42 protein-coding genes (1 of these 42 only partly in view) are annotated in these 41,656 nt (G+C 66.8%); 24 read left to right on the top strand and 18 right to left on the bottom strand.

What is annotated here, in order from left to right; genetic code table 11:
- Positions 1 to 718 precede the first annotated feature (718 nt).
- From rpsN to rpmB, 3 genes are read right to left on the bottom strand one after another with little or no spacing between them, the layout of a single operon-like run.
- The gene (gene rpsN / locus AB0280_RS12530; protein ID WP_015938870.1) at positions 719 to 1,024 is read right to left on the bottom strand and encodes a 30S ribosomal protein S14; all 306 of its coding nucleotides are present in this window, start codon (positions 1,022 to 1,024) and stop codon (positions 719 to 721) included.
- 2 nt (positions 1,025 to 1,026) lie between these two features.
- Complete coding sequence (gene rpmG / locus AB0280_RS12525; RefSeq protein ID WP_013602737.1) at positions 1,027 to 1,194, bottom strand: 50S ribosomal protein L33; 168 nt, start codon at positions 1,192 to 1,194, stop codon at positions 1,027 to 1,029.
- Positions 1,194 to 1,430, bottom strand: coding sequence for a 50S ribosomal protein L28 (gene rpmB / locus AB0280_RS12520; RefSeq protein ID WP_018763944.1), 237 nt, complete (start codon positions 1,428 to 1,430; stop codon positions 1,194 to 1,196). Before rpmB ends, rpmG begins: the two co-directional genes overlap by 1 nt.
- Before the next feature lie 314 nt (positions 1,431 to 1,744).
- On the opposite strand from rpmB, the gene AB0280_RS12515 reads away from it, so the two are divergent.
- The 3 genes from AB0280_RS12515 to AB0280_RS12505 are packed head-to-tail and all read left to right on the top strand — an operon-like array spanning position 1,745 to position 4,576.
- Positions 1,745 to 3,211 (top strand): ferredoxin reductase family protein, encoded by a 1,467-nt coding sequence (locus tag AB0280_RS12515; protein WP_366367395.1) that lies wholly within the window; start codon positions 1,745 to 1,747, stop codon positions 3,209 to 3,211.
- Positions 3,208 to 3,765: an FMN-binding protein gene (locus tag AB0280_RS12510; protein ID WP_307491041.1), complete on the top strand. Its 558-nt coding sequence runs from the start codon at positions 3,208 to 3,210 to the stop codon at positions 3,763 to 3,765. The genes AB0280_RS12515 and AB0280_RS12510 overlap by 4 nt, the downstream gene beginning before the upstream one ends.
- Positions 3,749 to 4,576 (top strand): FAD:protein FMN transferase, encoded by an 828-nt coding sequence (locus tag AB0280_RS12505; protein ID WP_307491039.1) that lies wholly within the window; start codon positions 3,749 to 3,751, stop codon positions 4,574 to 4,576. Before AB0280_RS12510 ends, AB0280_RS12505 begins: the two co-directional genes overlap by 17 nt.
- Before the next feature lie 23 nt (positions 4,577 to 4,599).
- Here the strand turns inward: AB0280_RS12505 and AB0280_RS12500 are convergent, their stop codons facing one another.
- Both AB0280_RS12500 and AB0280_RS12495 read right to left on the bottom strand, forming a co-directional pair.
- Positions 4,600 to 5,361: an SGNH/GDSL hydrolase family protein gene (locus AB0280_RS12500; RefSeq protein ID WP_307491037.1), complete on the bottom strand. Its 762-nt coding sequence runs from the start codon at positions 5,359 to 5,361 to the stop codon at positions 4,600 to 4,602.
- A 56-nt stretch (positions 5,362 to 5,417) separates the two neighbouring features.
- A complete protein-coding gene (locus AB0280_RS12495; protein ID WP_159629765.1) occupies positions 5,418 to 5,903 on the bottom strand; it encodes a MarR family winged helix-turn-helix transcriptional regulator in 486 nt (161 codons plus the stop codon).
- 59 nt (positions 5,904 to 5,962) lie between these two features.
- On the opposite strand from AB0280_RS12495, the gene AB0280_RS12490 reads away from it, so the two are divergent.
- Complete coding sequence (locus AB0280_RS12490) at positions 5,963 to 6,268, top strand: YciI family protein (protein ID WP_307491034.1); 306 nt, start codon at positions 5,963 to 5,965, stop codon at positions 6,266 to 6,268.
- Here AB0280_RS12490 and AB0280_RS12485 read toward each other — a convergent pair.
- From AB0280_RS12485 to AB0280_RS12460, 6 genes are all read right to left on the bottom strand, one after another.
- Complete coding sequence (locus tag AB0280_RS12485; protein ID WP_307491032.1) at positions 6,265 to 7,128, bottom strand: SGNH/GDSL hydrolase family protein; 864 nt, start codon at positions 7,126 to 7,128, stop codon at positions 6,265 to 6,267. The two genes, AB0280_RS12490 and AB0280_RS12485, sit on opposite strands and share 4 nt — an antisense overlap.
- A gap of 136 nt (positions 7,129 to 7,264) precedes the next feature.
- Positions 7,265 to 8,320 (bottom strand): siderophore-interacting protein, encoded by a 1,056-nt coding sequence (locus AB0280_RS12480; RefSeq protein WP_366367394.1) that lies wholly within the window; start codon positions 8,318 to 8,320, stop codon positions 7,265 to 7,267.
- Positions 8,317 to 9,132 carry an ABC transporter ATP-binding protein gene (locus AB0280_RS12475; RefSeq protein WP_307491027.1) on the bottom strand — a complete coding sequence of 272 codons (816 nt, stop codon included), beginning with the start codon at positions 9,130 to 9,132 and terminating at the stop codon, positions 8,317 to 8,319. The genes AB0280_RS12480 and AB0280_RS12475 overlap by 4 nt, the downstream gene beginning before the upstream one ends.
- Before the next feature lies 1 nt (position 9,133).
- A complete protein-coding gene (locus AB0280_RS12470) occupies positions 9,134 to 10,171 on the bottom strand; it encodes a FecCD family ABC transporter permease (protein WP_307491063.1) in 1,038 nt (345 codons plus the stop codon).
- 56 nt (positions 10,172 to 10,227) lie between these two features.
- Positions 10,228 to 11,310 (bottom strand): FecCD family ABC transporter permease, encoded by a 1,083-nt coding sequence (locus AB0280_RS12465; RefSeq protein ID WP_307491025.1) that lies wholly within the window; start codon positions 11,308 to 11,310, stop codon positions 10,228 to 10,230.
- Positions 11,311 to 11,320: 10 nt separating this feature from the next.
- A complete protein-coding gene (locus AB0280_RS12460) occupies positions 11,321 to 12,409 on the bottom strand; it encodes an iron-siderophore ABC transporter substrate-binding protein (RefSeq protein ID WP_307491023.1) in 1,089 nt (362 codons plus the stop codon).
- Between the two features lie 357 nt (positions 12,410 to 12,766).
- On the opposite strand from AB0280_RS12460, the gene AB0280_RS12455 reads away from it, so the two are divergent.
- Positions 12,767 to 13,261: an FBP domain-containing protein gene (locus AB0280_RS12455; RefSeq protein ID WP_307491022.1), complete on the top strand. Its 495-nt coding sequence runs from the start codon at positions 12,767 to 12,769 to the stop codon at positions 13,259 to 13,261.
- 67 nt (positions 13,262 to 13,328) lie between these two features.
- Here the strand turns inward: AB0280_RS12455 and AB0280_RS12450 are convergent, their stop codons facing one another.
- From AB0280_RS12450 to AB0280_RS12435, 4 genes are all read right to left on the bottom strand, one after another.
- Entirely contained in the window at positions 13,329 to 14,006 is a 678-nt protein-coding gene (locus AB0280_RS12450) for a hypothetical protein (protein WP_366367392.1), read from the bottom strand.
- A 182-nt stretch (positions 14,007 to 14,188) separates the two neighbouring features.
- Positions 14,189 to 17,650: an ATP-binding protein gene (locus AB0280_RS12445; RefSeq protein WP_366367390.1), complete on the bottom strand. Its 3,462-nt coding sequence runs from the start codon at positions 17,648 to 17,650 to the stop codon at positions 14,189 to 14,191.
- Positions 17,647 to 18,552, bottom strand: coding sequence for a DUF4194 domain-containing protein (locus tag AB0280_RS12440; RefSeq protein WP_224023653.1), 906 nt, complete (start codon positions 18,550 to 18,552; stop codon positions 17,647 to 17,649). The genes AB0280_RS12445 and AB0280_RS12440 overlap by 4 nt, the downstream gene beginning before the upstream one ends.
- Positions 18,545 to 20,002, bottom strand: coding sequence for a DUF3375 family protein (locus AB0280_RS12435; RefSeq protein WP_366367388.1), 1,458 nt, complete (start codon positions 20,000 to 20,002; stop codon positions 18,545 to 18,547). Before AB0280_RS12435 ends, AB0280_RS12440 begins: the two co-directional genes overlap by 8 nt.
- 260 nt (positions 20,003 to 20,262) lie before the next feature.
- On the opposite strand from AB0280_RS12435, the gene AB0280_RS12430 reads away from it, so the two are divergent.
- From AB0280_RS12430 to AB0280_RS12420, 3 genes are all read left to right on the top strand, one after another.
- A complete protein-coding gene (locus AB0280_RS12430) occupies positions 20,263 to 20,565 on the top strand; it encodes a hypothetical protein (RefSeq protein WP_275182338.1) in 303 nt (100 codons plus the stop codon).
- A 61-nt stretch (positions 20,566 to 20,626) separates the two neighbouring features.
- Positions 20,627 to 22,627 (top strand): acyl-CoA dehydrogenase family protein, encoded by a 2,001-nt coding sequence (locus AB0280_RS12425; RefSeq protein WP_366367387.1) that lies wholly within the window; start codon positions 20,627 to 20,629, stop codon positions 22,625 to 22,627.
- Between the two features lie 64 nt (positions 22,628 to 22,691).
- A complete protein-coding gene (locus tag AB0280_RS12420; RefSeq protein ID WP_275182334.1) occupies positions 22,692 to 23,540 on the top strand; it encodes a hypothetical protein in 849 nt (282 codons plus the stop codon).
- Here AB0280_RS12420 and AB0280_RS12415 read toward each other — a convergent pair whose 3' ends face one another.
- Complete coding sequence (locus AB0280_RS12415) at positions 23,541 to 23,939, bottom strand: YchJ family protein (protein WP_366367385.1); 399 nt, start codon at positions 23,937 to 23,939, stop codon at positions 23,541 to 23,543.
- Positions 23,940 to 24,102: 163 nt separating this feature from the next.
- Here AB0280_RS12415 and AB0280_RS12410 point away from each other — a divergent pair, with 163 nt between their 5' ends.
- The 5 genes from AB0280_RS12410 (at position 24,103) to AB0280_RS12390 (ending at position 28,301) form a co-directional block, all read left to right on the top strand.
- Positions 24,103 to 24,756 (top strand): hypothetical protein, encoded by a 654-nt coding sequence (locus tag AB0280_RS12410; protein WP_275182332.1) that lies wholly within the window; start codon positions 24,103 to 24,105, stop codon positions 24,754 to 24,756.
- Positions 24,757 to 24,795: 39 nt separating this feature from the next.
- Entirely contained in the window at positions 24,796 to 25,800 is a 1,005-nt protein-coding gene (locus tag AB0280_RS12405) for an aldo/keto reductase family protein (RefSeq protein ID WP_159629735.1), read from the top strand.
- Complete coding sequence (locus AB0280_RS12400; RefSeq protein ID WP_366367383.1) at positions 25,801 to 26,661, top strand: SDR family oxidoreductase; 861 nt, start codon at positions 25,801 to 25,803, stop codon at positions 26,659 to 26,661.
- 86 nt (positions 26,662 to 26,747) lie between these two features.
- Positions 26,748 to 27,863: a sulfite oxidase gene (locus tag AB0280_RS12395; protein ID WP_307491003.1), complete on the top strand. Its 1,116-nt coding sequence runs from the start codon at positions 26,748 to 26,750 to the stop codon at positions 27,861 to 27,863.
- A gap of 54 nt (positions 27,864 to 27,917) precedes the next feature.
- Entirely contained in the window at positions 27,918 to 28,301 is a 384-nt protein-coding gene (locus AB0280_RS12390) for an RNA-binding S4 domain-containing protein (protein ID WP_142070227.1), read from the top strand.
- Between the two features lie 16 nt (positions 28,302 to 28,317).
- Here the strand turns inward: AB0280_RS12390 and AB0280_RS12385 are convergent, their stop codons facing one another.
- Positions 28,318 to 28,830: a hypothetical protein gene (locus AB0280_RS12385; RefSeq protein ID WP_159629729.1), complete on the bottom strand. Its 513-nt coding sequence runs from the start codon at positions 28,828 to 28,830 to the stop codon at positions 28,318 to 28,320.
- Between the two features lie 258 nt (positions 28,831 to 29,088).
- Between AB0280_RS12385 and AB0280_RS12380 the strand changes: the two genes are divergently transcribed.
- The 9 genes from AB0280_RS12380 (at position 29,089) to AB0280_RS12340 (ending at position 38,226) form a co-directional block, all read left to right on the top strand.
- Positions 29,089 to 30,312: an HNH endonuclease gene (locus AB0280_RS12380; protein WP_425328608.1), complete on the top strand. Its 1,224-nt coding sequence runs from the start codon at positions 29,089 to 29,091 to the stop codon at positions 30,310 to 30,312.
- Positions 30,299 to 31,180, top strand: a complete 882-nt coding sequence (locus tag AB0280_RS12375) for a cytochrome c oxidase assembly protein (RefSeq protein WP_366367379.1) — start codon at positions 30,299 to 30,301, stop codon at positions 31,178 to 31,180. Before AB0280_RS12380 ends, AB0280_RS12375 begins: the two co-directional genes overlap by 14 nt.
- Positions 31,181 to 31,389: 209 nt before the next feature.
- Positions 31,390 to 31,926: a uracil-DNA glycosylase gene (locus tag AB0280_RS12370; RefSeq protein WP_236560681.1), complete on the top strand. Its 537-nt coding sequence runs from the start codon at positions 31,390 to 31,392 to the stop codon at positions 31,924 to 31,926.
- Positions 31,927 to 32,005: 79 nt separating this feature from the next.
- The gene (locus tag AB0280_RS12365; protein ID WP_366367378.1) at positions 32,006 to 32,764 is read left to right on the top strand and encodes a phosphatase PAP2 family protein; all 759 of its coding nucleotides are present in this window, start codon (positions 32,006 to 32,008) and stop codon (positions 32,762 to 32,764) included.
- Positions 32,765 to 32,773: 9 nt separating this feature from the next.
- Positions 32,774 to 33,424, top strand: a complete 651-nt coding sequence (locus tag AB0280_RS12360) for a DedA family protein (protein ID WP_366367377.1) — start codon at positions 32,774 to 32,776, stop codon at positions 33,422 to 33,424.
- 41 nt (positions 33,425 to 33,465) lie between these two features.
- Positions 33,466 to 34,176, top strand: a complete 711-nt coding sequence (locus AB0280_RS12355) for a FadR/GntR family transcriptional regulator (protein WP_224023686.1) — start codon at positions 33,466 to 33,468, stop codon at positions 34,174 to 34,176.
- A gap of 30 nt (positions 34,177 to 34,206) precedes the next feature.
- On the top strand, positions 34,207 to 35,253 hold the full coding sequence (locus tag AB0280_RS12350; protein WP_366367375.1) for an asparaginase: 1,047 nt from the start codon (positions 34,207 to 34,209) through the stop codon (positions 35,251 to 35,253).
- A 7-nt stretch (positions 35,254 to 35,260) separates the two neighbouring features.
- On the top strand, positions 35,261 to 36,682 hold the full coding sequence (locus AB0280_RS12345) for an aspartate ammonia-lyase (protein WP_255173662.1): 1,422 nt from the start codon (positions 35,261 to 35,263) through the stop codon (positions 36,680 to 36,682).
- Between the two features lie 29 nt (positions 36,683 to 36,711).
- Positions 36,712 to 38,226: an amino acid permease gene (locus AB0280_RS12340; RefSeq protein WP_275181997.1), complete on the top strand. Its 1,515-nt coding sequence runs from the start codon at positions 36,712 to 36,714 to the stop codon at positions 38,224 to 38,226.
- 87 nt (positions 38,227 to 38,313) lie between these two features.
- Here the strand turns inward: AB0280_RS12340 and ggt are convergent, their stop codons facing one another.
- Positions 38,314 to 40,146: a gamma-glutamyltransferase gene (gene ggt, locus AB0280_RS12335; RefSeq protein ID WP_224023694.1), complete on the bottom strand. Its 1,833-nt coding sequence runs from the start codon at positions 40,144 to 40,146 to the stop codon at positions 38,314 to 38,316.
- 88 nt (positions 40,147 to 40,234) lie between these two features.
- Between ggt and AB0280_RS12330 the strand changes: the two genes are divergently transcribed.
- On the top strand, positions 40,235 to 41,182 hold the full coding sequence (locus tag AB0280_RS12330) for an L-lactate dehydrogenase (RefSeq protein ID WP_159629711.1): 948 nt from the start codon (positions 40,235 to 40,237) through the stop codon (positions 41,180 to 41,182).
- A gap of 122 nt (positions 41,183 to 41,304) precedes the next feature.
- Positions 41,305 to 41,656, top strand: the 5' portion of a protein-coding gene (locus AB0280_RS12325; protein WP_275181996.1) for an ATP-binding protein. Its footprint extends 965 nt past the window's final position; the window shows 352 of its 1,317 coding nt (coding positions 1–352); its start codon is at positions 41,305 to 41,307; the stop codon falls past the right edge of the window.

Raw genomic sequence — 41,656 nt, 5'->3', positions numbered from 1 at the left:
CATGTGTTAAGCACGCCGCCAGCGTTCATCCTGAGCCAGGATCAAACTCTCCGTTGAAAACAAACAGACACAACCAAAACCACCGGAAATAACGGTCATAATGGCTGCACAAAATTTGAAACCAGCTAAAAACACCAAACCAATACCACAGGGGCGGCACGATTCGGCAAATTCAACCAATTACATACATAATCGGTATCAACAAACTTGGCACACTATTGAGTTCTCAAACAACAGACACACCCGGCACCACCCAAACCAACGTTCAGGATCGCTCCGGAGCAACTTTTCAAACTTACCCGATCCCCGCCTCCGAAGCAAATCCATCTTTCAGGATTCCCATCGAATTGAAGACCGCCCCATACCGATTTCCAGCGCCCTAAAGAGCAACCAGATTTTGGCTTTGAATTGGGGGTCCTGGCCACCCGGTGAACAGTTCTTCACTGTCTCCCCCGCGGCGACTTAGAAAACAATACACGCACACCGGTCCCATCGCAAACCGGCCCTTCGGAGGCCGGAAATCCCCGGTATTCCGCGGCGAAACCCGGGGTGGAGCGCCTGCGCAACCTGCCGTCGTCGTCATTCTGCCGCTGTGTGCTGCCGCACAGGTGTTTCCTGGCAGGGCCGGCCGCTGAACAAGCAATGGGTTAAACGCAGAAGGGCCGGCAACCGTAAGGTTGCCGGCCCTTCTCAAGCAGCTGGAATCAGCGGTGCTGGATTACCAGGAAGACTTGGTGATGCCCGGGAGCTCACCGCGGTGAGCCATGTCGCGGAAGCGAACACGGGAGATACCGAACTTCTGGAAGGTGCCACGGGGGCGGCCGTCGATGATGTCGCGGTTGCGCAGACGGATCGGGGACGCGTTGCGGGGCAGCTTCTGCAGGCCCAGGCGGGCTGCTTCGCGTGCTTCGTCGGTTGCGTTTTCGTCAACCAGGGTCTTCTTCAGTTCGAGGCGCTTGGCAGCGTAACGCTCAACGATGACCTTGCGCTGCTCGTTGCGAGCAATCTTGGACTTCTTAGCCATGTTTAGCGCTCCTCTCGGAATTCGACGTGCTGGCGGATCTTGGGGTCGTACTTCTTCAGGACCATGCGGTCCGGGTCGTTACGACGGTTCTTGCGGGTTACGTAGGTGTAACCCGTGCCCGCGGTCGACTTGAGCTTGATGATCGGACGTACGTCCTTGTCCTTAGCCACTAGAGCTTCACCCCACGAGCCAGAATGTCGGCGACGACTGCGTCGATACCGCGCACGTCGATGGTCTTGATGCCACGTGCAGAAACCTGCAGCGTGACGTTACGGCGCAGGGACGGAACCCAGTAGCGCTTCTTCTGGATGTTCGGATCGAACCGACGCTTGTTGCGGCGGTGCGAGTGCGAAATGCTGTGCCCAAAGCCCGGCTCGGCCCCGGTCACTTGGCAGTGTGCTGCCATGACTTCTCCTCAAGAATTGAAAGTAATGATCCGCATATCTGCTGCTGGACCATGCTGCCAAGTGCGACCCACAGAATGTACGGGCAACGGTTAGTTACGCAACTTGAGCCCCTAACTACCGGCCACCCTGGAGAAAATTACCGGGCAACCGGAGCAATTGCGCACGCTCCGCGCACTTAGCGCCTACCAAGTCTACGAGTTGACGCAATTAAAGACCAATCGGGTGTATAAGGGCTTGCCCCTGTTGAAAGGTCACAGCAGTCGGTGGCCCCTTTTCACAGCAGGGACATAGCTTCCCCAAGCATGTTTGATGCATGAACACACAGCTCCTGCCGGCATCACCGGCCGCAAGCAGCTCCGGCCGCCCGGAGCTCTCACCACCGAAGATACCCGCCCGCGGCTGGTTCGCCCGCCAGTACCGCCGGCGCATGCTGCGGACGGACTTCCTGACCGTCATTTCCTGGGCATCCGTTGCCGCGGCAATCTCCCTGTGGCTGGCAGACGGCGGGGCCACCAACATCACCTCGCCCGCCTCGCTGTTCACGGCGGCGGGAATCGTGGCCGGCCTGGCGGGCATGGACCTGGTCCTGCTGATGCTGCTCCTGGCCGCGAGGATCCCGTTCATCGACCGCACCATCGGCCACGACCGGGCCCTGGAATTCCACGGCAAACTGGGCAAGCCATCCCTTTACCTCCTGTTGGCACACGGCCTCCTGCTCGCCGTCGGGTACGGTATGGCCGAGGGACTGGACCCGGTCAGCGAATCCATCAACTTGTGGGTGCAGGTCCCCGATATGTGGCTGGCGTTCGTCTCCATGGCCCTGTTCATCGCCGTCGTGGTGACGTCCCTGGTGGCTGTGCGCCGGCGCTTCCCGTACGAGTTCTGGTACGTGGTCCACCTGCTGACCTACGCGGCGGTGGCAACGTCAATCCCGCACCAGTTCAGCGTGAGCGGCCTCTTTGCGGCCGGCACCTGGCAGCGGTGGTACTGGCTCGCCATCTGCATCTACACCGGCAGTGCCCTGGTGTACTTCCGCATCCTTGAGCCGGTTCTGGCCACCGCGCGCCACCAACTGACGGTGACCCGCGTGGAGGCCGTGGCTCCGGGCGTGGTGAACATCGTCATGCGGGGACAGAAGCTGGACCAGTTGGCGGGGACGGGCGGACGCTTCTTCATCTGGCGCTTCCTGGCTCCGGGCATGTGGTGGCACCCCCACCCGTTCAGCCTGTCCGCGGAGCCGGTGGTCAACGGCCGGGACGGCCAGGGGACGCTGCGGGTCACCGTCCGGAACCTCGGCGACGGCTCCGCCCAGCTGCTCCGGCTGCGGAAGGGCACCAAGGTGGCCCTGGAGGGTCCCTACGGATTGCTCAGCACGGCAGCCCGGACGAAGAACAAGGTGGTGATGATCGGCGCAGGCATCGGCATCACTCCCCTGCGCGCGCTGTTGGAGACCACCCCGTTCGCTCCGGGCGAGGCCACGGTCCTGCTCCGCGGCCACACTGACAAGGAGCTTTACCTGGGCAACGAAATCCTTGACCTCTGCCAGGCGCGCGGGGCCCGGCTCTTCCACCTCACCGGGCCGCGGGGCCCTGGCCGGTCCACCTGGCTTCCCGAGGACTCGGTGCGCAACGGCTACAGCCTTACCTCCTATGTGCCGGACATCAGGGATGCGGACGTCTACGTCTGCGGCCCGGCGGCGTGGGCGGCCAACGTCATTGCGGATGCCGGGAAGGCCGGCGTCCCCGAGGAACAGATCCATCACGAAAGGTTTGACTGGTGAAAATTCGCGGAACAGTCGCAGCAGCTTTGGCCTCCGCCGGGATCCTCCTGGCGGGCTGGCAGACAGGCACGCAGGCCGGCGGCATCAGCACCGTCGCATCAAGTACGACGGCGACCGGCACCACGGGTGCAACAGGCACCGGGTCCACGGGTGCAACAGGCACCGGGTCCACGGGGACGGGGTCGTCCGGGTCGTCGGGGTCCTCCAGCTCGTCGGGCACCACAGGTTCCTCCGGGTCCGCAAGCTCCGGATCCTCCGGTTCGTCCAATTCCTCCGCCTCCGGCACCTACAAGGGAAACACCGTCCAGACCCGGTTTGGCCCCGTGCAGGTCCAGATCACGGTGGCGAACGGGAAGATCACCGATGTCACGGCGCTGCAGCTGACCAATACGGACGGCAAATCCATCCAGATCAGCAACCGCGCGGCACCCCTGCTCCGCAGCAAGGTCCTGGCGGCGCAGTCTGCCAATGTCCAGACCGTCAGCGGCGCCACCATCACCAGCGACGCCTACCTCACCTCACTCCAGGCAGCCCTCGATGCAGCAAACCTCTAACCCCCTGCCCGCCACGGCAGGCACCACCCTGAAGGCCCGCACCTTTGACTGCATGGGAACGGTCATCGGCCTGACACTGCCGGTGGACTCCCCCGCGGAAGGGCAGCCGGGGCTCGACGAGCTCGCTGCCGCCACCTCCGTCGTCGAACGCCTGTTCCGGGACCTGGACGAAACGTTCAGCCTGTACCGCCCCGATTCGGAAGCCAGCAGGCTGGCGCGCGGTGAACTGACGCTGCCCCACGCCTCGGCGCAGATGCGCGAGCGTTATGCCGAAGCCCACGAGTGGCGGCTGCGCACGGAAGGGGCCTTCACCCCTGAAAGGTCAGACGGGGTGCTGGATCTGTCCGGGATCATCAAGGGCCATGCCATCCGCGAGGCCGGGACGTCGCTCCTGGCCCTGGGCCGCCGGGACTGGTGCCTGAACGCCGGCGGCGACGTCCTGGTCAGCGGTTCGCCGCACCCCGGCAGCGCCGAACCCTGGAAAGCCGGCGTGGTGGACCCTGCCGACCGACTGACCCTCATCACCGGATATCCGCTGGGCGGCAACAGCCGGCACAGCGCGATGGCCACCTCCGGCTCCGCTGAACGCGGCGAGCACATCTGGCGGGTGGGAAGCGGGGCGGGTGACGACGGGTTTGTCCAGGTCACCGTTGCCGCCGAGGATATTGTCACCGCCGACGTCCTGGCCACGGCGATCGTTGCCGGCGGGACACGGATGCTGGACCGTGCCGCGGACAACTGGGACGTTGCCGTGCTGGCCATCCGCGCGGACGGCTCGATCCTGGCGACTCCGGCGTTCCAGCCGGGGTAGGAGAGGCGCAGCCAGGACCCGCGCTACAGCCGGGTGAGCTGGGGATACTTGGCCTGCATGTTGTCCCCGGAGGATTTCCCGGTGACGCGGCGGACCACCCACGGCGCCGCGTATTCGCGGAACCACTGGGCATTGGCACGGATGGCGTCGGCCCCGCTCAGTTCCGGCACCGGAGTCATGGGCGGGACGTCGATGGAGTGGTCATATTTGAGGACCTCAAGCACGCGCTTGGCCATGTTCGCGTGGCCGGCGGCGGACATGTGCATCCGGTCGTGGGCCCACATGCCCCAGTCGTAGTACTCGCTGAAGCGCCAGTAGTCCACCAGCAGGGCGCCGTGGTCCCCGGCGATCCCGCGCACCAGTTCGTTGTAAATGGCAGTACGGCCCCGCATGGTGCCGAATACCTTCGAACCCCGGGCGTCGAAACCCGTGAACATCACCACGGTGGCGCCGGTGGCAGCGAGCTTCGCCACGGCGTCGTTGTATTCCACGAGGAGATCATCGATGTCCACGCGCGGGCGGAGGATGTCATTGGCGCCGGCGTAGATGCTCACCAGGGTGGGGTTGAGCTCGACGGCGGCGTCCACCTGCTCAGCCAGGATCTGGCGGAGCTTCCTGCCACGGATGGCCAGGTTGGCGTAGCCGAAGTCCGGGTCCGCGGCGCAGAGCTGTTCCGCCACACGGTCGGCCCATCCGCGGACACCGTTGGGACGTGCCGGGTCGTCGTCACCGACACCTTCGGTGAAAGAGTCGCCGAGTGCCACAAACCGGGAAGTGAAATCCATGCGGTTAGTTTGCCACCCGTTGCCGGAAGCAACCAATCGCCCGGGATGCTCCCAGGTCAGGCCTGGGTTTCGCGCAGGATCCAGTGGTCCGAGTCCAGGCGTCCCACCACTTTTTCACCGATCCGCGCCAGGTCCAGCACGTCCTGTTCAGTCAGGGCATCGAGGAACAGGTCACGGACGTCCTCAACATGCGCCGGTGCCAGGCCGACAATCGTGGCCATGCCTTCCTCGGTGAGGTGCGCCGTGGTCACCCTGGCGTCGTGGGGGTGCGGGCGGCGTTCCACCCAGCCGCGCTTCTGCAGCTTGGTCACCACGTGTGAGAGGCGGGACAGGGAGGCGCTGGTGCGGGCTGCGAGCTCGCTCATGGGCAGGAACCGGTCCTCGGCTTCGGACAGCATGGCCAGGACCGTGTAATCGAACAGGGACAGTTTTCCCGCGGCGTGCAGCTTGGTGTCCAGGGCGGCAGGCAGCAGCGTATTGATGCTTACCAGCGCCAGCCAGGCGCGGCGTTCGTCGGCGTTGAGCCAGCGGGGTTCGGTCATGTTCCCTATTCTACGATTGATCCTTCAAGTAGCTGGTGCGGCGCCGGTAGGCTTGCCCCATGTATGTTGTCTCCCTCACCTACCGCGTGCCCCAGGAGATCGTCGACTTCCACAACGACGCCCATATTGCCTGGCTGCAAAAGGCGTTCGACGACGGCGTGTTCATCGCCGCCGGACGCAAGATTCCGCGCACCGGCGGGTTGCTGCTGTCGCAGGCCGAACGGGAAACCCTGGACGCGAGCCTGGCGCGGGATCCGTTCTACACCAACGGGGTTGCCGACTTCGAAGTCATGGAATTCCATGCAGGCCGGGTGGCCCCGGGCTACGAAATCCTGCTGGACACCTCTCCCCAGCCCGCACCCTAAGGCGGGCTGCTTCCCGAAGGTATGCTGCCGGCGTCGGACGTTCCGGCGGCGAGCTTCTTCAACCCGCCCTTCCGCGGAACCTTCACCGGCTGGGGCCAGCGCGGGGTGAGGGTGTCCCCCAGCGTGACCCCACGGAGCTTGCGGCCGAAGAGCGGCAGGACCCAGTCGTGGACCCAGCGGCGCTGGCGCCGCTCCCACTCGCGCAGGCCGGGCCGGGCGGGTGGTTCCCAGTCCCTGGGTTTGATCTTGTGCGGCACGCCCAGCTGGTCCAGCACCTGCCCGGCAAGGTATTTGTGCCCGGCTTTGGACATATGAAGCCGGTCCGAGTCCCACATCCGCCGGTCGTGGAAGGCGTCCAGGCACCAGTAGTCCACCAGCACGGCCCCGTATTTATCCGCGATGTCCCGGACCCGCTGGTTGTAATAGGTGTTGCGCTTCTTCAGTGGCTCCAGCAGAGCGGACACCTTGACGTCGAACCCCGTGAAGAGGACCAGCGTGGCCCCGGTACCGGCCAGCCGGGCCACCAGCTGTTCGTAGTCCGCCATGAGCGCCGGCATGTCGGTCTTCAGGTCCAGGATGTCGTTGCCGCCGGCGTAGAGCGTGACAAGCGTTGGCCGCATCCGCAGCGCCGGTTCCAGCTGCTCGTCGACGATGTGCCGCAGCCGCTTGCTCCTGATGGCCAGGTTGGCATATTTCCACCCTGGCTGCGCCTTGGCGAGTTTCTCGGCCACCCGGTCGGCCCACCCCCGCACCCCGTTGGGCAGCCGCTCATCCCGATCCCCCACCCCTTCGGTAAAGGAATCCCCAAGGGCAACAAACACCCGCCGCCCGGAGTCAGGAAGCAAGGGATCAGAGGGCACAGCCACGAAAGTACCGGGACAAGTCAAAGGAATCACGACGCCGGGATGAACAGTAAGTGATGGGGCGTCCCGGAAATGCTGGCAGGATCTGATGGGGCGTCCCGGAAAAGCCGGGAGGATCTGATGGGGCGTTTGGCTAGCCTTCGGCTTTGCCCTGCCGCCAGTACCCCATGAACGCCACCTGTTTCCGGTCGATCCCCACGTCGCGGACAAGGTACCGCCGCAGTTCCTTGATGACCCCTGCTTCGCCCGCCATCCAAGCGTAGAAGGGCAGGGCGCCGGCGGGCAGCTGCGGGTTCCTGGAGCCGCTGATAACGGAGGATTCCAGGCGCCCGGGCGTCTCCCACAGGATGTCTTCATCCACGTTGACGTCATCGGGCTCAGGCCCGGCGCCGCCGTCGTCCGCCGTGATGCCCACCCAGCCCGGCACGGGGACGGCTTTGCGCACGGCCTCATGCAGCAGCTGCCCGTGCGGCCGCGACCGTCCGATGGCGGCGCCGCGGGCCAGCCAGGTGATTTCGATGTCCGCCGGGGAGCTGAGTTCCAGGAAGTCGCCGGCCTGCGGAACTTCCAGGAGGGCGTGGCCACTCATGTATGGCGGGAGCGTTTCGAGGATGGCTGAGATGGCGGGGACGGCGGTTTCGTCGCCGGCGAGCAGGACGCGCTGGGCCATGCCGGGGCGCCACTCGATGCCGGAATAGGTTTCGGCGGTGACGCAGTGCGCGGCGCGGTTGTTCGGGCCGATGAGGGTGAGCGGGTCGCCGGGTTTGGCCTTGGATGCCCAGTCCGCTGCCGGCCCGGCGTGCCCATCCTCGTCGGCGTGCATCACGAAGTCGACGTCGATCTCGGGGTACACCGCATCCAGCCGCGCCTCCCGGACCGTATAGGTGCGCATTGAGCCGCGCACGGCCGGGTCCATGGCCAACCAGTCCCGGTACCAGCCGGCATGGGCGGTGTCGAAGGCGGGGACCGGCAGGACCGACCCGTTGGGGGCCTGCGATGGAATGACGAGCTTCACCCGCAGGTCCAGGGTGTGGCCGTGGACGCCGAAGTCACGCAGGGAGTAGCCGCCGAAGGTGATCCTGCGGAACGTGGGGCTCAGTTGCTGGACAGCGGAGACGGTCACCTCGAAGGCAAGGCTCATCGGCTGGGTTGCCGGCGGCTGGGTGGCGGCGCTTTCCCGGGTCTTCATGAAACGAGCTCCAGTTCGGTGGTTGTGGCGTGGTGGCGGCCGATGGGAAGGATCAGCGGGGTACCGGAGACGGGGTCCGGGATGACGCGGCTCTCCAGGCCGAAGACGTTTTTGACCAGGTCCTCCGTCACCACGTCCTGCGGGGACCCCAGGGCTGCCACGGCGCCGTCTTTCATGGCGATGACGTGGTCCGCGTAGCGGGCGGCCAGGTTGAGGTCGTGCAGGACGATGGCCACGGTGGTGCCGCGCGTGCGGTTCAGGTCCGTCACCAGGTCCAGGACCTCCACCTGGTGGGCCAGGTCCAGGTAGGTGGTGGGTTCGTCCAGCAGCAGGACGTCGGTTTCCTGGGCAAGGGCCATGGCGATCCAGGCCCGCTGCCGCTGCCCGCCGGACAGTTCGTCCACGTCCCGCCCGGCGAGCTCCAGCGTTCCGGTGGCTTCCAGCGCGCGCTGCACCGCGGCGTCGTCCTTGTCACTCCAGCTGCGGAAGAAGCCCTGGTGCGGGTACCGTCCCCGCCCCACCAGGTCGCGGACGGTGATCCCGTCCGGGGCGCTGGGGTGCTGGGGAAGCAGGCCCAGGGTGCGGGCCAGTGCGCGTGCCGGACGGGAATGGATGTCCTTGCCGTCCAGGGTCACGGCGCCGCCGGCGGGTTTCAGGAGCCGGGACAGGCCTCGCAGCAGGGTCGACTTTCCGCAGGCGTTGGCGCCCACGATCATGGTCACCCTGCCTTCGGGGAGCCGGACGCTGAGGCCGTCCACCACGCAGCGCTGGTGGTAGCTGAGGGTCAGGTCCTTGGCTTGGAGAACTGCCACGTCAGGCATCCTTTCGGTTGGCCGTGACCAGGAGCCACAGCAGGAACGGGGCGCCGAGCGCGCCGGTGACCACGCCCACCGGGAGCACTGTGCCGCCCAAAAACAAGGGGGCCAGGTTGGCGGCGAAGTAGTCGGCCGCCAGGACAATCAGGGCGCCCACCATGGCCGACGCCGGCAGGCTGGCTTTGCCTGTGAAGCGGCGGGCGATGGGACCGGCCAGGAAGGCGACGAACGAGACCGGTCCGGCAGCCGCCGTCGCCACTGCTGCCAGCGATACCGCGACGACCACCAGTGCCAGGCGCGCGGTGTTGACCCGGACGCCCAGCCCGGCCGCTGCGTCATCCCCCAGTTCCAGGATTCGCAGCGGCCCGGCGATAAGCCCGGTGGCGGGAACCAGGGCGGCGAGCGCAAGGAAGAGGATCCCGGCGCGGTCCCAGTTGGCGGAGTTCAGGGATCCGTTCAGCCAGACCAGGGCGTCGGCGGCGGTGCGGATGTCGGCCCGGGTCATGAGGAAGCTGACCACGGCCTGGAGGGCTGCCGCGGTCCCCACACCGGCCAGGACCAGCCTGTTTCCGGCAGCGGTTCCCCTGCCGGTTCGGCGGGCGCCTCGGGAGATCGCGTAAATCAGGGCCGCCACGGCCAGGGCACCCGCCAGCGCCGCCGCGGACACAGCGGCACCGGATACGCCGAAAACAACGATCGCAACAACCGCCGCCGCACTGGCCCCCGAGCTGATGCCAATAACGTCGGGGCTGGCGAGGGGGTTCCGCAGCATGGTCTGGAACAGGGCGCCGGCCAGGCCGAACGCGATCCCGATCAGGGTGCCGATGACCGCGCGGGGAAGTTTGTTCTCCATCACGATGAAGCTGGCGCCCGGAATCTTCGCGCCGCCGGTGAGGTGGTTGATGACGATGGTGAAGAAATCCGGGATGGTCACCGTGTAGCTGCCCAGCAGGACGGACGCGAAGAACAGGATCACGACGGCGGCAGCCAGCACCGCGGTCCGGTGCAGTCGCCCCCGTCCCCCGCGCTGCTCCATCACTTCTGGCCCCTTGGGACCGGTTTTGGCAGCCGGATCTGATAGCGCAACGCCGGTCACAGGCCTGCCCCTTTCCCGCGGCGGGCCAGCAACACGAACACGGGGGCGCCGACCAGGGCGGTCATGATGCCCGCCGGGATTTCACCGGGAAGCAGCACCACCCGGCCAACGATGTCCGCGCCCAGCAGCAGCGCCGGGGCGGCCACCAGGGACAACGGCAGGATCCAGCGGTAGTCCGGGCCGGTGAGGAAGCGGACGGCGTGCGGGATCACCAGGCCGACGAACCCGATGGGCCCCGCCAGCGCGGTGGCCGTGCCGCACAGCAGGACCACCCCCAGGGCCACCACGGCGCGGGACAGCCCAACCCGTTGGCCCAGCCCGCGGGCAACGTCGTCCCCCAGGGCAAGGCTGTTGAGGGTCCGCCCGGCCAGCAGCACAACCAGCGCACCGGCCGCCAGGAACGGCAAAGCCGGCAGGACTACCGGCCAGTCACGGCCCGCAATGCCGCCCACCTGCCAGAAGCGGAACCGGTCGAGGGTGTCCTGGCTGGAGACCAGAATGACGTTCATGAGCGATGACAGCCCGGCGCTCAATGCTGCTCCCGCCAGCGCGAGCTTCACCGGCGTTGCACCCTCCCGGCCCAGCGAGGCGATGAGGTACACCACGACGGCGGCCGCGGCGGCCCCGGTGAACGCGAACCAGATGTAGCCGGTGAAGGTGGTGACGCCGAACAGGTAGATTCCGGCCACTACCGCCAGGGCAGCCCCGGCGTTGACACCGATGATGCCGGGATCGGCCAGGGGATTGCGGGCAACACCCTGCATCGCCGCACCGGCAAGGCCCAGCGCACCGCCGGCCAGCAGGCCCAGGACGGTCCGCGGGATGCGGGCGTGCACCACGGCATGGTCCCCGTTTGCGGGATCGAACGCTGTGAGCGCCTGCCACACAGTGCCGAGGGGAACGTCACGGGCGCCCACGGCCAGCGATGTGCCGGCCAGGAGGACCAAAACGACGACGGCGGCCAGCAGCCAGGCGGCAGGTTTCCTTCCCCGAGCATCACCCCGGAGGGTGCCCGGGGCTGCCGTGGGCGGCACCTGGGTGCCATTGTCCGCTGCCGGAGGCGCCGTCGTCGTACTCATGGAGGTGCGCCTACTTCACTGCATCCGCTGCTGTGGCCAGCTGCGGGAGGAACGTGTCCAGGGACCACGGCAGGCTCAGCGGCGACGATGCCGAGATGGAAAGGGTCAGCGTGTTGTCCGAATCGGCCACCAGGGCACCATTCTTGATGGCCGGGATCTGGCCGAGGAGCGGGTCCGCCTTGATGGCGTCAGTGGTGGAGGCATCCGGAACCCAGGTGACGAAGATGTCCGACTGCAGTTCGTTGGCTTTTTCGGCGGACCACGGAATGTAGAACTCCTTGGAGCCCTTGGAGTTGTCCGCCACTACCGGGGCCAGGGTCATGCCGATCTCGCTGAGGAAGCGGGGGCGGTTGTCGTTGGCGGTGTAGACGTTCACGCCGTCGCCCTTGGCGGGTTCCAGGTTGCCGTAGATGAAGCTCTTGCCTTGGATCTGCGGGTACTGGGCCACCTTGTCCTTGACCGTCGATTCGGTGTCGGAAACCAGTGCGGCCGCTTCGGCGTCCTTGCCCAGGGCCTTGCCGATGGTGGTGGTGGCGTCCTGCCAGGAGGTTCCGTAGGCGACGTCCGGGTGGGCCACCACGGGGGCGATTTCGCTGAGTTTCCTGTAGTCCTCTTCCGTCAGGCCCGAATAGGCGGCGAGGATGACGTCCGGGCTGAGCTTGGCAATCTCCGTGAAGTTGATCCCGTCTGCTTCCGAGTACTGGGCGGGAGCCTTGGCCGAACCGAAGCCCGCGCCCAGTTTTTCCAGCGCGGCGTCCTTCCAGGGGGTGGAGCCCTTGTCATTGCCGCCCCACTCGTTCCTGGGGACGCCCACCGGAACCACGCCCAGCGCGATGGCGACGTCGTCGTTCACCCAGGAAACGGTGGCAACCCGGGTGGGCTGCTTCTCGATGGTGGTACTGCCGTACACGTGTTCGATGGTGACGGGGAAGGCGGTGCTGCTGCTGGAACTGCCGGCATCCGCAACGGTGGTGGCGGGACCTGTGCTGCAGGCAGACAGCGTGAGGGCCGCCGCGGCCAGCACTGCGGCAGCTTTACCGGCCGACGAAAAAAGCGCGCGGCGGCTGGGCACTGGGCCGGGAAAGAGGGGGAACGACACGGGGCTCCTTGAATCGGGCTGATCAAAACTTAAGTAAGGCTAACCTATGTAAATCTCCATTACGCAACACTTTTGTCACCTAATCCATCATCGTGATGAAAACCACATCCTGCGATTGGCTGCTTGGACAGGACCCGCATCCTTTGGCAGGATGGCCCTTGCTGGTCCGGCTTTTGAGACACCGGACGGCTGAACAGGAAAAGGACAACGGGAACGATGCGCACGCAGAGGGCCAACTGGGCCGCCGCTGCCGTGGAAAGCGGGGTGGCCGCTTTGGCCTGCACCGCGGAGACTGACTGACTGCCCCGTTATCCGTGGCCCGGCTCCGGGCTGCCCACCTTCACGAAAGTTTCAGCCATGCAATCAGTCACGTCCCAGCAAATCCGTTCATCCTTCGTCAACGCCAGCCGCTCGGAAGCTGCCAAGCTCACCCTGCCCAAAAACTTCGAATCCCTCGACTGGGACAGCCTGGAGTTCCTCGGCTGGCGGGACGAGAAGATGCCGCTGCGCGGCTACCTCGTGGTCCCGGGGCAAAAGGGCCTCACCGGGATCATGCTCCGGGCACCCGAAGGAGGGGCCAAGAAGAACCGGTCGGTGCTGTGTGAGCTCTGCCGGGATGTGTTGTCCAAGGACGACGTCCTGTTGTGGGTCGCCAAGCGGGCGGGCCAGTCCGGACGGAACGGCAATACCGTCGGCACCCTGATCTGCGCCGACTTCGTGTGCTGCGGCAACGTCCGCAGGGAGCCGCCCGTCAATGAGATCAACCCCGATCCCGCCGCCGTGGTGGATCGCCAGATCAAGGGCCTGCAGGACCGAATGGCGCAGTTCCTTGCGCGCGTTCAGGCCAACTAGGACTCCAGGCCACGTTGGCTGGCGAAGCCCCGATCACAGCCGTGATCGGGGCTTCCCTGCCTGCCGGTCAGCGGTAGGAGAAGCTCATCAGCACAGCCTTCAGCGCCTGGCCTTCGGCGCCCCAGTACCAGGCCTTCGCCGCGTCATCGTTGGCGAACGGCTGCGCGTCGAACAGGACGTCCGCGCTCAAGACCCGGTCGCCAAGCAGCACCGGACCTTCCCGCACCTGTCCGTCCGGGGATACAGGCAATCCAGCCGTGAGTTCCATGCGGTATCTTGCGGCGCCTTCACTGCGGTCTACAAAGAACGATGCATGCGGCGTGGGAACAGAATGGTCCCGGAGGCCCAGGACAGGGTCTGTTTCGATGACGGTCCGGGTGGCAGAGCCGGCGACGACGTCGGCGATTTGACCGTAGTAGATGTTGATGCGGCTGCTTCCTTCGGCATCGTGAACCGTGGCCGTTCCCACATACGGAGTTTTCGACGGCTCGAAAAGCTCCACCGTCCAGTCCGCCGGATGGCTGAAGGACAGCCGGCCATCGGGAAAGGTGAAGACGGCCGGCCCCGGGAGAACCGGGGAAGATGTGGCGGCGGGAACTATGGCCCGGCCCGGGTCCGGGGCCACGGTGGAAATGGCGGCGGACCCCGTGGATGAACCGCCATTCGCCGGGGTCCCCTCCGCACAAGCCGCGAGAGGGAGCAGCGCAGCAGCGAGCGCGAGCGGTGCACATTGCAGAAGGCGCATGGGAAGGCCTTTCAAGAGGACGCCATTGTTCTCTCTTGGAACAGCGCGGACCCAGCTTCCCGCAGTGCCGATGGGATTTCTTCAGGCGAGGTGTGGTTGGTCATCCCAGAGTGGCACAACGAAAACACTGGCCACCATTGCCCGCACGATAATTCCACCTATTTGTTATATTGCCGGCTTTCTCAGCGCAGGACGATGTCCACCGGGTTCGCCTCCGACCGCCAGGCGCCCTCCTCGCCGGCGCGGGGACGGATCACCGGCGCCGTGAGGACACCGGAGCGGTTGGTGCGCCGGTCCCGGAGGATCTCGGTGACGGAGCCCAGGTGCCGGGACAGGTCGATCACGTTTTCGGGTGCGGCCAGCAGCAGCTGGAATCCGAATTCGTGCAGCGCCTTGATTCCGGCGCCGGCGAACTCCTCCGACGCGAGCACAAAGGCCTCGTCCATCATCACGGTGCCGTAGGTGGTGAAGCCCTGCTCGGCGATCCCCAGCTGGTAGCTCAGGGCCGCGGCCATGATGAAGGCGGTGAACCGTTGCCGCTCGCCGCCGGACATGGAGCCGGTGTCGGCGTGCATGAACACTTCGGTCTTCTTACCGCCACGGGGACCGGTGACTTCCCGGTGCTCCTTGCACTGGATGAACAGGTGCCCGCGCACGTCCAGCACCTCGGCCCGCCACCTCCGGTCCTCGGGTGCCTGGGAGCCAAGCCGCTTCACCAGCGACTCCAGGGATTTGTAGCGGGCGGTGAGCTCGCCGTCGTCGTCCCCCTCAGCGCCGGAACCCTCCGCCCGGCCGGCCTCCGATTTGGCCGGCCGGCTGTGCCGGGCCTTCAACGCGTTCTGGATGGCGTCCTTGAACTGCTTGGCCGTGGGTGGCAGCGTCTGCTTGATGTCCAGTTCCAGGTAGCTGCCCTCGTGGAAGTTCACCTGCGACAGGATGCCGTTCAGGGGCAGGATGCGGCTGGTGATGGAGCGGCGTTCCTCGTCCAGCAGGTGCAGCAAGGTACTGAAGGACTCGTGCGTGCGCTGATTGAAGAACTGGCGGAACTCCGCCTCCTGCGCGGGCAGGCCGTCGTTCACGATCGCGTGGTAGCGCGCCTCGAACTCGCTCGCGGCGCCGATGCTGGTGCCGTGGTCCGCCGAGATGGCGCTGCCCCACTCACGTACGAAGCCCTCGAAAATGCGGGTAAGCCGCTCCGCCGTCGCCTGCCCCCGCGACTCCGCGGTGTGCAGTTCGCCCAGCAGCGCGGTCCGCACCCGGTTGGCCAGGTTGTCCAGCTCGTGCATTTCCGTGATCTCGCCGAAGTCGGCGAAGTAGGGTTCCAGGGCTTTGACGGTGGCGTCCGACGGCGGTGCCTGGGCCAGGCGGTCGCGCGCGGCTTCCAGCAGGCTGTCGGCAGCCGTCAGCTGGCGGTCGAGTGCCTTGTACTCGCTTTGCAGGACCGCTGCGGACTCGGTGCTGGACTGGTGCTTTTGCCGGACTTCCTCGATGGTGGCACGCAGCGGCTCCAGGTCCGCCTGTGCCGCCAGGGCATCCTTGAGCCGCTGCTCGATCCGCGCCAGTTCATCGGCCGCCACCGCGGCAGACACCTGTTCCCAGGGACGGTCGTCTTCCGCGATCCGGCGCAGTGCGTCAAGCTGCCGGCTCATGCCCTGGTGCGAATCCTCGCGGCTTTGCGCCAGTTCGGCGGCTTTGGCCACTTCCTGCCGGAGGTCCTCCACCTGCCCGGCCACGAGCTCCAGCTTGGCCGCATTATCGAAGCCCAGGACGTAATCCTGGCGGCTGGTGAACCGGTCGTCCTTTTCCACCGTGTGCCGGTTGCGCTTGACCACGCCGCCCAGGCTGAGGCCCTTGTCCAGGGCGGCCAGTTCGTCAGGATCCTCCACGCAGGGGTAGGCGAAGTCGAGGGCGATCCGCTCGCGGACCCATTCGCCGGCTTCAGCAGCCGCACCCGAGGCGAGGATGTCCAGCTTGGTGAGCAGGTCGCCGTCGCGCGCGTCCTCCACGGCGAGCGCGCCGCCGGCGAGCGGCTTGGAGACATCCACGGCCCGCAGCGCGCCGCGGACGTTGTGGTCGTTGAGGTAGCGGGTCACGGCGCCGAAGTGCTCGCCGGGAACCAGCAGGGTGGTGGCCAGGTTTCGGAGTGCGCGTTCGGCGGCGGGGCGCCACCGTTCCTCCCCCTCGGCAAGATCCATGAGCTCACCGGCGAAGGGCATGCGGTCCTCGGGGATGCCGGTTGCCGCGGCAATGGCGGCGCGGTTCTCAATGCTCGACGGCGGCAGCAACGATTTGCGCGTCTTCAGTGAGACGAGTTCCTGCTCAGCCGCGGCCAGTTCGCGTTTCCGGCTGGCGTGCGCGTCGAACGCCTCGAACCGCAGCTCCTGCAGGGCCTGCGAATCATCCTTCAGCTCGGCGGACCGGGCCGCCGCCTGCTCGTGTGCCTGCTCCCAGCCGGCGGCGCTCCACTCGAGCTGCAGGCCGGCGTCGGCCAGTGCCTGCTGGGCTGCCTCCTCCACCTGTTGGCGGAGTTTCAGGCCAACCCGGGCGTTCTCAAGCGACTGCTCGATTGCCGAGATCGCGTTGCCGCCCTGGTTGTTGTAGTCGGTTTCAAGCTGCCGCAGCTCCTTGGCCAGGCCGTCCCGGACCGCACGCTCGGCGCCGAGTTCCTTGGCCTTTGCCTGCGCCAGCTCGCGGAAACGTACCAGGGTCTTCTGGTGGACCGTGACGGCCAGCTGCTGCCGGTACGCTTCGAACTCCCCGCCCACCAGCTCCCGGAGCCGGTTGGCATCCAGCAGCGACTGCGCGTACTCCCTGTTCAGTCCCGGGACCGGGGCCAGCTGGTCCCGCTGCTGCCGGACGTCCTCGAGCCGCTGGCGGATGGACATCAGGTTGCTGAACTCCTCCACCACATCGTCCGCGGCGGCCAGGGTTGCCGGCGCATCGAGGACCTGGTCGCGGAAGAAGGTGTTGACGCTGCCGCCGAGGCCCTTGCCGGCCTGGATGACGCGCAGCAGGGGGAGCGCCTGGTCCGAGCTGATCCCCAGGAGGCGCCGGAACCGCTCCGCGAATGCCTTGTGCACGTCGAACACCTGGGCGTGCGGGAAGAGCGTCTCCAGCGCGCCTTTGGTGAAGCGCTTGTCCGCGATGCCCTCCACCGCCTCAAGGTCCAGCGGCACGTTGTCGATCAGGTAGAACCGGCCCACGCTGGACTCGGTGCCGTTCTTTGGCAGGTCGAACAGCGCCGAGACCGTCACCCGCGTCCCGGCGGCGTTGTCAAACGTCAGGGCGACGGCGGACCAGGTGGCACCCGGGCGCTGGAACGCGCTGGCCGAGCCCTCGCCCACGGCCTTGTCCCCCACCTTGCCGCGCATGTACGTGAAAGTGGTCCGCTTGTCCTCCACGGCACCCGAACGCTGCGCGGCGGCCTCGTTCGACCTCGGCCGGGCGTCGAACACCCGCAGCATCGCATCGAACAGCGTGGACTTGCCCACGCCGGAGTTACCCGTCAGCAGGGTGCCGTTCCGGTCCACGTGCATCGTGTGCGCGCCGTGGAACGTCCCCCAGTTGACCACCTGCACCAGCGCCAGGCGCATCTGCCCGGGGTTGGTCACGTCGCCCAACGGAAGCATGCTCGCGATCGTCACTTGGTCACCTCAGTCTTGCTTTCGTCCGCCTCGGCACCGGCGTCGTCGTCCCCCGCACCGTCCTCGTCCTCGTTCTCGTTCGATGAAGAGTCATCGAGGTCCAGCATCGCCTCCGTGCCGGCGGCGTCGGCCGAAGCCGCTACCAAGGCCTCGATGTGGGCCGGGATGTCGCCGATGTTTTCGAACGGGAGGGCCAGGGGCAGGGCGTTGGAAATGGTGTAGACGTCGTCCAGCCCAGTGGGGAGCAGGAGTTGGCGGGCCAGGAGCTTGGTGATGGCTCGCGTGACCACGTCCGAGTCCCGCAGGGCGTCCTGCTGGCCGGCGGGCTGGTAGTGCGCCACCAGGTCCGTGATTTCCTCGCGGGTGATGGTGGGGTCCGTCTGGGCCGTGACGTGCCGGTCCAGCAGCAGGCGCAGCCGGAGGAGCACGATGGTTTCCACCCGGCTGAGGGCGCGCTGCTGGCGCAGGATGCTGGACCGCGTGTTGCCGCCGATCACCTCCGGATCCACGGGGCGCAGGACGGCGATCTTCCGCTCGTGGTCCAGCTGCAGGGTCAGGAACAGCTCGGAAAGGCGGCTGCGCAGGATCACCTGGTTGTCCAGCAGCACCGTCCAGAGCTTTTCGTCCCGGCCGCCGTCAATGTAGGGGCCCTTGAGGAGCTTCACCAGGGCCTGCCGCACCTTCATCGACAGGACTCCGGTGTCGCCGGGGAACAAGGCGGCGCCGTCGACGAAGGTGTCGCGGGGTGAAACTGCAAAGGGGTACTCAGCGCCCGATGCCGCCCCCGCCCCTTCGCCGCGCGGCTGATCTTCGATCAGCCCAGCGCGCGGCTCCGACAGGCCCGATGCCACTCCCTGGGCGGCATCGGGCGCTGGGGTCGTGTCGTGTGAAACCTCAGTCATCTGAATCCTTTGCGAGCGTGACCACCGGCAGGTAGGCCTTGCGGGTGGAGCCGTCTATCTGTTCGAAGTCCAGGCCATCCCAGGCGCCGCGGTCGAAGTCCGCCCCTGCGTGCAGGGCTTCCGACAGGAGGGCGCGGATGGTGTTGATGTGCTGCTCTTCGGGCGGCAGCTGCTGCCAGGCATCGGCAAGGGTTGCAGCTCCTGCCATGGCCGCCCGGACCACCGCCGGTTTGGCCTTGCCGGTCCTCGGCGAGCGCACCCGGTCCGAGTCGGTGAAGGCGATGGGATCGGCCAGGCGGGGCGGCGCCGCGAACTCGTCGGGATCGAAAAGCTTCACCATGGACAGGGACTCAAAGCCGGCGTTGTAGAGGACGGGTCCGGGTACCAGGCCGGGGCGTTCCCGCTCGTACGCGAGGGAGCGGATGGCCTGCTCCGCTTCGCGCAGGACCTGCCGCAGCCGGACCGACTGGCGGAAGTCATCGCTCTGGACGTAGGTGTTGAGGCTTTCGCTCAGCTTGCCGTAGATGCGCTGGATCTGGCTGTGCTGCTGGCGGAGTTCGGCCACCAGGTTCTTCAGCGTTTCCCGGTCGTCGGGCGAGAGGTCGTCGGCGAACTGTCGGCTCAGCACCTCGCCGATCGCCGACCGGAACCTCAGCTGCTGCTGCGGATCCTCCAGGAATGCCGTGAAGGACCGGAACGTCCTGCCCTCGGGACTTTGGCGGAGCCGTTTATCGGCTTCCAGGACCTGCGCCATAGTGGCGCCCTTGGTCAGGGACTCCTCGATGATCTGGTTGCGGAGGCCGCCCACCAGTTCCTCGATCCGGTCACGCATCTTCTTGTAGTCCGCGGGCAGGCTGGCCGCCAGGTCCAGGATGTTTCCGGCGGCCTCCACCGCTTCATCGTCGTCCAGCAGGCCGTCGAACTCGCCGGTACTGATGTCCTGGATGAGCTGCTGCCGCTCTTCGATTTCCTCTTCGAGGGCTTCGAGCCGGGCGCTCTGGTCCGGGTTGGTTTCGTTGGCGAGCTTTTCCACGTCTCCCAGCAGGGTGCCCAGGCGGGACCCGTTCAGGGTGGACCGCTCGCTGGAGAGGCTGTCCAGGAAGGCGAGCACACGGGCCGCCGGCTCGGTTGCCTCGTAAACGATCTGGCCTGACTGGTTGCGGCGGGTCAGGAACTGCCGCCGGGTCCATTCGTCGCCAAAAGCCTTTCCGTTGGCCCCTCCTCCCAGCCCGGGATCCTGGCGGCGGAGCTCCTCAAGGAAGGAGTCGACGTCGGCATGGAATTCCTCAAGCGGAACCTGCGGCCGGGTGCGGGTGAAGGAAGCCTGGAGCACGGCAATCACCCACGGCGCCGAACGCGTCAGCGCCCAGGCGGGTCCCTTGGTGAGGAGTTCGAGGTCCCGGAGCCGGGCGCTGATGGCGTCAGCGGATGACCTGGCGGAGCGGGGCACACACTCTCCTTGGGCTGGTGGGCGGGGGCTGGGCAGGAGGTGGCCCGAAGTGGACGGACCGGAAAACTGCCAACTACAAGGTTAACGCAGGCCGCCGCGACCGCTTCGTGACCTACCTGCGGGTAGTGTTTCAATCCCGTATCAACAGTCACATCTGCCCCATCCAGCACTGGCTGGGCGTGCGGCCGTCCCCCTACGCTTCTGCTACTGGTCTTCGCCACCGCAGTCTTTTGCACAGCAACGTCGCAGCAGGGGGATTCATGCAGTTCGATTTAAGCTCAGTGGAAACAGCCACCTTGGTCTTCATCGGGACCCTGGTATTTGGCGCATTATTGGCCGCCTTCGTCCTCACGGCCGGACTGGTTGCCCTGGTAGTGCTGGGGGCCGGCAAGCTCACCTGGATGGTGGTGGTCAATACCCTGATGGCGGTAGTCCACGGGATCAACTCCGGCTGGGACAGGCTGGTCCACCGCGCCTCGGCCGTCGAGCTTCCCGGCGATTTCCAGCCCCAGCCGTCCCCTAGCACCGGAACCTACCCGCGGGTAATCTTGAGGGACAGCTGAAGGGTTCTCCAACCCGGCGGATCCATGGCTACACCGGCCAATCCGGCCAAGGAGATAACCCATGACCTCCGCAACTGACAGCCAGGCCAAAGACGCCCCGGCTGAAGAAACCCCCGTCCCCGCCGGAAACATCGGCGCCGGAGCTACCGCCGAAGATGCCCGGGCCGTCGCCGAGGCCGCCCGGGAAACAGGCTGGGACCGCCCCAGCTTCGCCAAGGGCCTTTATCTGGGCAATTTCGACCTGGACCTGGTCCACCCGTGGCCCGCCGCGGACCCCGCCTCCGTGGACCGGGGCGAGGAGTTCATGTCCCGCCTCACCGAGTTCGCAAAAACCATGTCCGGGCGGGTCATCGAACGGGACGCGAAGATTCCGGACGAATACATCAAGGGCCTGGCGGACCTGGGTGTGTTCGGGATGAAGATCCCGGAGGAGTACGGGGGGCTGGGCCTCTCCCTGGTGTATTACGGCCGGGCCCTCGCCCTGCTGGGCAGCGTGCACCCGAGTCTTGGTGCCCTCATCTCCGCCCACCAGTCCATCGGCGTGCCGGAGCCCGTCAAGGTCTTCGGCACGCCCGAACAAAAGCGCGAGTACCTGCCGCGGTGTGCCGCAGGCGCCGTCACGGCCTTCCTCCTCACCGAACCCGACGTCGGGAGCGACCCCGCCCGCCTGGGCAGCACGGCAACGCCAACGGACGACGGCGACGCGTACCTTTTGGACGGCGTGAAGCTTTGGACCACCAACGGCGTGATCGCCGAACTGGTGGTGGTGATGGCCGTGGTTCCGGCGCACACCGACGCACACGGCACCCGGCACAAGGGCGGCATCAGCGCCTTCGTGGTGGAGATGGATTCGCCCGGCATCACGGTGGAGAACCGCAACGCGTTCATGGGCCTGCGCGGCATCGAGAACGGCGTGACCCGCTTCCACCAGGTGCGCGTGCCGGCCGCCAACCGGCTTGGCCGCGAGGGCCAGGGCCTGAAGATCGCACTCACCACACTCAACACCGGCCGCCTTGCGCTCCCGGCACTGTGCGTGGCGTCCGGTCGATGGAGCCTAAAGATTGCCCGCGAATGGTCCAATGCGCGCACCCAGTGGGGCAGGCCCGTGGGTGAACACGAGGCCGTGGGTAAGAAGATTGCGTTCATCGCGGCCTCGGCCTTTGCCCTGGACGCGGTGTTTGAACTGTCCGCCGAACTTGCCGATGCGGGGCAGAAGGACGTACGCATCGAAGCGGCGCTCGCAAAGCTCTGGGCCACGGAAATCAGCTGCCGGATCGCGGACGAGCTGGTCCAGATCCGGGGCGGGCGGGGGTTCGAAACGGCCGAGTCACTGGCCGCCCGCGGGGAACGCGCAGTACCGGCGGAGCAGCAGCTGCGGGACCTCCGCATCAACAGGATCTTCGAAGGGTCCTCCGAAATCATGCGGCTGCTGATTGCACGGGAAGCTGTGGACGCGCACCTTGCCGCCGCGGGCGACCTCGCCTCCCTGGATGCGAGCCTGGCCGACAAAGCGAAAGCCGCCGTCGGCGCTTCCGGCTTCTACGCCAAGTGGCTCCCCAAGCTGGTGGCGGGCGCCGGCATGGACCCCCGCTCGTATGGCGAGTTCGGCAGGCTGGCCAGGCACCTTCGCTTCGTTGAACGCTCATCGCGGCGCCTGGCGCGGCAAACTTTTTACGGCATGGGCCGGTGGCAGGCCAAGCTTGAGCGCAAGCAGGCGTTCCTGGGCCGCGTGGTGGACATTGGCGCGGAACTGTTCGCCATGACCGCCTGCTGCTCCCGGGCCGAGATGCTCCTCAAGTCCTCCCCTGGCAAGGCCGCCGGCGCCTACGAGCTCGCCGACGCCTATTGCGAGCAGGCTAGGGTGCGCGTGGACGAATACTTCGACCAGCTGTGGCGGAACACGGACGACGCCGACCAGGCACTGACGCGCAAGGTCCTCGCGGGCGATTATGAATGGCTGGAAGTGGGGGTCCTGGACCAATCGGAGGGCACGGGCCCGTGGATCGCCGACGCTTCGCCCGGGCCTTCCGCCAAGGAGGACCTCCACCGGAAGTACCGGTAAAACTGCAGGTCACAAAATAGTAAGCACGCTTGCTATCACCCCGGGCGGGTGGTTGAGTTGAGCCATGAGCAGCTCAACGGACCCAGAGAACCTGCCTCCCCGCCGTGCCCGGGAGGACGAAACCACCCGGGGCGGAGGCCACCGGGAAGCAGCCGCGGACGACGCCGCCACGCGCTCGATGGACCAGGCACCGATCCGCCCCAGGGACCGCGACCGGGCCGTGGACCGGGACTATGTGGCGCCGACGGCCGAGCGGACGTACGCTCCTGCCCCGACCACAGCGACCCCCGTGGTGGCACCCGCGGCGGACCCAACCCTGGCAGACAGGGAAACTGCCGTGGCGCGCCAGAAGGAGCGGTTCGGCGGCATCAAGGTTGGCTCTGCCTTCTTTGGCTGGCTGACCGCCACCGGAATGGCCGTCCTGCTGACCGCATTGGTGGCAGCGGCCGGGACCGCCGTGGGCCTTGCCAGCAACACCGACGTCAACCAGGCCGTAAACCAGGCCGCCCAGAACAGCGGCACGGTCGGTTTAGTGGGGATTATCGTCCTGCTGGTGATCCTGTTCCTCTCCTATTACTGCGGCGGCTACGTGGCAGGCCGCATGGCCCGCTTCAACGGCGTCAAGCAGGGAATCATGGTGTGGATCTGGGCCCTGATCGCGGCCGTTGTGGTGGCCATCCTGGGGCTCGTGGCAGGGCAGCAGTTCAACGTCCTGGCCAACCTGAACAGCTTTCCGCGCATCCCCATCAATGAAGGACAGCTGACCACCACCAGCATTATCGCCGCGGTGGTGGTTGCGGCGGTGGCGCTCGTGGGTGCGGTGCTCGGCGGCCTGGCGGGCATGCGGTTCCACCGGAAGGTTGACCGTGCCGGATTCACCCCGGACAGCGAGTTTTACGACGACGAGGAGTAGTCAGGCGAGGATGTCGCCGTCCACGTACAGCCAGGGCCCGCCCTCCCGGACGAACCGGCTGTTCTCGTGAAGGACGCCGCGGTCCTTGCCGTGCCGGTAGAACGCCTTGAATTCCACGGTTCCCTCCGTGTCGAAGGGACCCCCGTTCCCGGTGGCCACAATGTCCAGGCGGCGCCATTCCATGGCAGGGTCCAGGTCCAGGGCTGCCGGCGCGGTGGACGGATGGTGGGTGCGCAGAAGGTAGGCCTCGTCGAGCAGGGCAAAGGCGCTGTACCGGGACCGCATCAGCTGTTCCGCCGTGGCAGCCTCCGCCCGGCCGGAATGGAACCGGCCACAGCACGCCGCGTACGGATCTCCGGACAGACATATGCAGTTTGCGGAATCTATTGATGCGGTCACCCGGTGATGCTGTCATATCGGGTAACAGCTTCGCTACAACCTGGCACCGGGCCCTGCCCGCCCGGGCACGGCCGGACAAAAATCCGTATGGTGGAGAAGGAGCTTTGCGCCCGGTCTTATGCGCCGCACGCGGGCCCAGGATGTTGGCCAGAGAGGAGAAGACGTGGAGAACCCGGACACTCTCGTCCTCAACCTGACCTTCCTGGGCACGATGGGCGTGGCTCTCCTGATGTTCCTGGTCCTCTTCCTGCTCGGGGTTATCACCCTGGTCCTCGCGGGCCTGGGGCGCCTCACGGCCGTCGTGCTGATGACCCTGCTCGGGCGGGCGCCCGGCAAACGGGACTCCGCCGGTTCCGCCGGCGCACCCGCCCGGCAGCCCCGCCCGCGAACGACGTTCCGGGAACGTGCCGCCGCGCTGAAGCCGGGCCGGCTGAAGGAGTCGCTGCGCACCGCCGTCGTACGCCACCCGAAACTTGCCGCAGCCCGCCCTGAACCGCAGGTCCTCGCCGAAGACTGGGCCTCCGCCGTCGCGGAAGCCGACAAGCGTGCCCAGGCCAGGGCGCGGGCGGCTGTGCCGGAAATCAAACTGTCCGTGCGGGATCTTCCGGATCCGGCCGTCCCCGCGGACAAGGTCTCCGAGGTAGCCCCGCTGGTGGAGTCCGCCCTGCACAACCACCGGCCGCCCCATGAGATGCCGCGGTCCTTCAAGAAGCCCCAGCCGCTGCATCCGCTGCCGCCGCTGGATACTGGGTCCCTCGTTTCGCTGGCCGGCCCGCAACAGGTACTCAAGGAGCAGCAGGCCAAGGAGAATGGCTAAGCCCTTACCCTGAGCAACCATGTGGGTTAGCGTGAACACATGGAATTCAGATACCTCGGAAACAGCGGCTTCAAAGTCTCGGAAATCACGTTCGGCAACTGGCTGACCCACGGTTCACAGGTGGAAAACGACGTCGCAACCCAGTGTGTGCGCGCCGCCCTCGATGCCGGCATCAGCACCTTCGACACCGCGGACGTCTACGCGAACACAGCCGCGGAAACCGTCCTGGGCCAGGCCCTGAAGGATGAGCGCCGCGAGTCCCTGGAAATTTTCACCAAAGTCTTTGGCCCCACCGGCCCCAAGGGCAAGAACGATCTTGGTCTGTCCCGCAAGCACATCATGGAATCCATCAACGGTTCGCTGCGCCGGCTGCAGACGGACTACGTGGACCTTTACCAGGCCCACCGGTACGACTTCGAAACACCGCTGGAAGAAACCATGCAGGCGTTCGCGGACATCGTCCGGCAGGGCAAGGCGCTGTACATCGGCGTGAGCGAGTGGACCGCGGAACAGCTCCGCGAAGGCCACAAGCTGTCCAGGGAACTGGGCTTCCAGCTCATCTCCAACCAGCCGCAGTACTCCATGCTCTGGCGCGTGATCGAGGCCGAGGTGGTCCCGGCGTCAGAAGAGCTGGGCGTGTCCCAGATTGTCTGGTCGCCCATGGCCCAGGGTGTCCTCAGCGGCAAGTACCTGCCCGGCCAGCCTGCCCCCGAAGGCACTCGCGCCACGGATGAAAAGGGCGGTGCCAAAATGATCCAGCGGTGGATGCGCGACGACGTCCTGGCAGCCGTGCAGGAACTGAAGCCGATCGCCCAGGAGGCCGGCCTCACCATGCCGCAGCTCGCTGTGGCCTGGGTGCTGCAGAACCCCAACGTTGCATCCGCCATCGTGGGCGCCTCCCGTCCCGAGCAGATTGCCGACAGCGTGGGCGCGGCCGGCGTGAAGCTGGAGGCGGAGGTCCTCAAGCGTATCGACGACGCCGTCGGTGGCCTCGCCGAACGCGACCCCGCACAGACCAAGTCGCCGGCTACCCGGGAAGCCTAAGTGGCCTCCCCGACGGAACTGCCGGACCTCGCTGTCACCGGATCCACCGGAGGCCTGGGCGGAATGGTGGCGCGGCAACTTGCCGCGTCCGGTTTCGCCCAGCGCCTGCTGGTGCGCGACGCCGCACGCGCTCCGCAGCTGGATGACGCACATCCGCTGGTGTGTTCCTACGGGGACGGCGCCGCCTCCCGCCAGGCGCTGGACGGGGCGAAAGTCCTGTTCATGGTGTCCGCCGCCGAGGCCGAAGACCGGCTGCAGCAGCACTACGCATTCGTGGATGCTGCTGCGGCTGCCGGGGTGGAGCACGTGGTGTACACCTCCTTTTACGGCGCGGCACCGGATGCCACGTTCACCCTGGCCAGGGACCACTACGCCACCGAGGAACGGATCAAGGCGTCCGGGATGGCGTACACCTTCCTGCGCGACAACTTCTACCTCGACTTCCTGCCGCTGATGACGGGCGACGACGGCGTGATCCGGGGCCCTGCCGGGGATGGCGTTTTCTCCGGGGTGGCGCGGGAGGACGTTGCCCGCAGCGCCCACGCCGTGCTGCGGGATCCCGCCATCCACACGGGCAAGACGTACGACCTGACCGGCCCGGAGGAACTGAGTATGGCGCAGGCTGCCGAGGTGCTGAGCGCCGGCACGGGGCGGCAGGTCCGCTACCAGCCGGAGACGGTGGAGGAAGCCTACGCGTCGCGGGCTTCCTACGGCGCCCCGCAGTGGCAGCTGGACGCGTGGGTCAGCACCTACACGGCGATGGCGGCCGGCGAGATGTCGGGACTTTCGCCGGATGTGCACGGACTGACCGGGCAGGACCCCATCAGCCTGGCCGAGTTTCTGACCCGGCCGGTGCTGTAGTCCGGTTAATTTCGTTGACGGGCGGGTTGGCCCGGCGTAGACCTGTGGCGGGGGGACTTTAGTCCGCCGAGCAGAATCGCACCGCCATGAATCCCAGCAACCAGCAGTCCACCCGGCAGGAGCCGGCGCCCGCTCCGGCGCCCGCTGCACAGCCTTCCTCCGGCCCGCTCACCCGGGAGGAACTGCAGCTCGCCGCCCGCAACCATTCCATGCCGCTGGAGGCACTAAGCCGCGAGGTCACGCCGCCCGGCCTCCACTACGTCCTCACGCACTTCGACATTCCCGACCTGGACGTTTCCTCCTGGCACCTGCGGATCGGCGGCGCAGTGGAACGTGCCCTCGAGCTGAGCATGGCCGCGCTTCGCCGCGACCCGGCCATCACTGTGCCCGTCACCCTTGAGTGCGCGGGCAATGGCAGGTCGCTCCTGGAGCCGCGGCCCCTCAGCCAACCCTGGGTCCTGGAGGCGGTGGGCACCGCACAGTGGACCGGTGTGCCGCTTGCCTATCTTCTGGGCAAGGCCGGTGTGCTGCCGGACGCGGCGGAGGTGGTGTTCACGGGGGCAGATGCCGGGGTGCAGGGCGGCGTCCCCCAGCGCTACGCACGCAGCCTGCCGATTCGCGAGGCCCTGCGTCCCGACGTCGTCCTTGCCTACAAGATGAACGGAGCCGTTCTGCCGCCGCAGCATGGTTACCCGCTGCGGCTGGTGGTCCCGGGCTGGTACGGGATGGCCAGCGTCAAGTGGCTGGAGTCCATCGAGGTGGCCAGGGCGCCGTTCACCGGGTTCCAGCAACAGGTTGCCTACCGCTACCAGAGCTCTGCGGACGACGGCGGGAGCCCGGTTTCGCGGATCAGGGTGCGTTCGTTGATGGTCCCGCCGGGTGTCCCGGACTTCTTCACCCGGCGGCGATTTCTCCGTGCGGGCCCGGTGATGCTGGAGGGCCGGGCATGGTCCGGGGAAGGTGCCGTGACCGCCGTCGAGGTGGGGATCGACGGCACCTGGCTGCCCGCCCACCTGGATAAACCGGCAGGTGGTTTCTCGTGGCGGAGGTGGAGTCTGCCCTGGGTCGCGGACCCGGGCGACCACGTCCTGGCCTGCCGCGCCACGGACATCACCGGCGCCACCCAACCACTGGAGCAGAACTGGAATTACCAGGGAATGGGAAACAACGTGGTGCAGCGGGTCAACGTGACGGTGGAGTGACGCTGGACCGGCTTCCCGGGGCGGCACCCCCTGGGGCTATACTCGGTGCCAATTATGACCAGCCTCCCATCCGCTCCCGCCAGTGTCCGAATCGATGCGTGGCTGTGGGCCGTCCGCGCCTACAAGACCCGGTCTGCCGCCACTGCAGCCTGCCGCGCAGGGCATGTCCGGCTGAACGGCAATCCCTCCAAGGCGTCGGCAACACTGGTGACCGGTGATACCGTCACGGTCCGCATGCCAGGCTACGAGCGGATCCTTGAGGTGCGGCGGCTCATTGCCAAACGCGTGGGGGCCGAGGCTGCGTCGCACTGCTTCACCGACCACACTCCCCCGCGGCCCGTCCTTCCGGCGCTTGGGTTGCCGCAGCGCGACCGGGGCGCCGGACGGCCCACCAAGAAGGACCGCCGCGAGATGGAGCGGTTGCGGGGCCCTGCCTAGCGGACGTGCTGCCGCGTCAGGCACCCGCCTTGGTGCGTGCCTGCACCAGGTTGGCGAACGGCAACCGGCCATATTCCTCCACAAAGGCAGCGTGGTAACCCGCTTCCGCGCTGCTCAGCTGGCCGGCCGGAAGTTCCTTCCACGCAACGGCCAGTGATTCCGCGTCAGCGAGCTGCCAGACAAGCCGCCCGTCCCAGTGGCCGGGCGGCTTTCCTTGCCCAAAGTCAACGAACTCCTGGATCTGGCGCCGAAGCCCCCGGTTACCCTTGCTTCCGGGTCCGGCCTTTCCCAAGTAGAGAACGACCGCGGCGTCCACCCATTCGGTGGCCAACACGGCTTCGGGGAGGGAAGGGTCCTTCTTCTTGAAGACTCCGGCGGTGCTTTTCGTGAGAAAGCGCGCCTGGAAGTCTTCCGGCACAACGACGGCGAAGAGGCCTGTGCCCTGCGGAATCCTCATGGTTTCGAGGTTTCGGATAGGCCGGAATCCGGCGAAGCCTTCGACCTTCAGGCCCTTCCTGGTGAACTGCATAATTCATTGAACCGCATGGCACGGGCCATTGCTGCGTTTGCGTTTTCCACATAGGGACTTTGGGTGGCCGGGATTGTCACACCCTGCTGGAAGACTTTGGCTATGGAAGCGGTTTTGGAATCGGCGGCAGTACAACAGGGGGTGCGGTGCGCCGAACCTTCCAGTGTTGGTCCCACGCCATACCCGCCCGCCGCACCTTCCATTGGGGATGTCCTGGACCTGCTCGCCCGCGTCCCGGTCCCTGCGGATAGTGCGGGCATGATCGAGCAGATTCGTGGGTTGGAGGATCTGAAGTCCCTGGCCGGTGCCCGGCAGGCTGATACCGCTGTCGCTTTTGATTTATCCCAGCGGCGGGAGCAGGCCGAGGCCGGGGTCCCGGCTGACGAGCGGGGCGCCGGGGTCGCGGCGCAGATCGCGTTGGCCCGGCGTGAGTCCCCCGCCCGGGGTTCCCGGTTGCTCGGCCTGGCCAAAACCCTCACCGGCATGCCGCACACGTTCGCCGCGTTCCGGACCGGCCTGTTGAGCGAGTGGCGGGCCACGCTGATCGTGAAAGACACCATCTGCCTGTCGGCCCCGGACCGGGCGGGGGTGGATGAAGAACTCGCCGCCGACACCGGCGCCCTGAACGGCCTGGGCGACAGGGCCATCATCGCCGCGGTCCGCGCCGCCGCGTACCGGCGGGACCCCGCCTCGGTCGCGAAGCGCGCCAGCCGGGCCATGGGCGAACGGTGCGTGAGCCTGCGCCCGGCCCCGGACACCATGACCTACCTGACCGCGCTGCTCCCCGCCGCCCAAGGCGTCGCCGCCTACGCCGCGCTATGCCGGGACGCCGACACCGCCCGCTCGAACGGGGATCACCGGTCCCGGGGCCAGGTCATGGCGGACACCCTCGTCGAACGCGTCACCGGCACCCCCGGCGGGATCAACGGGGTCCAGATCCAGCTCGTCATGACCGACCACACCCTCCTGCAGGCCGGCGCCGAACCCGCACGGCTGCCCGGCTACGGCACCATCCCCGCCGAACAGGCACGAACCATCGCTGGTGAGACCGACCTCAACCTCTGGGTCCGCCGGCTCTACACCGCCCCCGGCACCGGCGAACTGGTGGCCATGGACTCCACAGCCCGGCTCTTCCCGCCAGCACTGAAACGCTTCCTGCAGATCCGGGACGACACCTGCCGGACCCCCTACTGCGACGCCCCGATCAGGCACCACGACCACGTCACCCCCTGGCACCGCCGCGGACCCACCACCGCCGGAAACGGCCAAGGCCTCTGCGAAGCCTGCAACCACACCAAAGAAACCCCAGGCTGGGCCGCACAAACCATCCCCGGCCCACGGCATACGGTTGCAACCACCACCCCCACGGGCCACACCTACCACTCCACAGCACCACCACTCCCCGGCACCCCACCTGCAGGAGGCACACGGTCATGCGGCTCTCAGGAACGGGGGCTAACCTTGGCGCGTGCCACCCCTTGAGATCCTTGTTTCTTCCTGGCAGTTCGACTGGGCCGCCGCGGCTTTCGCCGCCGTGGCCGGCATTCTGTACGGCTGGGGAATACGGTCAGCCGCGCGCCGGGGTCAGGGATGGCCAGTGTGGCGGGCGGTGGCGTTCTACGTCCTGGGCCTGGGCTCATTCATCATCCTCACCTGCGGGTTCACTGGGGTATACGGAGCGCAGCAGCGGTGGGCCTTCACCATCAAAATATCCCTGCTGCTCTTTGTCGTCCCGCTGCTGATCGGCCTGGGCAAACCGCTAACCCTCGCGCGGGCAGCACTGCCGGCCAAGGGCACAACAGCCTTGGACAAGGTCCTGTCCAGCAGGCCCGTACGGTTCGTCAGCAATTCATTTGGCGCGCCCCTGCTGGGACTGGCCCTCTTCTCCACGTTCCTCACGCCGGCCTTCTTCACGCTGCGGACCGACCCCGTGGCAGGCGCCCTCCTCACAGTTGGCGTGCCGCTGCTGGGCATGCTGATGGCACTGCCGATCATCGAAGAGTCCGATTTCCAGCGCTCCAGCGCCTACCTGACCCTTGAATTCATGTTCGTGTTCATCGAGTTGCTGATCGATGCGGTCCCCGGCATCCTGCTGAGCCTCAACGGCCAGGTGCTCGACCACGTGATGTCCGTTCCCAACCCCCAATGGTGGTTCCGGGACGCTCTCCAGGACCAGCAGTTCGCCGGAAATTTGCTGTGGTTCATCTGCGAGGTGCTGGACCTGCCGCTGATCATCCTCATGTTCATCCGCTTCTCACGCAGCGACAAGAGGGAAGCAGGCGCCTTCGACGAACTCACCGACGAGCAGCTCGACGAACTTCAGAACCAGCACCTGCGTGGGCGGCAGTAACCATCCCGCGCCCGCTGCCCGGCGCCGGGAAGGGTAGTGCGGAATTCGGTGTGCCCACCCTTTCCCGGGGAAGCGTAGAGTGACATAGGACGCCTGATTCTGGACGCCTCGCTGCCAAGGGAGAAATCGTGACGATTGATTGGGACGAAAAAAAGGCCCTGCTACAGGAACCGAATATCGCGAAGGTAACCCAACTTTGCGATGAGCTGATGGAAAAAAAGCCTGGTTCCACTGTCCCCTATATCGACCCCGTCCACGACGAGGACGAATGCAGGATCATCAGCCTCCAGGCCAGCCCCGGCAAAGGGACCGAGTCCGGGTTCGTCTCCCACAACAACGACGACGAAGCTGCCCGACGCGCCACGCAGATCTATGAGCTGGCCGAGCTGGACCCCCGCTACGTCATGCCGTGGAATGCCTACCCGTGGGTGCGTGAGAGCGGCAGCCCCTCTGCGCTGAGTGTCCAGGAAAAGACCGATGGGCTCCGCCCGTTCCGCCAGTTCCTGAAGATCAATTCCCGGGTCTCCGCCATCATCGCGCACGGCACGGACGCGTCCACATTCCTGACCCTCTTTGAGAAGACCTACCACTCATCGCTGAAGAACAGCGGCATCAAGATCTACAAGGCCTCCGCCCTCGGCGGCAGGGCCTTTGCTGTTTCCGAGGCCAAGCAGGAAGAGCTTCTCGCCAAGAGCGTCGAAACCTACCGTGACGCGATGCAGCGGGCGGGCATCCAGCACCTGTAAGGGAAAGTCACAGGGTTCTTTCAGCCACGCGGGCGCATACTCGTAGGTACCCGGACCGGCGAAAGAACCAGGCTGAACCTTGACGTCCCACACCAACCGCTCCCCCGGGGCGGCATCCCCAGCAGAGGCTGCAGCCGTACGCATGGCGGCCCTGCCCCAGCTACGGCACTGGATTGCCGTGCCGGTCACGGCGGCTGTCCTGATCGTGGCCGCAGGCCTGGCCCTGCGGTTCATTCCGGCGCTGACGTCCGCGGACATGTCCGTGGATGCCGAGCTGAGCCATGACCACACGGCGCCGCTGACGGGTGTGGCCATGTTCATCAATGTGGTGTTCAGCCCGGCAGGGGGCGTGCTGATGATCGCCGCCCTGTGCCTGTACCTGCTGCTGGTACGCCGGAGTCCTGTCAACGCGGTTGCCACAGGGCTCGTCGCTGCGGGAGGCTGGGTCAGCAGCGAACTGTTCAAAGTACTCGTGGCAAGGCACCGGCCGGACTCCACCGCCCTGTTCAACCCGCTGATCCCCGAACCGGGCACGGACAGCTTCCCGAGCGGACACGTGGCACTGGCCTCCGCGCTGGCCATCGCCGTCTTCCTGCTGGCCCGCGGCACCAAGTGGCAGCGGCCCGCGGCCATCCTCGGGATCGTCGTGGCGGTTGCCGTCGCATTCTCGCGCGTCTACCTGGGTGTGCACTACCCCACCGACGTCACGGCGTCCTTCCTCACGGCAGCCACCGGCGCGGCGTTCCTGACGGGCTTGTGGAACCGGTTTGGCCTGGTGCTGCTGGCCCGCATACCGTTCCTGGCGAAGCTGGGCCCCGTCCCGGCACCCCAGGCCTGATCCACTGCCATGACGGGCTTCATCGACGGACTCCTGAACGTTAGCCCGCTTGTGGCGTACATCGCCGTCTTTTGCCTGGTGTTCGCGGAGGACGCCTTGTTCGTGGGCTTCGTCATCCCCGGTGAAACCGCCGCCGTCCTCGGCGGTGTGGTGGCCAGCCGGGGCGAAGTGCAGCTGGGCACCATGATGGCCCTGGTGGTGTGCGCGGCCGTCATCGGCGACAGCGTGGGCTACGAGGTGGGCAAGCACCTGGGCGGCCGGCTTATGAAGACGAGGCTGCTGGCCCGCCACTCCGGGAGGCTGGAAAACGCGCAGGACTTCCTCCGGCGTAGAGGCGGGTCCGCTGTGTTCCTGGGCCGCTTCACCGCCTTCTTCCGCGCCGTCATGCCCGCCCTGGCCGGCACGTCCCGGATGCCCTACGGCCGCTTCATCGCCTACAACGCTGCGGGCGGCGTGGCCTGGGGCATCGGCTTCGTCCTGCTGGGCTTCCTCGCCGGCAACTCCTACGAGACCGTCGCCCAGGCAGTGGGCCGGGACCTCGCCGTCGTGATCGCCTTAGTGGCGGTGGCGGCGCTCATCGCCTGGCATGTCCGTTCACGACGGCGGCAGCAACGGCGGCGCCCGGCCAGCCAAGGGCGGGACAAGGGCCCGAATTCATAGAAGGGTTTGACAGCAACTGTGACCAGTGCCATATTTAAGGCGTGAACCTGTCAGACAGCCGGACAGCAGGACAGCCTGCATCGTTCCGTCCCCTTGCCCGGCTGAGCGCTGCCGAGGCGGTGTTCAACGCCATCCGCCAGGACATCGAATCGGGCGGCATCCCGGTGGGAAGCAAACTCAGCTCGGAAGCCACCCTCTCGCAGCAGTACGGAGTAAGCCGCTCGGTAATCCGGGAAGCCCTCCGCTCCTGCACCGCCCTGGGCCTGACGGTCACCCGGACCGGCAAGGGCACCTTTGTCATTGCCAGCAAGGTAGCCAACGACCTCACGTTGGGCCAGTACTCCGCCCGCGACCTTACCGAAGCCCGCCCCCACATCGAAATTCCCGCCGCCGGACTGGCCGCAGAGCGTCGAACGGAGGAGGAACTGGACACCCTCCGCCACATCATGGGTGCCATGGCAACCGAAACGGATCCCGAATCCTGGGTAGCCCTGGACTCCACCTTCCACGCCACCATCGCCCGCGCCAGCGGCAACAAAGTGTTCGCAAGCGTCGTGGCTGACATCCGGGACGCGCTGGCGCATCAATCCGAGACCCTGAACATGGTGGCAGACCGCCAACATGCTTCCGATATTGAGCACCAGCAGATCCTTGCCGCCATCGAGACAGGCTCCGCGGAAGAGGCCCGCGCCGCCATGGCCCACCACCTGGAGGCCGTGGGCGTCGCCCTGGACTCCATCCTCAACAGCTAGCAAGATCCAACCAACCCTCCCAAGGACCCCATGCCATCCCCCGTGTTTTCTGCTGCCCACACTGCTGCCCCGGCCGGGCTCTCCCTGCCGCAGCACACCCCACTGGTCGCCGCCGTCCGTGACGGCCTCGTGGAAAGTGTCCACTACGGCTCCGCGCTTGCCCTCGCGGCGGACGGCACAGTGGCGGCATCGGCAGGGGACCCCCTGGCACCGTTCTACCCCCGATCAGCGCTCAAACCCCTCCAGGCAGTGGCCATGGTCCGCGCCGGCCTTGAGCTTCCCGCCGACCTCCTGGCACTGGCCGCGGCAAGCCATTCAGGTGCGGCAGAACACCGCGACGGCGCGCTGCGCATCCTCGAACTGCACGGGCTCGCCCCCACGGACCTGGAGAACAGCACCGACCTGCCCTACGGCACGGCCGAACGGGAAGACTGGCTCCGCACCGGCGGCAGCGCTACCCGGATCACCCAGAACTGCTCCGGAAAGCACGCTGCCATGGTGGCCACCTGCCTGATCAACGGGTGGCCCGTCCAGGGCTACCTCGATCCCTCCCATCCGCTGCAGCAGCTGGTGGCCCGGACCGTCACCGACCTCACCGGCGAGGAGCCGGCCGCCGTCAGCACGGACGGCTGCGGCACTCCCTTGTTCGCCCTCACGCTGCGCGGCATGGCCCGCGCCTTCGGCCGGATCGCCAAGGCTGCAGCGGACGACGACGGCAGCCCGGAAGCCGCCGTCGGGCTCGCCATGCAGCAGCACCCCGGGATGGTGGCCGGGGACGGCCGCGACGTCACCGGGCTGATGCGCCTGCTTCCCGGTGCCGTGGCCAAGGACGGCTTTGAAGGCGTGCAGCTGGTGGGCCTGCCCGACGGCAGTGCCGTGGCCGTCAAGATTTCCGACGGCGGCGACCGCGCCCGGATGCCCGCCACCGTCCGCCTGCTGGAGGCGCTGGGCGTGGAGACGGAGCCGCTTGCCGGCATCGCCACGGCCCCGGTGCTGGGCGGCGGCCACGAGGTGGGCCGGCTGCTGGCCACCGACTTCCTGAATCACTTGTCCGCACCCGTCAACGAAGCCCTGTAAGGACACCATGACCACCATCGAAACCGCCGCACCCGCACAGGTCCGGTCCGAGCACGACCTCCTCGGCGACCGGGACGTGCCCGTGCACGCCTACTGGGGCGTGCACACGCTCCGCGCCGTGGAGAACTTTCCCATCACCGGCCAGAAGCTGTCCTCCAACATGCACCTGGTCCGCGGGCTTGCCGCCGTGAAACTGGCCGCCGCCCGCACCAACCGCGAGCTCGGCCTGCTGGACGCCGAACGCGCCGACGCCATCGAGCAGGCATGCCAGGACGTCATGGCCGGCCGCCTGGCCGACCAGTTCGTGGTGGACGTCGTCCAGGGCGGTGCCGGGACGTCGTCGAACATGAACGCCAACGAGGTCATCGCCAACCGGGCGCTGGAAATCCTGGGACACCCCAAGGGCGACTACGCCCGGCTGCACCCCAACGACCATGTCAACCTCAGCCAGTCCACCAACGACGTGTACCCCACGGCCGTGAAGCTGGGCACCATCTTCGCCGCCCGGGAACTGCTGGCAGCCCTCGAAGAACTCGAGGATGCCTGCGCTGCCAAGGCACTGGAATTCCGCACCGTGGTGAAGATGGGCCGCACCCAGCTCCAGGACGCCGTGCCCATGACCCTGGGCCAGGAGTTCGGCAGCTACGCCGTGACCATCGGCGAGGACCGGCTGCGACTGGCGGAGGCCGAGCTGCTGATCCACGAGATCAACCTCGGCGCCACCGCCATCGGCACCGGCCTGAACGCCCCTGCCGGCTACGCCGCAACAGCCTGCCGGCACCTGGCGGAGATTACCGGGCTGCCCCTGGTGACCGCCGTGGACCTCATCGAAGCCACCCAGGACGTGGGCGCCTTCGTGCACCTGTCCGGCGTGCTCAAGCGCGTTGCCGTGAAGCTGTCCAAGATCTGCAACGACCTGCGCCTGCTCTCCTCCGGCCCGCGTGCCGGCTTCGGTGAAATCAACCTGCCGGCCGTGCAGTCCGGCTCCTCCATCATGCCCGGCAAGATCAACCCGGTCATCCCGGAGGTGGTCTCTCAGGTGGCCTACGAGGTGATCGGCAACGACGTCACCATCACCATGGCCGCCGAGGCCGGGCAGCTGCAGCTCAACGCGTTCGAACCGATCATTGTCCACAGCCTCCACAAGAGCATCTCCCACCTCGAGGCAGCCTGCCGCACCCTTACGGCCCGCTGCATCCGTGGAATCACCGCCAACACCGACCACCTGCGCCGCACCGTGGAGCAGTCCATCGGCCTGGTCACCGCTTTGAACCCCCACCTCGGCTACGCCACGGCCACGGCCATCGCGCAGGAAGCACTTGCCACCGGCAAGGGCGTGGCCGAGCTGGTCCTGGAACATGGGCTCCTCACCGATGCCCAGCTCCAGGAACTCCTGAGCCCCGAACGCCTGGCAAACCTCAGCAAGTAGTCCCCAACTGCTCCCCGAAGGACACCCCCATGACTAATACTCCCCTTCCAGACCACTTGATTGATGGTGGTCACGCGCATGCGTCCGAGACCTCCCTGCACGCGGAGGACAAGGGTTACCACAAGAACCTGAAGCCGCGGCAGATCCAGATGATCGCGATCGGCGGTGCGATCGGTACCGGCCTGTTCCTGGGCGCCGGCGGCCGGCTCAACGCCGCGGGCCCGTCCCTGGTCATCGCGTACGCGGTGTGCGGGTTCTTCGCGTTCCTGATCCTGCGCGCCCTGGGCGAACTGGTCCTGCACCGGCCCTCCTCGGGCTCGTTCGTCTCCTACGCCCGTGAATTCTTCGGTGAAAAAGCCGCGTTCGTCTCCGGCTGGTTCTACTGGATCAACTGGGCCACCACCACCATCGTGGACATCACCGCCGCCGCCCTCTACATGCACTTCTTCGGCAACTACGTCCCCTGGATGGCCGATGTCCCGCAGTGGGCCTGGGCACTGACCGCCCTCGTCGTGGTCCTGGCCCTGAACCTGGTCTCCGTGAAAGTCTTCGGCGAAATGGAATTCTGGTTCGCCCTGATCAAGGTCGCCGCCCTCGTCGCGTTCCTCATCATCGGCACCTACTTCGTCATCTTCGGCACCCCCGTCGACGGCCAGCAGGTCGGCATCAGCCTCCTGTCCGACAACGGCGGGATCTTCCCCAACGGCCTGCTGCCCATGATCATCCTCATGCAGGGCGTCCTGTTCGCCTACGCCTCCATCGAACTCGTCGGCACCGCCGCCGGCGAAACCGAAAACCCCGAAAAAATCATGCCCAAGGCCATCAACTCCGTGGTCTTCCGCATCGCCGTGTTCTACGTCGGCTCCGTGATCCTCCTGGCCCTGCTGCTGCCCTTCACCTCCTACCAAAAAGGCGTCAGCCCCTTCGTGACGTTCTTCGGCTCCATCGGCGTCCAGGGCGTGGACGTCATCATGAACCTCGTGGTCCTCACCGCAGCCCTGTCCTCCCTCAACGCCGGGCTCTACTCCACCGGCCGGATCCTGCGCTCCATGTCCGTCAACGGCTCGGCCCCCAAATTCGCCTCCCGCATGAACAAAGCAGGCGTCCCCTACGGCGGCATCGCCATCACCGCCGTCGTCTCCCTCCTCGGGGTCCCGCTGAACTACCTCGTCCCGGCCGAAGCCTTCGAAATCGTCCTGAACATCGCCTCCGTCGGCATCATCATGACCTGGGCCACCATCGTCCTCTGCCAGATCCAGCTCAAACGCTGGGCCGACAAAGGCTGGGTCGAACGCCCCTCCTTCCGGATGTTCGGCGCCCCCTACACCGGCTACCTCTCCCTGCTCTTCCTCGTCGGCGTCCTCATCATGGTCTTCATCGACTCACCCCTGACCATGCTCGTCACCGCCATCGCGTCCGTCCTCATGGTCCTCGGCTGGTACGCCTGCCGCCACCGCATCCGCCAAATCGCCGAAACCCGCGAAGGCTTCACCGGGACGTCCCCGGTGGTGGCCAACGCGGCGGCTGACACCTTCAAGAAGTAACTGCCTTAAACGTCCGACGGCGGCACCTGGGTTCTGGAAGTCCGGAACCCAAGTGCCGCCGTCGGGGTTTAAAGGTGGCTCACCCCGTCACTTGGACGGCTTGACCACCATGGCTGATCCGCCGCCGCGCCTGACCGGCTCGGCTGCGGCCAGGGTCCGTCCGTCGTCGAGGAACTCGATGGCGGTGGCGGCCCCGATCTCCGAGGCGGACGTGAACGAGTCACCCGACGGCGTCAGGATGTGGCCGAACCGGGACGTCAGGGCCGGGCCGTACTTGTCGATGAACGCCGGCTCTGCGGTTACCTTCTCGGTGTTCCGCTGGGAAGCCCGGGGGGCCGCAATGGCATCCGGGATGCTCATGCCCAGGTCAATGCGGTTGACGATGGTCTGCAGGACCGTGGTGATGATGGTGGAGCCGCCCGGGGAGCCCAGTGCCAGGAACGGCTTGCCGTCCTCGAGCAGGATGGTGGGCGACATGGACGACCGCGGCCGCTTGCCCGGCTCAATCCGGTTGGGGTCCTCGGCGCTGTAAACCGTGGAGAAGTCGGTGAGCTCGTTGTTGAGCAGGAACCCGCGGCCGGGAACAACCATGCCGGAGCCGCCGGTCTGTTCAATGGTCAGCGTGTACTCCACCACGTTGCCCCACTTGTCCGAGACGGTCATGTTGGTGGTGGAGATGTTCTCCGTGTCCTTCTCATCGGCGAGCGCGGCCGGTTCCGCCGGGCAGCTTCCGTCGTAGGAGGTGACGTTGCCGGGCTTCACGGGTTTGGGTGCCGCATGGTTGGGGTCAAGCTCGCAGGCGCGTTCCTTGCCGAAGACGGGATCGGTCAGCGCTTCGGTGGGCACGTCCACGAAGGCGGGGTCACCCACATATTTTCCCCTGTCCGCGAAGGCCAGGGCGCTGGCCTCCAGATAGTGGTGCAGCACGGCCGGCTGGTCATTCTTCAGTGCCGGCAGGTCGAACACGTCCAGGATGTTCAGCGACTCCCCCACCGTGGTGCCGCCGCTGCTTGAAGGTGCCATGCCGTAAACGTCATAGCCGCGGTAGTTCACGTGCGTCGGGTCCTGGTCCAGGGCCTCGTAGCCGGCCAGGTCATCAGTGGTCATGGAACCCACGGGGACGGGGAGCTTGGTGTCCGGGGACTTGGGCGGGTTCTGGACCGTCTTGGCGATTTCCTCCGCGAGCGGGCCGGTGTAGAACGCGCCCATGCCCTTGCGGGCCAGCAGGCGGTAGGTGTCCGCGAGGTCGTGGTTCTGGAAGACCGAGCCCACTTCGGGCAGCTTGCCGCCCTGCAGGTACAGGTCCTTGGTGGAGGTGAAGGCCTCGAACCTCGCCTGGTTGTCTGCGGTCTGGCTGCGGAACGTCTCATCCACCACGAACCCGCGGTCTGCCACCTTGATGGCAGGTTTCAGTGCGTCCCCCAGGCTGATGCTGCCCCAGCGTTCCAGTGCCCGCTCCCAGGTGGCGGGCGTACCGGGAACGCCCACGGAGACGCCACTGGTGACGAGTTCCGGGGTGAACCGGTACGGCTTGCCGGTGGCGGGATCGATGAAGGCATCCTGCTTGATTCCTGCCGGCGCCGTTTCCCGGCCGTCGATGGTGCTGACCTTCCCGGACTTGGCGTCGTAGTAGACGAAATAGCCGCCGCCACCGATCCCGGCGCTGTACGGCTCGGTGACTCCAAGGGTGGCTGCCGCGGCAACGGCCGCATCCACCGCGTTCCCGCCCTTGCGGAGGACCTCGATGGCTGCCGCTGATGCTTCCGGGTCCACCGTACTGACCGCGCCGCCGTAGCCGGTGGCCGTGGGGTCCTTGTCTGTCTGCCGCGGATCGGCCGAAGCGGGGCTGATGGCCCCCGTGGTGACGCTCATCGCCAGCGCCGCAGTAACAGCTGCGAGCCGGCGTCCCAGATGTGGCATGGTGGCTCCTAAAGGGGATGTTGAGTGATGTGGGCCACGCTACTCTTCGGGTAGGACACACTCAACGACTCCGGGAAGGAAGGGCATCATGCCAGGATCCAAACTCGCGGTGGTGGGCGCCGGCAGCGTCGGCACTTCGCTGGCATACGCGGCACTGATTCGTGGTTCGGCCAGCAGCATCGCCTTGTTCGATGTCAACGCGCCCAAGGCGGAGGCGGAAGCCCTGGACCTTGCCCATGGCAGCCAGTTCGCTGCGGCGTCGGCCACGGTTGCGGGCGGCGGGGATATCGCTGTCACGGAAGGCGCCGACGTCGTGGTCATCACGGCCGGCGCCAAGCAGAACCCGGGCCAGAGCCGGCTGGACCTGGCCGGCACCAATGTGCGGATCCTGGAACAGCTGATGCCGCCGCTGCTTGAGCGGGCACCGGACGCCGTCTACGTCCTGGTGACCAACCCGTGCGACGTCCTGACGGTGGCGGCCCAGCGTATTTCCGGACTGCCCCCGCAACGGATATTCTCCTCCGGCACCGTTCTGGACACGTCCCGGCTGCGCTGGCTGCTGGCCCGCCGGGCAGGGGTTTCCGTCTCCAGCGTCCACGCAAGCATGGTGGGCGAGCACGGCGACACCGAATTCCCGCTCTGGTCCGGCGCCACTATTGGCCCGGTGCCGATCCGCGAGTGGACAGAAGGCGGCGAGCGGATCTTCACGCCCGAATACCTCGCCGGCACTGCCACGGAAGTGGTGCAGGCCGCCTACAAGGTCATCGCCGGCAAGGGGGCCACAAACTACGCCATCGGCCTGTCCGGCGCCCGCATCGTGGAGGCGCTCCTGCGCGACGACAATGCCGTCCTGCCGGTTTCCACCGTCCTGTCGGGGCTTCACGGGATCTCCGGGGTGGCCCTGTCCCTGCCCAGCGTGGTGGGCCGCGGCGGCGTGCACCGCGTCCTGGAAACGCCCATGGACGACGGCGAACTGGCGGCACTGCGGCACTCCGCGGACACCCTGCGCCACACCATGGACGCGCTGGGCCTCTGAAAGGACGTCATGCAACGCCGCCGCAACCCTCCCGGGCGACGGGTTCGCATAAGCTCACTTCCAGGTGCCAAACGCTGACCCGAACACGGCTGGCTCAACGACGAACCAACAGGAGTAGACCCATGACCAACTGGCGGATCAGGGATTTCCATTCGGCTGACCTGGACGGCATCCTGCACCTGTGGGAGACGCTGAAGGCCAACAACGTCGAGCCCGTCTACGCCCTGTCCGAGGTCCTCGCCTCCTGCGAGAAGGACCACGCCGTGGTGGCGGTGCTGGGTGAGCAGGTGGTGGGCGCCGCCGTCGGACGTGCCGCCCACGACCAGGGCTGGATCGTGTTCCTGGCCACCCTGCCCGAGTACCGCGGCCGCGGCATCGGCACCTCACTGTTGGCCGCCGTCGAAAACCGCATGGCCCCGCACGGCCTGAACAAGCTCTCGGCGCTGATGCCGGAATCCGAAACCCGGGTGGAGG

Origin of the sequence: Pseudarthrobacter sp. 902506025 (genome assembly GCF_040702325.1) — a bacterium.
GTDB lineage: Bacteria > Actinomycetota > Actinomycetes > Actinomycetales > Micrococcaceae > Arthrobacter.
This window is presented reverse-complemented; position numbering and strand designations above follow the sequence as displayed.

Coding starts and splice junctions, on each gene's coding strand:
- rpsN (WP_015938870.1), bottom strand. CDS start 1,024: ATGGCTAAGAAGTCCAAGATTGCTCGCAACGAGCAGCGCAAGGTCATC.
- rpmB (WP_018763944.1), bottom strand. CDS start 1,430: ATGGCAGCACACTGCCAAGTGACCGGGGCCGAGCCGGGCTTTGGGCAC.
- AB0280_RS12515 (WP_366367395.1), top strand. CDS start 1,745: ATGAACACACAGCTCCTGCCGGCATCACCGGCCGCAAGCAGCTCCGGC.
- AB0280_RS12505 (WP_307491039.1), top strand. CDS start 3,749: ATGCAGCAAACCTCTAACCCCCTGCCCGCCACGGCAGGCACCACCCTG.
- AB0280_RS12500 (WP_307491037.1), bottom strand. CDS start 5,361: ATGGATTTCACTTCCCGGTTTGTGGCACTCGGCGACTCTTTCACCGAA.
- AB0280_RS12495 (WP_159629765.1), bottom strand. CDS start 5,903: ATGACCGAACCCCGCTGGCTCAACGCCGACGAACGCCGCGCCTGGCTG.
- AB0280_RS12490 (WP_307491034.1), top strand. CDS start 5,963: ATGTATGTTGTCTCCCTCACCTACCGCGTGCCCCAGGAGATCGTCGAC.
- AB0280_RS12480 (WP_366367394.1), bottom strand. CDS start 8,320: ATGAAGACCCGGGAAAGCGCCGCCACCCAGCCGCCGGCAACCCAGCCG.
- AB0280_RS12470 (WP_307491063.1), bottom strand. CDS start 10,171: ATGGAGCAGCGCGGGGGACGGGGGCGACTGCACCGGACCGCGGTGCTG.
- AB0280_RS12465 (WP_307491025.1), bottom strand. CDS start 11,310: ATGAGTACGACGACGGCGCCTCCGGCAGCGGACAATGGCACCCAGGTG.
- AB0280_RS12455 (WP_307491022.1), top strand. CDS start 12,767: ATGCAATCAGTCACGTCCCAGCAAATCCGTTCATCCTTCGTCAACGCC.
- AB0280_RS12450 (WP_366367392.1), bottom strand. CDS start 14,006: ATGCGCCTTCTGCAATGTGCACCGCTCGCGCTCGCTGCTGCGCTGCTC.
- AB0280_RS12440 (WP_224023653.1), bottom strand. CDS start 18,552: ATGACTGAGGTTTCACACGACACGACCCCAGCGCCCGATGCCGCCCAG.
- AB0280_RS12430 (WP_275182338.1), top strand. CDS start 20,263: ATGCAGTTCGATTTAAGCTCAGTGGAAACAGCCACCTTGGTCTTCATC.
- AB0280_RS12425 (WP_366367387.1), top strand. CDS start 20,627: ATGACCTCCGCAACTGACAGCCAGGCCAAAGACGCCCCGGCTGAAGAA.
- AB0280_RS12420 (WP_275182334.1), top strand. CDS start 22,692: ATGAGCAGCTCAACGGACCCAGAGAACCTGCCTCCCCGCCGTGCCCGG.
- AB0280_RS12405 (WP_159629735.1), top strand. CDS start 24,796: ATGGAATTCAGATACCTCGGAAACAGCGGCTTCAAAGTCTCGGAAATC.
- AB0280_RS12395 (WP_307491003.1), top strand. CDS start 26,748: ATGAATCCCAGCAACCAGCAGTCCACCCGGCAGGAGCCGGCGCCCGCT.
- AB0280_RS12390 (WP_142070227.1), top strand. CDS start 27,918: ATGACCAGCCTCCCATCCGCTCCCGCCAGTGTCCGAATCGATGCGTGG.
- AB0280_RS12385 (WP_159629729.1), bottom strand. CDS start 28,830: ATGCAGTTCACCAGGAAGGGCCTGAAGGTCGAAGGCTTCGCCGGATTC.
- AB0280_RS12380 (WP_425328608.1), top strand. CDS start 29,089: ATGATCGAGCAGATTCGTGGGTTGGAGGATCTGAAGTCCCTGGCCGGT.
- AB0280_RS12370 (WP_236560681.1), top strand. CDS start 31,390: ATGGAAAAAAAGCCTGGTTCCACTGTCCCCTATATCGACCCCGTCCAC.
- AB0280_RS12360 (WP_366367377.1), top strand. CDS start 32,774: ATGACGGGCTTCATCGACGGACTCCTGAACGTTAGCCCGCTTGTGGCG.
- AB0280_RS12350 (WP_366367375.1), top strand. CDS start 34,207: ATGCCATCCCCCGTGTTTTCTGCTGCCCACACTGCTGCCCCGGCCGGG.
- AB0280_RS12345 (WP_255173662.1), top strand. CDS start 35,261: ATGACCACCATCGAAACCGCCGCACCCGCACAGGTCCGGTCCGAGCAC.
- AB0280_RS12340 (WP_275181997.1), top strand. CDS start 36,712: ATGACTAATACTCCCCTTCCAGACCACTTGATTGATGGTGGTCACGCG.
- ggt (WP_224023694.1), bottom strand. CDS start 40,146: ATGCCACATCTGGGACGCCGGCTCGCAGCTGTTACTGCGGCGCTGGCG.
- AB0280_RS12330 (WP_159629711.1), top strand. CDS start 40,235: ATGCCAGGATCCAAACTCGCGGTGGTGGGCGCCGGCAGCGTCGGCACT.